Annotated in this window: 62 protein-coding genes, 6 tRNA genes, 7 rRNA genes, 1 pseudogene and 1 other annotated feature (2 of these 77 cut by a window edge); of the genes and pseudogenes, 2 read left to right on the top strand and 74 right to left on the bottom strand. The window is 44.3% G+C overall.

Going from position 1 to position 56,215, the window contains the following annotated elements; translation table 11 throughout:
- The 13 genes from NSU05_RS01000 to NSU05_RS00940 form a co-directional block, all read right to left on the bottom strand.
- A 16S ribosomal RNA gene (locus NSU05_RS01000) occupies positions 1-377 on the bottom strand (it extends 1,173 nt beyond the left edge of the window).
- A gap of 185 nt (positions 378-562) precedes the next feature.
- Positions 563-678: ribosomal RNA gene (gene rrf / locus NSU05_RS00995) — 5S ribosomal RNA — on the bottom strand.
- A gap of 55 nt (positions 679-733) precedes the next feature.
- A 23S ribosomal RNA gene (locus NSU05_RS00990) occupies positions 734-3,661 on the bottom strand.
- 170 nt (positions 3,662-3,831) lie between these two features.
- A 16S ribosomal RNA gene (locus NSU05_RS00985) occupies positions 3,832-5,381 on the bottom strand.
- 171 nt (positions 5,382-5,552) lie between these two features.
- Positions 5,553-5,628 (bottom strand) — tRNA-Ala (locus NSU05_RS00980).
- 8 nt (positions 5,629-5,636) lie between these two features.
- Positions 5,637-5,713 (bottom strand) — tRNA-Pro (locus NSU05_RS00975).
- Positions 5,714-5,740: 27 nt separating this feature from the next.
- Positions 5,741-5,817, bottom strand: a tRNA-Arg gene (locus NSU05_RS00970).
- 31 nt (positions 5,818-5,848) lie between these two features.
- Positions 5,849-5,923 (bottom strand) — tRNA-Gly (locus tag NSU05_RS00965).
- Between the two features lie 56 nt (positions 5,924-5,979).
- Positions 5,980-6,052: transfer RNA gene (locus NSU05_RS00960), tRNA-Thr, on the bottom strand.
- 2 nt (positions 6,053-6,054) lie between these two features.
- Positions 6,055-6,129: transfer RNA gene (locus tag NSU05_RS00955), tRNA-Asn, on the bottom strand.
- A gap of 45 nt (positions 6,130-6,174) precedes the next feature.
- Positions 6,175-6,290, bottom strand: a 5S ribosomal RNA gene (gene rrf / locus NSU05_RS00950).
- Between the two features lie 54 nt (positions 6,291-6,344).
- A 23S ribosomal RNA gene (locus NSU05_RS00945) occupies positions 6,345-9,272 on the bottom strand.
- Between the two features lie 170 nt (positions 9,273-9,442).
- Positions 9,443-10,992: ribosomal RNA gene (locus NSU05_RS00940) — 16S ribosomal RNA — on the bottom strand.
- The 16S, 23S and 5S rRNA genes sit together here with 6 tRNA genes alongside, the layout of an rRNA operon.
- 414 nt (positions 10,993-11,406) lie before the next feature.
- Between NSU05_RS00940 and pdaB the strand changes: the two genes are divergently transcribed.
- Complete coding sequence (gene pdaB / locus NSU05_RS00935) at positions 11,407-12,171, top strand: polysaccharide deacetylase family sporulation protein PdaB (protein WP_038428279.1); 765 nt, start codon at positions 11,407-11,409, stop codon at positions 12,169-12,171.
- On the opposite strand, the gene kbaA is transcribed toward pdaB, so the two are convergent.
- The gene (gene kbaA, locus NSU05_RS00930) at positions 12,172-12,768 is read right to left on the bottom strand and encodes a KinB-signaling pathway activation protein (protein ID WP_004399693.1); all 597 of its coding nucleotides are present in this window, start codon (positions 12,766-12,768) and stop codon (positions 12,172-12,174) included.
- A gap of 109 nt (positions 12,769-12,877) precedes the next feature.
- On the opposite strand from kbaA, the gene gerD reads away from it, so the two are divergent.
- Positions 12,878-13,435: a spore germination lipoprotein GerD gene (gene gerD, locus NSU05_RS00925; RefSeq protein ID WP_003235126.1), complete on the top strand. Its 558-nt coding sequence runs from the start codon at positions 12,878-12,880 to the stop codon at positions 13,433-13,435.
- Between the two features lie 35 nt (positions 13,436-13,470).
- Here the strand turns inward: gerD and salA are convergent, their stop codons facing one another.
- The 60 genes and pseudogenes from salA to rlmB form a co-directional block, all read right to left on the bottom strand.
- Positions 13,471-14,529, bottom strand: coding sequence for an iron-sulfur carrier protein/transcriptional regulator SalA (salA, locus tag NSU05_RS00920; protein WP_003235124.1), 1,059 nt, complete (start codon positions 14,527-14,529; stop codon positions 13,471-13,473).
- 95 nt (positions 14,530-14,624) lie between these two features.
- Positions 14,625-15,338, bottom strand: coding sequence for an N-acetylmuramoyl-L-alanine amidase CwlD (cwlD, locus tag NSU05_RS00915; RefSeq protein ID WP_038428278.1), 714 nt, complete (start codon positions 15,336-15,338; stop codon positions 14,625-14,627).
- A 59-nt stretch (positions 15,339-15,397) separates the two neighbouring features.
- Complete coding sequence (locus NSU05_RS00910; RefSeq protein WP_080528834.1) at positions 15,398-15,841, bottom strand: YbaK family protein; 444 nt, start codon at positions 15,839-15,841, stop codon at positions 15,398-15,400.
- 185 nt (positions 15,842-16,026) lie between these two features.
- Positions 16,027-16,794, bottom strand: coding sequence for a class I SAM-dependent methyltransferase (locus NSU05_RS00905; protein WP_038428276.1), 768 nt, complete (start codon positions 16,792-16,794; stop codon positions 16,027-16,029).
- A gap of 460 nt (positions 16,795-17,254) precedes the next feature.
- Positions 17,255-17,647 carry a 30S ribosomal protein S9 gene (gene rpsI, locus NSU05_RS00900; protein WP_004399691.1) on the bottom strand — a complete coding sequence of 131 codons (393 nt, stop codon included), beginning with the start codon at positions 17,645-17,647 and terminating at the stop codon, positions 17,255-17,257.
- A gap of 20 nt (positions 17,648-17,667) precedes the next feature.
- Positions 17,668-18,105: a 50S ribosomal protein L13 gene (gene rplM, locus NSU05_RS00895; protein WP_003241966.1), complete on the bottom strand. Its 438-nt coding sequence runs from the start codon at positions 18,103-18,105 to the stop codon at positions 17,668-17,670.
- A gap of 161 nt (positions 18,106-18,266) precedes the next feature.
- Positions 18,267-19,010, bottom strand: a complete 744-nt coding sequence (gene truA / locus NSU05_RS00890) for a tRNA pseudouridine(38-40) synthase TruA (protein ID WP_004399657.1) — start codon at positions 19,008-19,010, stop codon at positions 18,267-18,269.
- Positions 19,011-19,019: 9 nt separating this feature from the next.
- Positions 19,020-19,817, bottom strand: coding sequence for an energy-coupling factor transporter transmembrane protein EcfT (locus NSU05_RS00885; RefSeq protein ID WP_004399656.1), 798 nt, complete (start codon positions 19,815-19,817; stop codon positions 19,020-19,022).
- On the bottom strand, positions 19,814-20,683 hold the full coding sequence (locus NSU05_RS00880; protein WP_003235106.1) for an energy-coupling factor ABC transporter ATP-binding protein: 870 nt from the start codon (positions 20,681-20,683) through the stop codon (positions 19,814-19,816). Before NSU05_RS00880 ends, NSU05_RS00885 begins: the two co-directional genes overlap by 4 nt.
- Positions 20,659-21,504, bottom strand: a complete 846-nt coding sequence (locus NSU05_RS00875) for an energy-coupling factor ABC transporter ATP-binding protein (protein WP_046380731.1) — start codon at positions 21,502-21,504, stop codon at positions 20,659-20,661. The genes NSU05_RS00880 and NSU05_RS00875 overlap by 25 nt, the downstream gene beginning before the upstream one ends.
- A gap of 127 nt (positions 21,505-21,631) precedes the next feature.
- On the bottom strand, positions 21,632-21,994 hold the full coding sequence (gene rplQ, locus NSU05_RS00870; protein ID WP_003225836.1) for a 50S ribosomal protein L17: 363 nt from the start codon (positions 21,992-21,994) through the stop codon (positions 21,632-21,634).
- 77 nt (positions 21,995-22,071) lie between these two features.
- Complete coding sequence (locus tag NSU05_RS00865; protein WP_003225835.1) at positions 22,072-23,016, bottom strand: DNA-directed RNA polymerase subunit alpha; 945 nt, start codon at positions 23,014-23,016, stop codon at positions 22,072-22,074.
- 176 nt (positions 23,017-23,192) lie between these two features.
- Positions 23,193-23,588: a 30S ribosomal protein S11 gene (gene rpsK / locus NSU05_RS00860; protein WP_009966385.1), complete on the bottom strand. Its 396-nt coding sequence runs from the start codon at positions 23,586-23,588 to the stop codon at positions 23,193-23,195.
- Between the two features lie 20 nt (positions 23,589-23,608).
- On the bottom strand, positions 23,609-23,974 hold the full coding sequence (gene rpsM / locus NSU05_RS00855) for a 30S ribosomal protein S13 (RefSeq protein ID WP_003235095.1): 366 nt from the start codon (positions 23,972-23,974) through the stop codon (positions 23,609-23,611).
- 22 nt (positions 23,975-23,996) lie between these two features.
- Entirely contained in the window at positions 23,997-24,110 is a 114-nt protein-coding gene (gene rpmJ, locus NSU05_RS00850) for a 50S ribosomal protein L36 (protein WP_003156543.1), read from the bottom strand.
- Positions 24,111-24,143: 33 nt separating this feature from the next.
- Positions 24,144-24,362, bottom strand: a complete 219-nt coding sequence (infA, locus tag NSU05_RS00845) for a translation initiation factor IF-1 (RefSeq protein ID WP_003156508.1) — start codon at positions 24,360-24,362, stop codon at positions 24,144-24,146.
- Positions 24,340-24,608 (bottom strand): annotated as a pseudogene (locus NSU05_RS00840) (ribosome-binding protein ybzG). Before NSU05_RS00840 ends, infA begins: the two are co-directional and overlap by 23 nt.
- Before the next feature lie 65 nt (positions 24,609-24,673).
- Positions 24,674-25,420, bottom strand: a complete 747-nt coding sequence (map, locus tag NSU05_RS00835; RefSeq protein ID WP_003225828.1) for a type I methionyl aminopeptidase — start codon at positions 25,418-25,420, stop codon at positions 24,674-24,676.
- The gene (locus NSU05_RS00830) at positions 25,417-26,070 is read right to left on the bottom strand and encodes an adenylate kinase (RefSeq protein WP_003241987.1); all 654 of its coding nucleotides are present in this window, start codon (positions 26,068-26,070) and stop codon (positions 25,417-25,419) included. The genes map and NSU05_RS00830 overlap by 4 nt, the downstream gene beginning before the upstream one ends.
- A gap of 54 nt (positions 26,071-26,124) precedes the next feature.
- Positions 26,125-27,420, bottom strand: coding sequence for a preprotein translocase subunit SecY (gene secY, locus NSU05_RS00825; protein ID WP_004399662.1), 1,296 nt, complete (start codon positions 27,418-27,420; stop codon positions 26,125-26,127).
- A gap of 1 nt (position 27,421) precedes the next feature.
- Complete coding sequence (rplO, locus tag NSU05_RS00820) at positions 27,422-27,862, bottom strand: 50S ribosomal protein L15 (protein ID WP_003225819.1); 441 nt, start codon at positions 27,860-27,862, stop codon at positions 27,422-27,424.
- A 30-nt stretch (positions 27,863-27,892) separates the two neighbouring features.
- Positions 27,893-28,072: a 50S ribosomal protein L30 gene (gene rpmD / locus NSU05_RS00815; protein ID WP_003156497.1), complete on the bottom strand. Its 180-nt coding sequence runs from the start codon at positions 28,070-28,072 to the stop codon at positions 27,893-27,895.
- Positions 28,073-28,085: 13 nt separating this feature from the next.
- Entirely contained in the window at positions 28,086-28,586 is a 501-nt protein-coding gene (gene rpsE, locus NSU05_RS00810) for a 30S ribosomal protein S5 (RefSeq protein WP_003328273.1), read from the bottom strand.
- A 24-nt stretch (positions 28,587-28,610) separates the two neighbouring features.
- Entirely contained in the window at positions 28,611-28,973 is a 363-nt protein-coding gene (gene rplR / locus NSU05_RS00805; RefSeq protein WP_003225816.1) for a 50S ribosomal protein L18, read from the bottom strand.
- Between the two features lie 32 nt (positions 28,974-29,005).
- Positions 29,006-29,545, bottom strand: coding sequence for a 50S ribosomal protein L6 (rplF, locus tag NSU05_RS00800; protein WP_004399690.1), 540 nt, complete (start codon positions 29,543-29,545; stop codon positions 29,006-29,008).
- Between the two features lie 29 nt (positions 29,546-29,574).
- Complete coding sequence (gene rpsH, locus NSU05_RS00795; protein ID WP_003241998.1) at positions 29,575-29,973, bottom strand: 30S ribosomal protein S8; 399 nt, start codon at positions 29,971-29,973, stop codon at positions 29,575-29,577.
- A 31-nt stretch (positions 29,974-30,004) separates the two neighbouring features.
- The gene (gene rpsN / locus NSU05_RS00790; protein WP_003156488.1) at positions 30,005-30,190 is read right to left on the bottom strand and encodes a 30S ribosomal protein S14; all 186 of its coding nucleotides are present in this window, start codon (positions 30,188-30,190) and stop codon (positions 30,005-30,007) included.
- A 22-nt stretch (positions 30,191-30,212) separates the two neighbouring features.
- Positions 30,213-30,752, bottom strand: a complete 540-nt coding sequence (rplE, locus tag NSU05_RS00785) for a 50S ribosomal protein L5 (protein ID WP_003225809.1) — start codon at positions 30,750-30,752, stop codon at positions 30,213-30,215.
- Positions 30,753-30,778: 26 nt separating this feature from the next.
- Positions 30,779-31,090, bottom strand: a complete 312-nt coding sequence (rplX, locus tag NSU05_RS00780) for a 50S ribosomal protein L24 (RefSeq protein WP_003156486.1) — start codon at positions 31,088-31,090, stop codon at positions 30,779-30,781.
- Positions 31,091-31,126: 36 nt separating this feature from the next.
- Positions 31,127-31,495 carry a 50S ribosomal protein L14 gene (gene rplN / locus NSU05_RS00775; protein ID WP_003225805.1) on the bottom strand — a complete coding sequence of 123 codons (369 nt, stop codon included), beginning with the start codon at positions 31,493-31,495 and terminating at the stop codon, positions 31,127-31,129.
- Between the two features lie 40 nt (positions 31,496-31,535).
- On the bottom strand, positions 31,536-31,799 hold the full coding sequence (rpsQ, locus tag NSU05_RS00770) for a 30S ribosomal protein S17 (RefSeq protein ID WP_003225804.1): 264 nt from the start codon (positions 31,797-31,799) through the stop codon (positions 31,536-31,538).
- Positions 31,800-31,821: 22 nt separating this feature from the next.
- The gene (gene rpmC / locus NSU05_RS00765; protein WP_003156482.1) at positions 31,822-32,022 is read right to left on the bottom strand and encodes a 50S ribosomal protein L29; all 201 of its coding nucleotides are present in this window, start codon (positions 32,020-32,022) and stop codon (positions 31,822-31,824) included.
- Positions 32,012-32,446 (bottom strand): 50S ribosomal protein L16, encoded by a 435-nt coding sequence (gene rplP, locus NSU05_RS00760; protein WP_003225801.1) that lies wholly within the window; start codon positions 32,444-32,446, stop codon positions 32,012-32,014. Before rplP ends, rpmC begins: the two co-directional genes overlap by 11 nt.
- Before the next feature lies 1 nt (position 32,447).
- Complete coding sequence (gene rpsC / locus NSU05_RS00755) at positions 32,448-33,104, bottom strand: 30S ribosomal protein S3 (RefSeq protein ID WP_003242001.1); 657 nt, start codon at positions 33,102-33,104, stop codon at positions 32,448-32,450.
- 3 nt (positions 33,105-33,107) lie between these two features.
- Positions 33,108-33,449: a 50S ribosomal protein L22 gene (rplV, locus tag NSU05_RS00750; protein ID WP_003156475.1), complete on the bottom strand. Its 342-nt coding sequence runs from the start codon at positions 33,447-33,449 to the stop codon at positions 33,108-33,110.
- A gap of 16 nt (positions 33,450-33,465) precedes the next feature.
- Complete coding sequence (gene rpsS, locus NSU05_RS00745) at positions 33,466-33,744, bottom strand: 30S ribosomal protein S19 (protein ID WP_003156472.1); 279 nt, start codon at positions 33,742-33,744, stop codon at positions 33,466-33,468.
- A gap of 57 nt (positions 33,745-33,801) precedes the next feature.
- Positions 33,802-34,635 (bottom strand): 50S ribosomal protein L2, encoded by an 834-nt coding sequence (gene rplB / locus NSU05_RS00740; protein WP_003225795.1) that lies wholly within the window; start codon positions 34,633-34,635, stop codon positions 33,802-33,804.
- 31 nt (positions 34,636-34,666) lie between these two features.
- Positions 34,667-34,954: a 50S ribosomal protein L23 gene (gene rplW / locus NSU05_RS00735; protein ID WP_003156467.1), complete on the bottom strand. Its 288-nt coding sequence runs from the start codon at positions 34,952-34,954 to the stop codon at positions 34,667-34,669.
- Positions 34,954-35,577: a 50S ribosomal protein L4 gene (gene rplD, locus NSU05_RS00730; RefSeq protein WP_004399658.1), complete on the bottom strand. Its 624-nt coding sequence runs from the start codon at positions 35,575-35,577 to the stop codon at positions 34,954-34,956. The genes rplW and rplD overlap by 1 nt, the downstream gene beginning before the upstream one ends.
- A gap of 27 nt (positions 35,578-35,604) precedes the next feature.
- Positions 35,605-36,234, bottom strand: a complete 630-nt coding sequence (gene rplC / locus NSU05_RS00725) for a 50S ribosomal protein L3 (RefSeq protein WP_004399671.1) — start codon at positions 36,232-36,234, stop codon at positions 35,605-35,607.
- Between the two features lie 39 nt (positions 36,235-36,273).
- Positions 36,274-36,582, bottom strand: coding sequence for a 30S ribosomal protein S10 (gene rpsJ / locus NSU05_RS00720; protein WP_003156464.1), 309 nt, complete (start codon positions 36,580-36,582; stop codon positions 36,274-36,276).
- Between the two features lie 236 nt (positions 36,583-36,818).
- Positions 36,819-37,775 (bottom strand): alpha/beta hydrolase, encoded by a 957-nt coding sequence (locus NSU05_RS00715; RefSeq protein WP_038428275.1) that lies wholly within the window; start codon positions 37,773-37,775, stop codon positions 36,819-36,821.
- 98 nt (positions 37,776-37,873) lie between these two features.
- On the bottom strand, positions 37,874-39,064 hold the full coding sequence (gene tuf / locus NSU05_RS00710) for an elongation factor Tu (protein ID WP_003235058.1): 1,191 nt from the start codon (positions 39,062-39,064) through the stop codon (positions 37,874-37,876).
- A gap of 119 nt (positions 39,065-39,183) precedes the next feature.
- Positions 39,184-41,262, bottom strand: a complete 2,079-nt coding sequence (gene fusA, locus NSU05_RS00705) for an elongation factor G (RefSeq protein WP_003235056.1) — start codon at positions 41,260-41,262, stop codon at positions 39,184-39,186.
- 53 nt (positions 41,263-41,315) lie between these two features.
- Entirely contained in the window at positions 41,316-41,786 is a 471-nt protein-coding gene (gene rpsG, locus NSU05_RS00700) for a 30S ribosomal protein S7 (protein ID WP_003225784.1), read from the bottom strand.
- Between the two features lie 41 nt (positions 41,787-41,827).
- Positions 41,828-42,244 carry a 30S ribosomal protein S12 gene (rpsL, locus tag NSU05_RS00695; RefSeq protein ID WP_003225781.1) on the bottom strand — a complete coding sequence of 139 codons (417 nt, stop codon included), beginning with the start codon at positions 42,242-42,244 and terminating at the stop codon, positions 41,828-41,830.
- A gap of 113 nt (positions 42,245-42,357) precedes the next feature.
- Positions 42,358-42,606 (bottom strand): 50S ribosomal protein L7ae-like protein, encoded by a 249-nt coding sequence (locus NSU05_RS00690; RefSeq protein ID WP_003225778.1) that lies wholly within the window; start codon positions 42,604-42,606, stop codon positions 42,358-42,360.
- 178 nt (positions 42,607-42,784) lie between these two features.
- On the bottom strand, positions 42,785-46,384 hold the full coding sequence (gene rpoC / locus NSU05_RS00685) for a DNA-directed RNA polymerase subunit beta' (protein ID WP_004399688.1): 3,600 nt from the start codon (positions 46,382-46,384) through the stop codon (positions 42,785-42,787).
- Between the two features lie 61 nt (positions 46,385-46,445).
- Positions 46,446-50,027, bottom strand: a complete 3,582-nt coding sequence (gene rpoB, locus NSU05_RS00680; RefSeq protein WP_009966326.1) for a DNA-directed RNA polymerase subunit beta — start codon at positions 50,025-50,027, stop codon at positions 46,446-46,448.
- A gap of 245 nt (positions 50,028-50,272) precedes the next feature.
- Entirely contained in the window at positions 50,273-50,878 is a 606-nt protein-coding gene (locus NSU05_RS00675) for a class I SAM-dependent methyltransferase (RefSeq protein ID WP_003235045.1), read from the bottom strand.
- An 89-nt stretch (positions 50,879-50,967) separates the two neighbouring features.
- Positions 50,968-51,339 (bottom strand): 50S ribosomal protein L7/L12, encoded by a 372-nt coding sequence (rplL, locus tag NSU05_RS00670; protein ID WP_003156436.1) that lies wholly within the window; start codon positions 51,337-51,339, stop codon positions 50,968-50,970.
- 45 nt (positions 51,340-51,384) lie between these two features.
- Positions 51,385-51,885, bottom strand: a complete 501-nt coding sequence (gene rplJ / locus NSU05_RS00665) for a 50S ribosomal protein L10 (RefSeq protein WP_003235042.1) — start codon at positions 51,883-51,885, stop codon at positions 51,385-51,387.
- A gap of 65 nt (positions 51,886-51,950) precedes the next feature.
- Positions 51,951-52,091 (bottom strand) — a sequence feature (ribosomal protein L10 leader region).
- 45 nt (positions 52,092-52,136) lie between these two features.
- The gene (rplA, locus tag NSU05_RS00660) at positions 52,137-52,835 is read right to left on the bottom strand and encodes a 50S ribosomal protein L1 (protein WP_003235040.1); all 699 of its coding nucleotides are present in this window, start codon (positions 52,833-52,835) and stop codon (positions 52,137-52,139) included.
- A gap of 94 nt (positions 52,836-52,929) precedes the next feature.
- Positions 52,930-53,355 carry a 50S ribosomal protein L11 gene (gene rplK / locus NSU05_RS00655; protein ID WP_003156430.1) on the bottom strand — a complete coding sequence of 142 codons (426 nt, stop codon included), beginning with the start codon at positions 53,353-53,355 and terminating at the stop codon, positions 52,930-52,932.
- Between the two features lie 167 nt (positions 53,356-53,522).
- Positions 53,523-54,056, bottom strand: coding sequence for a transcription termination/antitermination protein NusG (gene nusG / locus NSU05_RS00650; protein ID WP_003225764.1), 534 nt, complete (start codon positions 54,054-54,056; stop codon positions 53,523-53,525).
- Between the two features lie 178 nt (positions 54,057-54,234).
- On the bottom strand, positions 54,235-54,414 hold the full coding sequence (gene secE, locus NSU05_RS00645; RefSeq protein ID WP_004399676.1) for a preprotein translocase subunit SecE: 180 nt from the start codon (positions 54,412-54,414) through the stop codon (positions 54,235-54,237).
- Positions 54,415-54,447: 33 nt separating this feature from the next.
- Entirely contained in the window at positions 54,448-54,597 is a 150-nt protein-coding gene (gene rpmG, locus NSU05_RS00640) for a 50S ribosomal protein L33 (protein WP_003156421.1), read from the bottom strand.
- A 92-nt stretch (positions 54,598-54,689) separates the two neighbouring features.
- Positions 54,690-55,346 carry an RNA polymerase sporulation sigma factor SigH gene (gene sigH, locus NSU05_RS00635; RefSeq protein WP_003225758.1) on the bottom strand — a complete coding sequence of 219 codons (657 nt, stop codon included), beginning with the start codon at positions 55,344-55,346 and terminating at the stop codon, positions 54,690-54,692.
- A gap of 62 nt (positions 55,347-55,408) precedes the next feature.
- Complete coding sequence (rae1, locus tag NSU05_RS00630) at positions 55,409-55,921, bottom strand: ribosome-dependent mRNA decay endonuclease Rae1/YacP (protein ID WP_003235032.1); 513 nt, start codon at positions 55,919-55,921, stop codon at positions 55,409-55,411.
- 6 nt (positions 55,922-55,927) lie between these two features.
- On the bottom strand, positions 55,928-56,215 hold the final stretch of the coding sequence (rlmB, locus tag NSU05_RS00625; protein WP_014475598.1) for a 23S rRNA (guanosine(2251)-2'-O)-methyltransferase RlmB. The gene runs 462 nt beyond the window's last position; 288 of the gene's 750 nt are visible here — the last part of the coding sequence; its start codon lies beyond the right edge, outside the window — the gene reads right to left on this strand; its stop codon occupies positions 55,928-55,930.

Raw genomic sequence — 56,215 nt, 5'->3', positions numbered from 1 at the left:
CGGAAGATTCCCTACTGCTGCCTCCCGTAGGAGTCTGGGCCGTGTCTCAGTCCCAGTGTGGCCGATCACCCTCTCAGGTCGGCTACGCATCGTTGCCTTGGTGAGCCGTTACCTCACCAACTAGCTAATGCGCCGCGGGTCCATCTGTAAGTGGTAGCCGAAGCCACCTTTTATGTTTGAACCATGCGGTTCAAACAACCATCCGGTATTAGCCCCGGTTTCCCGGAGTTATCCCAGTCTTACAGGCAGGTTACCCACGTGTTACTCACCCGTCCGCCGCTAACATCAGGGAGCAAGCTCCCATCTGTCCGCTCGACTTGCATGTATTAGGCACGCCGCCAGCGTTCGTCCTGAGCCAGGATCAAACTCTCCGATAAAGTAGTTTGACTGACTACGCACATCGCTGTGCGATTTTTAAAAACTGAATTAACAGGTACGTTTTGTCTTGTTTAGTTTTCAAAGATCATTTTGTTTGTCCGCTTTGTTAAAGCAACTTTATTAGTATACAACGTCACTTCTTCAAAGTCAACAACTTTTTTAAAAATTACACTAACGTGTAATTGCTTGGCGGCGTCCTACTCTCACAGGGGGAAACCCCCGACTACCATCGGCGCTGAAGAGCTTAACTTCCGTGTTCGGTATGGGAACGGGTGTGACCTCTTCGCTATCGCCACCAAACAAATTGAGAGTGTTCTCTCAAAACTAGATAACAGGTGCGACATCATTCAAAAATATGGTTAAGTCCTCGATCGATTAGTATCTGTCAGCTCCATGTGTCGCCACACTTCCACCTCAGACCTATCAACCTGATCATCTTTCAGGGATCTTACTTCCTTGCGGAATGGGAAATCTCATCTTGAGGGGGGCTTCATGCTTAGATGCTTTCAGCACTTATCCCGTCCGCACATAGCTACCCAGCGATGCCCTTGGCAGAACAACTGGTACACCAGCGGTGCGTCCATCCCGGTCCTCTCGTACTAAGGACAGCTCCTCTCAAATTTCCTGCGCCCGCGACGGATAGGGACCGAACTGTCTCACGACGTTCTGAACCCAGCTCGCGTACCGCTTTAATGGGCGAACAGCCCAACCCTTGGGACCGACTACAGCCCCAGGATGCGATGAGCCGACATCGAGGTGCCAAACCTCCCCGTCGATGTGGACTCTTGGGGGAGATAAGCCTGTTATCCCCGGGGTAGCTTTTATCCGTTGAGCGATGGCCCTTCCATGCGGAACCACCGGATCACTAAGCCCGACTTTCGTCCCTGCTCGACTTGTAGGTCTCGCAGTCAAGCTCCCTTGTGCCTTTACACTCTGCGAATGATTTCCAACCATTCTGAGGGAACCTTTGGGCGCCTCCGTTACCTTTTAGGAGGCGACCGCCCCAGTCAAACTGCCCACCTGACACTGTCTCCCCGCCCGATAAGGGCGGCGGGTTAGAAGGTCAATACAGCCAGGGTAGTATCCCACCGATGCCTCCACCGAAGCTGGCGCTCCGGTTTCCAAGGCTCCTACCTATCCTGTACAAGCTGTACCAACATTCAATATCAGGCTGCAGTAAAGCTCCACGGGGTCTTTCCGTCCTGTCGCGGGTAACCTGCATCTTCACAGGTACTATAATTTCACCGAGTCTCTCGTTGAGACAGTGCCCAGATCGTTGCGCCTTTCGTGCGGGTCGGAACTTACCCGACAAGGAATTTCGCTACCTTAGGACCGTTATAGTTACGGCCGCCGTTTACTGGGGCTTCAATTCGCACCTTCGCTTACGCTAAGCGCTCCTCTTAACCTTCCAGCACCGGGCAGGCGTCAGCCCCTATACTTCGCCTTACGGCTTCGCAGAGACCTGTGTTTTTGCTAAACAGTCGCCTGGGCCTATTCACTGCGGCTCTCTCGGGCTTGCACCCTAACAGAGCACCCCTTCTCCCGAAGTTACGGGGTCATTTTGCCGAGTTCCTTAACGAGAGTTCTCTCGATCACCTTAGGATTCTCTCCTCGCCTACCTGTGTCGGTTTGCGGTACGGGCACCTCTCACCTCGCTAGAGGCTTTTCTTGGCAGTGTGGAATCAGGAACTTCGCTACTATATTTCGCTCGCCATCACAGCTCAGCCTTATGGGAAACGGATTTGCCTATTTCCCAGCCTAACTGCTTGGACGCGGATATCCAATACCGCGCTTACCCTATCCTCCTGCGTCCCCCCATTGCTCAAATGGTGAGGAGGTGGTACAGGAATATCAACCTGTTGTCCATCGCCTACGCCTTTCGGCCTCGGCTTAGGTCCCGACTAACCCTGAGCGGACGAGCCTTCCTCAGGAAACCTTAGGCATTCGGTGGAGGGGATTCTCACCCCTCTTTCGCTACTCATACCGGCATTCTCACTTCTAAGCGCTCCACCAGTCCTTCCGGTCTGGCTTCACAGCCCTTAGAACGCTCTCCTACCACTGTTCGAAGAACAGTCCGCAGCTTCGGTGATACGTTTAGCCCCGGTACATTTTCGGCGCAGAGTCACTCGACCAGTGAGCTATTACGCACTCTTTAAATGGTGGCTGCTTCTAAGCCAACATCCTGGTTGTCTAAGCAACTCCACATCCTTTTCCACTTAACGTATACTTTGGGACCTTAGCTGGCGGTCTGGGCTGTTTCCCTTTCGACTACGGATCTTATCACTCGCAGTCTGACTCCCAAGGATAAGTCATTGGCATTCGGAGTTTGACTGAATTCGGTAACCCGGTAGGGGCCCCTAGTCCAATCAGTGCTCTACCTCCAAGACTCTTACCTTGAGGCTAGCCCTAAAGCTATTTCGGAGAGAACCAGCTATCTCCAGGTTCGATTGGCATTTCACCCCTACCCACACCTCATCCCCGCACTTTTCAACGTGCGTGGGTTCGGGCCTCCATTCAGTGTTACCTGAACTTCACCCTGGACATGGGTAGATCACCTGGTTTCGGGTCTACGACCACGTACTCATGCGCCCTATTCAGACTCGCTTTCGCTGCGGCTCCGCATCTTCTGCTTAACCTTGCACGGGATCGTAACTCGCCGGTTCATTCTACAAAAGGCACGCCATCACCCGTTAACGGGCTCTGACTACTTGTAGGCACACGGTTTCAGGATCTCTTTCACTCCCCTTCCGGGGTGCTTTTCACCTTTCCCTCACGGTACTGGTTCACTATCGGTCACTAGGGAGTATTTAGCCTTGGGAGATGGTCCTCCCGGATTCCGACGGAATTTCACGTGTTCCGCCGTACTCAGGATCCACTCAGGAGAGAACGAAGTTTTGACTACAGGGCTGTTACCTCCTATGGCGGGCCTTTCCAGACCTCTTCATCTACCTCGTTCTTTTGTAACTCCGTACAGAGTGTCCTACAACCCCAAGAGGCAAGCCTCTTGGTTTGGGCTAATCCCGTTTCGCTCGCCGCTACTCAGGGAATCGCATTTGCTTTCTCTTCCTCCGGGTACTTAGATGTTTCAGTTCCCCGGGTCTGCCTTCTCATATCCTATGAATTCAGATATGGATACCACTCCATTACGAGTGGTGGGTTTCCCCATTCGGAAATCTCCGGATCAAAGCTTGCTTACAGCTCCCCGAAGCATATCGGTGTTCGTCCCGTCCTTCATCGGCTCCTAGTGCCAAGGCATCCACCGTGCGCCCTTTCTAACTTAACCGTTAAAAAGAATCACTATGTGATATCTTGTATTACTAATTGAATGTGATGTCTACTGTTATCTAGTTTTCAAAGAACACGTTTCGAAGGAATGATCCTTCAAAACTAAACAAGACAGGGAACGTTCTGTTTATAAGACCCAAGGTCTTATATTCCGTATAATATCCTTAGAAAGGAGGTGATCCAGCCGCACCTTCCGATACGGCTACCTTGTTACGACTTCACCCCAATCATCTGTCCCACCTTCGGCGGCTGGCTCCTAAAAGGTTACCTCACCGACTTCGGGTGTTACAAACTCTCGTGGTGTGACGGGCGGTGTGTACAAGGCCCGGGAACGTATTCACCGCGGCATGCTGATCCGCGATTACTAGCGATTCCAGCTTCACGCAGTCGAGTTGCAGACTGCGATCCGAACTGAGAACAGATTTGTGGGATTGGCTTAACCTCGCGGTTTCGCTGCCCTTTGTTCTGTCCATTGTAGCACGTGTGTAGCCCAGGTCATAAGGGGCATGATGATTTGACGTCATCCCCACCTTCCTCCGGTTTGTCACCGGCAGTCACCTTAGAGTGCCCAACTGAATGCTGGCAACTAAGATCAAGGGTTGCGCTCGTTGCGGGACTTAACCCAACATCTCACGACACGAGCTGACGACAACCATGCACCACCTGTCACTCTGCCCCCGAAGGGGACGTCCTATCTCTAGGATTGTCAGAGGATGTCAAGACCTGGTAAGGTTCTTCGCGTTGCTTCGAATTAAACCACATGCTCCACCGCTTGTGCGGGCCCCCGTCAATTCCTTTGAGTTTCAGTCTTGCGACCGTACTCCCCAGGCGGAGTGCTTAATGCGTTAGCTGCAGCACTAAGGGGCGGAAACCCCCTAACACTTAGCACTCATCGTTTACGGCGTGGACTACCAGGGTATCTAATCCTGTTCGCTCCCCACGCTTTCGCTCCTCAGCGTCAGTTACAGACCAGAGAGTCGCCTTCGCCACTGGTGTTCCTCCACATCTCTACGCATTTCACCGCTACACGTGGAATTCCACTCTCCTCTTCTGCACTCAAGTTCCCCAGTTTCCAATGACCCTCCCCGGTTGAGCCGGGGGCTTTCACATCAGACTTAAGAAACCGCCTGCGAGCCCTTTACGCCCAATAATTCCGGACAACGCTTGCCACCTACGTATTACCGCGGCTGCTGGCACGTAGTTAGCCGTGGCTTTCTGGTTAGGTACCGTCAAGGTACCGCCCTATTCGAACGGTACTTGTTCTTCCCTAACAACAGAGCTTTACGATCCGAAAACCTTCATCACTCACGCGGCGTTGCTCCGTCAGACTTTCGTCCATTGCGGAAGATTCCCTACTGCTGCCTCCCGTAGGAGTCTGGGCCGTGTCTCAGTCCCAGTGTGGCCGATCACCCTCTCAGGTCGGCTACGCATCGTTGCCTTGGTGAGCCGTTACCTCACCAACTAGCTAATGCGCCGCGGGTCCATCTGTAAGTGGTAGCCGAAGCCACCTTTTATGTTTGAACCATGCGGTTCAAACAACCATCCGGTATTAGCCCCGGTTTCCCGGAGTTATCCCAGTCTTACAGGCAGGTTACCCACGTGTTACTCACCCGTCCGCCGCTAACATCAGGGAGCAAGCTCCCATCTGTCCGCTCGACTTGCATGTATTAGGCACGCCGCCAGCGTTCGTCCTGAGCCAGGATCAAACTCTCCGATAAAGTAGTTTGACTGACTACGCACATCGCTGTGCGATTTTTAAAAACTGAATTAACAGGTACGTTTTGTCTTGTTTAGTTTTCAAAGATCATTTTGTTTGTCCGCTTTGTTAAAGCAACTTTATTAGTATACAACGTCACTTCTTCAAAGTCAACAACTTTTTTAAAAACTTTTGGTGGAGCCTAGCGGGATCGAACCGCTGACCTCCTGCGTGCAAAGCAGGCGCTCTCCCAGCTGAGCTAAGGCCCCATAAAAAATGGTCGGGAAGACAGGATTCGAACCTGCGACCCCATGGTCCCAAACCATGTGCTCTACCAAGCTGAGCTACTTCCCGATTTCCTATCTATTCTATTAAAAGATATGGCGCGCCCGAGAGGAGTCGAACCCCTAACCTTTTGATCCGTAGTCAAACGCTCTATCCAATTGAGCTACGGGCGCAATTCAATTTACAATATCCCGTTGGGATAAATGGAGCGGAAGACGGGATTCGAACCCGCGACCCCCACCTTGGCAAGGTGGTGTTCTACCACTGAACTACTTCCGCATATCGCAATAAAAAAAGCTTTCTCCTTATGAGAAACCTTGGTAATAATACATTTAAGCTTCCAAGCGGGCTCGAACCGCTGACCTCTTCCTTACCATGGAAGTGCTCTACCTGCTGAGCTATGGAAGCAATGGCTCCGCAGGTAGGATTCGAACCTACGACCGATCGGTTAACAGCCGATAGCTCTACCACTGAGCTACTGCGGAATAATATAAAGCTTCATAAACAAACATGGTAGAATTAATAAATCTGCTTGGCGGCGTCCTACTCTCACAGGGGGAAACCCCCGACTACCATCGGCGCTGAAGAGCTTAACTTCCGTGTTCGGTATGGGAACGGGTGTGACCTCTTCGCTATCGCCACCAAACAAATTGAGAGTGTTCTCTCAAAACTAGATAACAGGTGTGACATCATTCAAAATGTGGTTAAGTCCTCGATCGATTAGTATCTGTCAGCTCCATGTGTCGCCACACTTCCACCTCAGACCTATCAACCTGATCATCTTTCAGGGATCTTACTTCCTTGCGGAATGGGAAATCTCATCTTGAGGGGGGCTTCATGCTTAGATGCTTTCAGCACTTATCCCGTCCGCACATAGCTACCCAGCGATGCCCTTGGCAGAACAACTGGTACACCAGCGGTGCGTCCATCCCGGTCCTCTCGTACTAAGGACAGCTCCTCTCAAATTTCCTGCGCCCGCGACGGATAGGGACCGAACTGTCTCACGACGTTCTGAACCCAGCTCGCGTACCGCTTTAATGGGCGAACAGCCCAACCCTTGGGACCGACTACAGCCCCAGGATGCGATGAGCCGACATCGAGGTGCCAAACCTCCCCGTCGATGTGGACTCTTGGGGGAGATAAGCCTGTTATCCCCGGGGTAGCTTTTATCCGTTGAGCGATGGCCCTTCCATGCGGAACCACCGGATCACTAAGCCCGACTTTCGTCCCTGCTCGACTTGTAGGTCTCGCAGTCAAGCTCCCTTGTGCCTTTACACTCTGCGAATGATTTCCAACCATTCTGAGGGAACCTTTGGGCGCCTCCGTTACCTTTTAGGAGGCGACCGCCCCAGTCAAACTGCCCACCTGACACTGTCTCCCCGCCCGATAAGGGCGGCGGGTTAGAAGGTCAATACAGCCAGGGTAGTATCCCACCGATGCCTCCACCGAAGCTGGCGCTCCGGTTTCCAAGGCTCCTACCTATCCTGTACAAGCTGTACCAACATTCAATATCAGGCTGCAGTAAAGCTCCACGGGGTCTTTCCGTCCTGTCGCGGGTAACCTGCATCTTCACAGGTACTATAATTTCACCGAGTCTCTCGTTGAGACAGTGCCCAGATCGTTGCGCCTTTCGTGCGGGTCGGAACTTACCCGACAAGGAATTTCGCTACCTTAGGACCGTTATAGTTACGGCCGCCGTTTACTGGGGCTTCAATTCGCACCTTCGCTTACGCTAAGCGCTCCTCTTAACCTTCCAGCACCGGGCAGGCGTCAGCCCCTATACTTCGCCTTACGGCTTCGCAGAGACCTGTGTTTTTGCTAAACAGTCGCCTGGGCCTATTCACTGCGGCTCTCTCGGGCTTGCACCCTAACAGAGCACCCCTTCTCCCGAAGTTACGGGGTCATTTTGCCGAGTTCCTTAACGAGAGTTCTCTCGATCACCTTAGGATTCTCTCCTCGCCTACCTGTGTCGGTTTGCGGTACGGGCACCTCTCACCTCGCTAGAGGCTTTTCTTGGCAGTGTGGAATCAGGAACTTCGCTACTATATTTCGCTCGCCATCACAGCTCAGCCTTATGGGAAACGGATTTGCCTATTTCCCAGCCTAACTGCTTGGACGCGGATATCCAATACCGCGCTTACCCTATCCTCCTGCGTCCCCCCATTGCTCAAATGGTGAGGAGGTGGTACAGGAATATCAACCTGTTGTCCATCGCCTACGCCTTTCGGCCTCGGCTTAGGTCCCGACTAACCCTGAGCGGACGAGCCTTCCTCAGGAAACCTTAGGCATTCGGTGGAGGGGATTCTCACCCCTCTTTCGCTACTCATACCGGCATTCTCACTTCTAAGCGCTCCACCAGTCCTTCCGGTCTGGCTTCACAGCCCTTAGAACGCTCTCCTACCACTGTTCGAAGAACAGTCCGCAGCTTCGGTGATACGTTTAGCCCCGGTACATTTTCGGCGCAGAGTCACTCGACCAGTGAGCTATTACGCACTCTTTAAATGGTGGCTGCTTCTAAGCCAACATCCTGGTTGTCTAAGCAACTCCACATCCTTTTCCACTTAACGTATACTTTGGGACCTTAGCTGGCGGTCTGGGCTGTTTCCCTTTCGACTACGGATCTTATCACTCGCAGTCTGACTCCCAAGGATAAGTCATTGGCATTCGGAGTTTGACTGAATTCGGTAACCCGGTAGGGGCCCCTAGTCCAATCAGTGCTCTACCTCCAAGACTCTTACCTTGAGGCTAGCCCTAAAGCTATTTCGGAGAGAACCAGCTATCTCCAGGTTCGATTGGCATTTCACCCCTACCCACACCTCATCCCCGCACTTTTCAACGTGCGTGGGTTCGGGCCTCCATTCAGTGTTACCTGAACTTCACCCTGGACATGGGTAGATCACCTGGTTTCGGGTCTACGACCACGTACTCATGCGCCCTATTCAGACTCGCTTTCGCTGCGGCTCCGCATCTTCTGCTTAACCTTGCACGGGATCGTAACTCGCCGGTTCATTCTACAAAAGGCACGCCATCACCCGTTAACGGGCTCTGACTACTTGTAGGCACACGGTTTCAGGATCTCTTTCACTCCCCTTCCGGGGTGCTTTTCACCTTTCCCTCACGGTACTGGTTCACTATCGGTCACTAGGGAGTATTTAGCCTTGGGAGATGGTCCTCCCGGATTCCGACGGAATTTCACGTGTTCCGCCGTACTCAGGATCCACTCAGGAGAGAACGAAGTTTTGACTACAGGGCTGTTACCTCCTATGGCGGGCCTTTCCAGACCTCTTCATCTACCTCGTTCTTTTGTAACTCCGTACAGAGTGTCCTACAACCCCAAGAGGCAAGCCTCTTGGTTTGGGCTAATCCCGTTTCGCTCGCCGCTACTCAGGGAATCGCATTTGCTTTCTCTTCCTCCGGGTACTTAGATGTTTCAGTTCCCCGGGTCTGCCTTCTCATATCCTATGAATTCAGATATGGATACCACTCCATTACGAGTGGTGGGTTTCCCCATTCGGAAATCTCCGGATCAAAGCTTGCTTACAGCTCCCCGAAGCATATCGGTGTTCGTCCCGTCCTTCATCGGCTCCTAGTGCCAAGGCATCCACCGTGCGCCCTTTCTAACTTAACCGTTAAAAAGAATCACTATGTGATATCTTGTGTTACTAATTGAATGTGATGTCTACTGTTATCTAGTTTTCAAAGAACACGTTTCGAAGGAATGATCCTTCAAAACTAAACAAGACAGGGAACGTTCTGTTTATAAGACCCAAGGTCTTATATTCCGTATAATATCCTTAGAAAGGAGGTGATCCAGCCGCACCTTCCGATACGGCTACCTTGTTACGACTTCACCCCAATCATCTGTCCCACCTTCGGCGGCTGGCTCCTAAAAGGTTACCTCACCGACTTCGGGTGTTACAAACTCTCGTGGTGTGACGGGCGGTGTGTACAAGGCCCGGGAACGTATTCACCGCGGCATGCTGATCCGCGATTACTAGCGATTCCAGCTTCACGCAGTCGAGTTGCAGACTGCGATCCGAACTGAGAACAGATTTGTGGGATTGGCTTAACCTCGCGGTTTCGCTGCCCTTTGTTCTGTCCATTGTAGCACGTGTGTAGCCCAGGTCATAAGGGGCATGATGATTTGACGTCATCCCCACCTTCCTCCGGTTTGTCACCGGCAGTCACCTTAGAGTGCCCAACTGAATGCTGGCAACTAAGATCAAGGGTTGCGCTCGTTGCGGGACTTAACCCAACATCTCACGACACGAGCTGACGACAACCATGCACCACCTGTCACTCTGCCCCCGAAGGGGACGTCCTATCTCTAGGATTGTCAGAGGATGTCAAGACCTGGTAAGGTTCTTCGCGTTGCTTCGAATTAAACCACATGCTCCACCGCTTGTGCGGGCCCCCGTCAATTCCTTTGAGTTTCAGTCTTGCGACCGTACTCCCCAGGCGGAGTGCTTAATGCGTTAGCTGCAGCACTAAGGGGCGGAAACCCCCTAACACTTAGCACTCATCGTTTACGGCGTGGACTACCAGGGTATCTAATCCTGTTCGCTCCCCACGCTTTCGCTCCTCAGCGTCAGTTACAGACCAGAGAGTCGCCTTCGCCACTGGTGTTCCTCCACATCTCTACGCATTTCACCGCTACACGTGGAATTCCACTCTCCTCTTCTGCACTCAAGTTCCCCAGTTTCCAATGACCCTCCCCGGTTGAGCCGGGGGCTTTCACATCAGACTTAAGAAACCGCCTGCGAGCCCTTTACGCCCAATAATTCCGGACAACGCTTGCCACCTACGTATTACCGCGGCTGCTGGCACGTAGTTAGCCGTGGCTTTCTGGTTAGGTACCGTCAAGGTACCGCCCTATTCGAACGGTACTTGTTCTTCCCTAACAACAGAGCTTTACGATCCGAAAACCTTCATCACTCACGCGGCGTTGCTCCGTCAGACTTTCGTCCATTGCGGAAGATTCCCTACTGCTGCCTCCCGTAGGAGTCTGGGCCGTGTCTCAGTCCCAGTGTGGCCGATCACCCTCTCAGGTCGGCTACGCATCGTTGCCTTGGTGAGCCGTTACCTCACCAACTAGCTAATGCGCCGCGGGTCCATCTGTAAGTGGTAGCCGAAGCCACCTTTTATGTTTGAACCATGCGGTTCAAACAACCATCCGGTATTAGCCCCGGTTTCCCGGAGTTATCCCAGTCTTACAGGCAGGTTACCCACGTGTTACTCACCCGTCCGCCGCTAACATCAGGGAGCAAGCTCCCATCTGTCCGCTCGACTTGCATGTATTAGGCACGCCGCCAGCGTTCGTCCTGAGCCAGGATCAAACTCTCCGATAAATGGATCACAGGTTAAGTTCACCGCATCCTGCGGCGACACCTGTGTGACCTGCGTCATACAGGCCCTAGTTTGACTGACTACGCACATCGCTGTGCGATTTATAAAAATGAATTAACAGGTACGTTTTGTCTTGTTTAGTTTTCAAAGATCATTACTGCCGCTTAACGAAGCAGCTTTATTACTATAACATTTAGCTTCTTTTAAGTCAACAACTTTTTTTAAAGTATTTAATGAAGCTTTTAGTTGATGTCAGCTGTTTATCAGCGACGAATAATAATATATCACGGATATTATCAAAAGGTCAACACCCAATTTAGGCTGTATGTGAAGAGACATTTTATCGGTTATATTCAATTGTCCATGCTCATAAGATGTAAAACAAGAATGATGGACAAGATAAGGAGGCATCATCAGTGAATCACTTCTATGTGTGGCACATTAAACGGGTAAAACAATTAATTATTATACTTATCGCCGCATTTGCAGCTGCCAGCTTTTTTTATATCCAAAGAGCTGTCCCGCTTCCCGTGTTTTCAACTGACACCGGACCTAAAGCCATTTATAAAGGAGAAACAGACTCTAAAGATATTTCACTTACTTTCGATATCAGCTGGGGTGATGAGAGAGCAGAACCGATACTTAATACTCTGAAAGCACACGGGATTAAAAACGCAACGTTTTTCCTGTCCGCTTCTTGGGCAGAACGCCATCCCGACACAGTGGCCCGTATCGTAAAGGACGGCCATCAAATCGGGAGCATGGGCTACGCTTATAAAAACTATGCCAATTTAGAGAGCAGCGAAATAAAAAAGGACATGAACCGTGCGCAAACAGCCTTTGAAAAGTTAGGGGTCAAAGACATACAGCTATTAAGACCCCCTACCGGCCAATTCAATAAGAATGTTCTAAAGGTCGCAAAGCAATACAATTATACAGTCGTTCATTACAGTGTGAACTCTCAAGACTGGACAAATCCCGGAGTTGAAAAAATCATCGACAATGTGACCAAGCAAGTTTCCGGTGGAGACATTATTCTTTTACATGCCTCCGATTCGGCAAAACAAACAGAAGAAGCATTGCCTGATATCATCCATCAGCTGAAAGAAAAAGGATTAAAAAATGTAACCGTGGGTGATCTCATCGCAAATTCTGATGCCAAATCCACAGAGGTAAAGTAATTACTTTGCTGCAAACTTCGGCAACATCAGCAATTGGAAGGCATTACATGCCATTAACGGAAAAAGCATTAAATAAAGCCAGTCCTCATCATTTACTCTTAATGCAGGGAACCATTCTAATGCGGTAATCACAACCATCAAAAACAACGATGACACAAATGTTTTCTTAGAGGACTGCTTTTGCTTTATATAAGCTGTAATCACTCCAAAGATCAATAAAAACACCGGTAACCACGCATAGCCAGCCAGCGATTCTCCGCTCTCTCCAAAAAATAAAAAACGCACGTACATTAAATCAAAAGCAACAAACAGGATGAAAAACAACTGCAGCAAATTCCACAAAGAGGAGGACCTTAATATCTCAAGCGCAAACCGATGAACTGTTAAAAACACGAAAAAACCCATTTGGCTGATCACACTGAAAATCATGCCTACACCAATAAACCAAAATAAAACAGAGAAAATCTGCCCCGCTTCAAATGTAAGAAACAGCCCTCTATATTCTCCCCATTTTAAAGCAAAACCCACAATACTCGTGATAAGCGCTCCGACAGCTAAAATAGAAAAGAAAAAACGAACTAAACCACGGCTTTTCATTTCTTTATTCATCCCCTCAAAAATCGCGAACAGCGATATTTTGTTATGTATAATTCCAAACAGATGAATCATATTAAAGGTAAGACAAGTATGTGAAAGGAGCTTAAGCATGTCAAAAGCCAAAACGCTATTGATGAGCTGTTTTTTGTTATTATCTGTAACAGCTTGCGCTCCAAAAGACCAAGCAGCGGATATGGACTATGATCAGACCAAAAAAATGGTTGTTGATATATTAAAAACTGATGATGGAAAGAAAGCTATTAAGGAATTATTAAATGATGATGCCATGAATGAAGCGCTGGTGATTGACCAAGATGCAATTAAAGGAACAATAGAAAAAACACTCACATCTAAAAAAGGTGAAGAATTTTGGAAAAACATCTTTGAAGACACTGATTTTGCTGAGGGCTTTGCCAAAACTCTTCAGACAGAGCATGAAAAAGTGATTAAAAAGCTGATGAAGGATCCAGATTACCAGAAGATGCTGATGAGCGTGATGCAGGATCCCGGCATGGATAAAAAGTACAGCCAGCTGGCAAAAAGCCAAGAATTCCGCAGTTATTTAGAAGAGGTTATTAACGAAACACTTTCTAGTCCGCTTTACAAAAAGCAGTTCGAAGATGAGCTGAAAAAAGCAGCAAAAGACACAGCAAAAGAAAGTGAATAAAGGGAAAGCCGGGATCTGGAATCCCGGTTCACCTTTTATACCTGCACTGACATTTTTGCATCTATTTTTTTTGCGATGTCCTGATATATTTCTCCGATTGGATGATTTTCGTCATAAACAGACGGAGCAAATTGGTCCTTATCCCAATCGGGCTGTTTCAATGGGATTCTGCCGAGCAAAGGCACGTTTAGTTCCTCAGCCAGTTTATCTCCTCCGCCTTTTCCAAACACATATTCTCTTTCCCCTGTCTTTGCACTTTCATAATAAGCCATGTTCTCTATGACACCCACGACCTCATGATCGGTTTTAATCGCCATAGAGCCCGCTCTGGCCGCGACAAAAGCAGCTGTCGGATGTGGCGTAGATACGATAATTTCTTTGCAGCTCGGAAGCATTGTATGTACATCGAGAGCAACGTCCCCTGTACCAGGCGGAAGATCAAGAACGATATAGTCTACTTCTCCCCACTCTACTTCATGGAAAAAGTTATTCAGCATTTTGCCGAGCATCGGCCCTCTCCATACGACCGGGGCATTTTCTTCTACGAAAAAGCCCATTGACATGACCTTTACTCCAAAGCGTTCAACAGGAAGAAGTTTCTCTCCTTCAATTGTTGGACGCACAGTGATACCCATCATGTCCGGCACACTGAACCCATAAATATCCGCATCAATTAAACCAACCTTTTTCCCTAGACGAGCCAGAGAAATAGCTAGGTTTACTGACACAGTTGACTTGCCTACGCCGCCTTTTCCACTTGCTACAGCAAGAAAGACTGGCGGGTTATCCATATTTAATAATGTTTTTTTCTCAGCTGACGGCGCCCGGAATTTAGCAACCGTTTCTTCAGGCAGCTCTTCAAATCGAAGGCCGACTGTCTCAGCTCCTGCCCCTTTTAATACGTTTACGATCTCTTGCTGAATCTGCATTTGTTCTGCAGTTCCTGTTTTTGCAAGAGCAACTTTTACACTGATATGCCGTTTTTCAGGCTTTATTTTAATTTCCTTAACGGCATCCAATTCTCCCAGAGGTCTTTGAAGAAAAGGTTCGCGCATTTCTCCGACTAGTTTTCTTACTTCATCTTCTCTTATCATCGAACCTCACCCTTTTGTGTATTCGTTTACAATTATTATTATATCATACATAAATGGCGGGTGTCTTATGCTTAGAACCACAAGAAAACCCTCCATTACTCCGGAGGGTCTCCTTTTTCTGTGAAATATCGCAAAATGCCTTTATATATGGAAGATGCCACCTTGTCTTGATATTTCGGTTTACCGAGCAACGTTGCTTCACTTGGATTGGATAAAAATCCGACTTCTATAAGCGCCCCCGGTTTGGTGACGTTTTGCATTAAGTAGATACCATGAATCCGCTTTGCTTTCCGGGTTGTGTTTTCCAAATTTCTTCTCAGCTCATCCTGAATGTATTTTGCGACTTTCTCATTTTCCGCATATTTCCCGTAATAAAAGCTTTGGGCTCCGCTCCATTTTTGTGACGGAATCGCATTAAGATGAATGCTGATATAGAGCTCCGCCTCTGAATGGTTTATTAATTTGACTCGTTGTCTTAGATCCTCAGCTTTTCGTCGGCTATAGCCTTTTGTTCCTTCTGGAGCGAGATCAGTATCACTTTCTCTGGTCATGATAACAAGCGCTCCTTGTTCTTGAAGATAATCCCTGACTCTAAAGGCCACTTCCAGGGTAACATCCTTCTCTAACAGCTTTCCGCCGACTGCTCCGCCGTCAGGCCCGCCATGACCTGGATCTAGATAAATGATTTTACCGCTCAAGGGCAGGCTCCACGTCTTCCAAGAGTCGTTATTGCTGAACTGATACTTGAACAGAAATAGTAATATGATGAAGCCTAGCAAAAAACTGAGCCATTTAAGCTTTTTCCTCATCCCTTCCCCTCCCGCTTGTCCGTTATTACATAACTATGGGACAGGGCCGGGAAATATGATTACCGCATGCGAAGCTTACACTGTTTTTCTCTTTGAACAAACCCTGCTGTCCACCAATCTTTAATGAACTTGCGTGCCGCTTCATAAACAGTGTTTTTATCAAATGTTGCGTATTGCTCGTGTATCCAATTATAGAGATAATCAAAAAACTCCATACGCAGCTCTTCTTCTTCTCTTGCAGAGCGGGCACTGATACTCTGCATGGATTCTCCGTAATAGCCGAATATCCCAAAACGCCCGCCTAACAAATAGGCTTCTATAGCAAAATCAATACAGCCTTCGGTAATAATATCTCGTTCATCATGTAAAAATGGAAATAATGGTCCCAAACAATCCTTAACAGACTGGATAATTTGTCTCAGAGAGAGTTCTTTGAGCAAGTTCTTTTCTAATTCAAAATCCTTTTGGCGTTTCACATCCATAAAAGACAGTACTTCTGCCATATAAATTCACTCTCCTTTTACCGATTATTTTGAGGTTTGGATGATGAAACAATGCCCGAATTCGGTTGGAAATTCGCCCAAATGAAGGTGTAACATCGATAAAAAATCAGCTTTCTGCAGGGTGCGGAACAAACGTTCTGTAATTGGTTATGAAAAAAGCAGCCCCTCTAACAGGTCGCTGCTTTTCATACTTTCACGCTTCTTGTTGCAGAATATGTATGGATATATTGGTCTAATACAAACCCGCCTTTATCTTCATAAAAACCAGTAACGATAAAACCGGCATCAATTTGGCCTTTGATTTGGTCTTCTAAGGAATGGCCGAATTCCAGAGCCTCATTATTTTCGATCAGTTTTTTCACTTTATGTTTCGGAAGATCTTCTGGGTCAGCGTATGGAATGGAGTGTTTTACTTTTAAAACACCTTGCTGTTCTAATTCTGTATCAAACAGAAATACAACAGGATTGACAAAACCCGAGATTAAAATGCCGTTCCTTTTCAACACACGGTGCGCTTCCTTCCATACCGGGAGGACATTCTCAACAAAAACATTGGCAACAGGATGTACAATGACATCAAATGATTCATCATTAAATACACTTAAATCGTCCATGCTTCCTTTGACAGTGTGTATCGTGAGACCATCTCGCTCAGCAATCATTCTATCCTGATTCAGCTGTTTTTCTGAGTTATCTAATACGGTGACATCCGCGCCTGCGGCTGCCAAAACTGGACCCTGCTGGCCGCCGCCTGATGCTAAACAGAGTACTTTCAGACCTTTGATAGGCGGAAACCACTCCTTCGGTACATCTTTCATTGGTGTTACCCTTATATCCCAATTGCCTTTTTTTGCTTGTTCGATAACCTGCTGTTCAACAGCAACAGTCCATTCATTGCCTGTTTCTACTTTTTTATCCCAGGCTTTGCTATTATGAGCTACTAACGCATTCATGAATCTTCTCCTTACTTTAATGTATAGAGTATAACAAATATTTCTAGATTGATATCGCTTTCCCTTTGCATATTTAGAAAAAAGTTCATAAAAACGCAAAAAAATCACAAAGGAGATATGTGATTTATATCATCAGATTTACTTTTACTTCGTTACATAAAGCCATTAGCAATGAGAGCTATTGTTTCTCCGGGTTAATCAGCAGTGAACTTTAACGGATGAAATACAGTGGTTAAATGGAGCTGGGCTGTCGACATAACGATAATAAACATTGACCGAACTTCCAATTGAATAAAAATGAAAGCTATCATGATTTTTACAGTGAGACCGTTTATAAACAAACAATTTGTTTAACCCCGTCAAGCGTCCGTTCAGTGTTATTTTTATGCGGAGCTGGCCACGTTATATTAAAAGAAAAAAGCTCCCAACCCAAGGTCGAGAGCTTTTTGAAAACGTAAAATTAACGTTTTGAGAACTGAGGTGCACGACGAGCGCCTTTAAGACCGTATTTTTTACGTTCTTTCATACGAGCGTCACGAGTCAGAAGACCTGCACGTTTAAGAGTTGTACGGTATTCTGGATCTGCTTCAAGCAAAGCACGAGCGATACCGTGACGGATTGCTCCAGCTTGACCAGATAAGCCGCCTCCATGTACGTTTACTAAAACATCATAAGTGCCAGCTGTTTCAGTCAAAGTTAATGGTTGTTTGATATCTTCGATTAAAGCTGCAGATGGGATATGTTCGCTGATTTCACGATTATTAACGACGATACGGCCTTCTCCTGGAACTAAACGCACACGCGCTACAGAGCTTTTACGACGGCCAGTACCGTAATATTGAACCTGTGCCAAATTGGTAACCTCCTTTTTAATTAACCGCGAAGTTCGTAAACTTCAGGTTTTTGTGCTTCGTGTGGATGCTCAGAACCACGGTATACGTTCAATTTTTTGAACATTTGACGACCTAGAGAACCTTTTGGAAGCATGCCTTTGATAGCAAGCTCAAGCATTTTCTCAGGGTAGTTTGTACGCATTTCAAGAGCAGTTCTTGATTTTAATCCGCCTGGATGTTGAGTGTGACGGTAGTAGATTTTGTCAGTTAACTTTTTACCAGTTAACTCGATTTTTTCAGCGTTGATGATGATCACATGATCTCCAGTATCAACGTGTGGTGTGTAAGTTGGTTTGTGTTTTCCGCGAAGGATAGCTGCAACTTCTGAAGAAAGACGACCTAAAGTCTTGCCAGCAGCATCAACAACTAACCACTTGCGTTCAATAGTACTTGCGTTAGCCATAGGTGTTGTACGCATTGAATTTCCCTCCTAAATGATCTGTCATTTTCAATAAACTTCGATTACGTTCTATTTCACAACACAATAAGTTCCGGGGCTTATCGTGGGGTTGAAATACATACCATATGATATCTTATAACTTTATGCAGACTCTGTCAAGAAAATATTATACACCTGGTTTAGTTGTCATAGTAAACGTTCCATAAATATAGCCCGTGCCCCGGCGCTGTGCGCCCTGCCGCTTCGCGATCCTTCGCTTCCAGCATGGATTTCACCTCATCGGGAGAAATTTTTCCAATACCTGCATCAAGCAAAGTACCCGCAATAATTCTGACCATATTATATAAGAAACCGCTGCCTGTGATCCGCATTTGCAGGCCGTCAGCCGTCTCAGTCCAATCAAGTTCGTATATCGTTCTTACCTTGTCCTGCACTTCTGTTTTAGCCGCGCAAAAGCTCGTAAAATCATGTGTCCCTATAAGATGCTTTGCCGCTTCTCTCATGTCCTGCACATTAAGGCGATATGAAAAATGGTAAGCGTAATGCCGTTTAAATACGTCCGGGTGTTTCTCCGTGTATACAAAGTAGCGATATTCTTTTTTGACTGCGCTAAATCGTGCATGGAACCCATCATCCGCAATTTCTGCCTGTTTGACTGCGATATCGTCCGGAAGCAGTGCATTTAAGGCATATGGCCATCTTTCAGCCGGGATAGACAGCGGAGTGTCAAAATGAATCACCTGTCCGGCTGCGTGAACCCCGCTGTCTGTTCTTCCAGACGAAACGACCGGAATTCTGTCTTTTGACTTATGCAGGACAGCCAAAGCCTTCTCCAGTTCATCCTGAACCGTTCTTTTGCCCGGCTGAACCTGATAACCGTTAAACAAATGTCCGTCATAAGAAATCGTGCATTTCAGTCTCATACAGCACCTCTAAGCCCTTAAGAAAAATAACAAAGCAGCTAATACAATTAAGCTGACAATGACAGAAGTGTCTTTTCCTGTCCATACAAGCTTTCTATATTTCGTACGTCCTTCTCCGCCTTGATAGCCTCTTGCTTCCATTGCCACCGCAAGCTCTTCGGCGCGTTTAAATGCGCTGACGAATAGCGGGACAAGAAGCGGGACAATAGCCTTCACTCTTTCTTTGACAGGCCCGCTTGTAAAATCAACGCCTCGCGCCATCTGAGCCTTCATGATCTTATCTGTCTCCTCCATCAGTGTCGGAATAAACCGTAAAGAAATTGACATCATAAGAGCCAGCTCATGAACAGGAAGCTTTAATTTTTTCAATGGGTTCAGCAGCTGCTCCATTCCATCGGTAATCTCAATCGGTGTAGTCGTAAGCGTTAATAAGGTTGTGATTAAAATCAAATAGACGAATCTAAGAGAAATGAATATCCCCTGAACCAGACCGCCCTCATAGACTTTGAAAAAACCTATTTGAAAGATAATCGGTCCTTCATGTGTCATAAGAATGTGAAGAAGGAACGTAAAAAGGACAATCCAGATGATTGGCTTCAGCCCTTTCATTAAAAATGAGAAAGGAACTCTTGTTAAAGAAACAACGCCAATTGTAAATAAACCAAGCAACGCATATGTCTGGACATTATTGGCTAAGAATACAATGCAGACAAATAAAAAGATCGTGATCAGTTTTGTTCTGGGGTCAAGCCGGTGCACAAGTGAAGTCCCCGGTACATACTTGCCGATAATCATGCTGTCCATCATAAAGTCTTCTCTCCCTGAAAAAGAGCACGGATTTCGGCAGCGGCATCTTCGATTGTGAGCATAGGCTCATTAAATCTCACACCCAGTGCAGCTTCAAGGTGTCTTTGGAATTTTATTGTTTCTGGAAGATCCAGCCCCCAGCCGGCCATCTCTTCACCCTTTAAAAACAGATCACGCGGACTGCCTGATGCTTGTATCGTTCCTTTATGCATAACAATCATTTCATCAGCGTATGCAGCTGCATCCTCCATGCTGTGTGTCACAAGGATCGTCGTCAGGTTCCCACGTTGATGAAGCTCATAAAACATGTCCATAATCTCTTTTCGCCCTCTTGGGTCCAATCCTGCAGTCGGTTCATCCAGAACAAGCACTTCAGGGTCCATTGCAAGTACGCCGGCAATTGCAACTCTGCGCATTTGTCCCCCGCTTAATTCAAAGGGTGACCTGTCCAAAAGCTCTTCTGATAAACCTACAAGCTGCAGCATCTCTCTCGCTTTTTGTTCAGCATCTTCTTTTTTAACACCAAAGTTCATCGGTCCGAATGAAATATCTTTAAGAACTGTTTCTTCGAATAATTGATGCTCAGGAAATTGGAAAACGATTCCGACTTTTTTACGAAGTTTTTTCAGATCTTTATTCTTTTTCCCTGCCTGAATGACAGTGCTACCTAGTGATATCTGTCCCTTCGTCGGCTTCAGGAGACCATTTAGGTGCTGAAGAAGAGTGGACTTGCCAGAGCCTGTATGCCCGATAACGGCTACGTAGCTTCCTTCTTTAATCGATGCATTGATATCATACAGTGCTAGGCGCTCAAACGGCGTCTTCATCTGATAGCGATGCTCTACATCTTTGATTGTAATGTCCACAGCTCTTTCACCAGCCCTTCCTGAGTCAAATGGTTTTCTTCCAAATCCAGTCCATTTTCTCTTAAAAGCTGGCTAAGCTGGAATGAGAAGGGTAAATCAAGCCCAATTCGAACAAGTTCTTTATTCAATTTAAAAATCTCTTCAGGCGGCCCTTCAGCATATTTTTTACCGCCATTCATGACAATGATCCTGTCTGCTTTTGCTGCCTCATTCAGATCATGTGTAATGGATATGACAGTCGCCATGCCCTGCTCTTTTAGATGTCTTACCGTTTCAAGCACTTCTTCTCGCCCGATCGGATCAAGCATGGATGTTGCTTCATCTAAGATAATAATATCAGGACGTGCGGCAATAACCCCCGCAATCGCAACTCTCTGCTTTTGGCCTCCGGAGAGATGGTGCGGCTCTTGATCGAGAAAATCTTGCATATTCACCTGTTTTACTGCCCAGTCTACTCTCTCAATCATTTCTTCCCGCGGTACACCATTGTTTTCTAAACCAAAAGCCACATCATCGCGAACAGTCGTTCCGACAAATTGGTTATCCGGATTTTGAAAGACCATACCTATCTTCTTACGCACTTCCCAAACGGATTCCTCTGTCAATTGAATCCCGGCAACCTCAATGTCGCCTGATTCAGGAAGAATTAAACCATTCAATGCGCGGGCCAGTGTTGATTTCCCTGAACCGTTATGACCTACGATTGCAAGCCATTCACCCTCATACACCTGCAGGGAGACGCCGTCTAGTGCTCGTCTTTCTGCGTCCTTCCGATATCGAAATACGATATCCTCTACCGATATCAACTGATTTTGATTCATGGAAAACCGGCCTCCTCTCAGCTAATGCTCTGCTTTTCTCTCTATTAAAAGTTACAGTATCTAAAAAAAGGGCATAGATCCAGTTAGAAACTGTCCCGCCCTTCTTTAGATACACAAAAATATGTGATTAAACCAATTCGATAATTGCCATTGGTGCTCCGTCACCACGGCGAGGACCAAGCTTCATAATACGTGTGTATCCACCTTGGCGCTCCTCGTAACGAGTTGCAATGTCAGAGAATAATTTTTGAAGTGCATCTTGGTTATTTTCTTCGTTTGCAACCTCGTTGCGGATGTATGCAGCAGCTTGACGGCGAGCGTGAAGATCACCGCGTTTGCCAAGCGTGATCATTTTTTCAACTACAGAGCGAAGTTCTTTCGCACGTGTTTCAGTTGTTTCGATTCTTTCGTTGATGATCAAATCAGTTGTAAGATCACGAAGCATAGCTTTACGCTGTGCACTCGTACGTCCTAGTTTTCTGTATGACATGTGATGTCCCCTCCTTTATTGGAATGCTGTTTCTGAATAATAAACACACGAAAATCCTAGTTCACAAGGGAAACTAGTCAATCGTCTTTGCGAAGTCCGAGTCCAAGTTCTTCTAGTTTCGCTTTCACTTCTTCAAGTGATTTGCGTCCTAGATTTCGAACTTTCATCATATCTTCTTCCGTCTTGTTCGCAAGCTCTTGAACCGTGTTAATACCCGCACGCTTTAAGCAGTTGTAAGAACGAACAGAAAGATCCAATTCTTCAATTGTCATTTCAAGAACTTTCTCTTTTTGATCTTCTTCTTTTTCAACCATGATTTCAGCATGTTGAGCTTCGTCAGTTAAACCAACGAATATATTAAGGTGTTCAGTTAAAATCTTTGAACCAAGCGCAATTGCTTCTTTCGGTCCAGTGCTTCCATCAGTCCAAACATCAAGTGTAAGTTTATCATAGTTTGCAACTTGGCCTACACGAGTGTTCTCTACCTGATAAGATACACGAGAAACTGGCGTATAGATAGAATCGATCGGAATCACGCCGATTGGCTGATCGTCTCTCTTGTTTGCGTCAGCAGGCGTATACCCACGTCCTCTTTGAGCAGTAAGGCGAACTCGGAAACTCGCATTCTCACCAAGAGTCGCGATATGAAGATCAGGATTTAAGATCTCTACATCACTATCGTGTGTAATATCAGCTGCCGTTACAGTTCCTTCACCCTGTACATCAATTTCTAGCGTCTTCTCTTCATCAGAGTAGATTTTCAATGCAAGCTTTTTAATGTGTAAGATAATCGTTGTAACATCTTCCACAACGCCTTCAATTGTCGAGAATTCGTGCAGTACACCATCTATCTGGATTGATGTTACAGCGGCACCAGGGAGTGAGGATAAGAGGATACGACGTAAGGAGTTACCCAGAGTTGTACCATATCCACGCTCAAGTGGCTCTACGACAAACTTACCAAATTTGGCATCGTCGCTGATTTCAACCGTTTCGATTTTTGGTTTTTCAATCTCGATCATTACTTAAAACCCTCCTTCAAAACGTCGAAACCTCGAATAGAATCATATGAGATTCCATCCGAAATTCCCCATTGTTTAGTCCCGTATGTGCTCAGGCAACGAGTCGGTGCATTCGTTTCATAAATAACTGTATCATAACCCATTATTGACAGGGACACAAAATCTATACAAACAAATTACACGCGGCGACGTTTTGGTGGACGGCATCCGTTATGAGGAACAGGAGTTACGTCTCTGATAGCAGTGACTTCTAGTCCAGCAGCTTGAAGTGCACGGATTGCAGCTTCACGGCCTGAACCAGGTCCTTTAACAGTAACCTCTAGAGTTTTAAGACCATGTTCGATTGAACCTTTAGCAGCTGTTTCTGCAGCCATTTGCGCAGCAAAAGGAGTAGATTTACGAGAACCTCTGAATCCTAAAGCTCCGGCACTAGACCAAGAAATAGCATTACCATGAGTGTCAGTGATCGTAACGATCGTGTTATTGAAAGTTGAACGAATATGAGCAATTCCAGACTCAATATTCTTTTTCACGCGACGTTTACGCGTGTTAGATTTACGAGCAGCAGCCATTGTTTAAGAACCTCCCTTACTTATTTTTTCTTGTTAGCTACAGTACGACGCGGACCTTTACGAGTACGCGCGTTGTTTTTAGAGTTTTGTCCGCGAACAGGTAATCCTCTGCGATGACGGATTCCGCGGTAGCTTCCGATTTCGATCAGACGTTTGATATTAAGAGAAACTTCACGGCGAAGGTCACCTTCTACTTTCAGTTTGTCAATAATATCACGGATTTTACCAAGTTCTTCTTCAGTAAGATCGCGCACACGAGTATCTTCTGAAACTCCAGCTTCTTTTAAAACTTGCTGAGCCGTTGTGCGGCCAATTCCGAAGATGTATGTTAAAGAAATAACAACACGTTTGTCACGTGGGATATCTACACCAGCAATACGAGCCATTCTCTGGGCACCTCCTTATAAATTATCCTTGTTTTTGTTTATGCTTTGGATTTTCACAGATCACCATTACTTTTCCTTTTCTGCGAATAACTTTACATTTTTCGCAGATTGGTTTAACTGATGGTCTCACTTTCATGTGTTTCCAACCTCCTTCAGTTTCCGGAGTGCTTTATTTGTAACGGTACGTAATCCTGCCACGAGTTAAGTCATATGGAGATAATTCTACCGTAACTTTGTCTCCAGGTAAAATGCGAATGAAGTGCATGCGGATTTTACCAGATACATGAGCCAAAACAGTGTGGCCATTTTCAAGTTCAACTTTGAACATCGCGTTTGGCAGTGTTTCGACTATAGTACCTTCCACTTCAATTACATCGTCTTTCGCCATTCAAGTGTTCTCCCTTCTTCAAATCAGTAACTTGCTTTCTGACAAATTTCAAAAGAAGTTTGTCACACGCCCTGTTTCGTTTATACTGTTCTGAACTTCCGGAGATACGCAATCATAAAGGGTTAAATGATTGATATTCTTTTTCTTAGGAGAATGAAATGTACGCTTTTCTCCGTCTGCTGTTAGTACATTGATGATGGTTAAAATTCCAACGACAAGCAGCAAGATGAATTCGGTCTTGCCAATGTTCACCCAAGCTTTCTGCCCTATCAAGCTTGAAAAACATCTGTCTTCGGAATTATTTTCATCATCTAGACTCTCGTCAGTATATCAAAACCCGTTTCCGTAATCGCAATCGTATGTTCAAAATGAGCACACTTTTTCCCATCTACCGTTACAACCGTCCAGTTATCAGCCAATGTTTTCACGTAGCGGCTGCCAGCGTTCACCATAGGTTCAATAGCGAGAACCATGCCAGGTTTAAGCCGTGGTCCTTTGTTGGGCGGACCGTAATGAGGAATTTGCGGGTCCTCATGCAAGTCTTGACCAACACCATGTCCGACATACTCCCTAACAACTGAAAACTGCTCATTTTCGACATACGTTTGTATTGCGTGGGAAATATTCGACAAACGTTCACCTGGTTTTGCTTCCTGCAAGCCTTTATATAAAGACTCCTCTGTCACTTCCAGAAGTTTTTTGTCATCATCGCTGATGTTTCCTACCGGATATGTCCATGCAGAGTCACCATGATAACCATTTAATTTAGCACCGATATCAATACTGATGATGTCACCGTCCTTCAGCACCCTGCTGCCAGGTATGCCGTGAACGAGTTCTTCATTAACTGATACGCAAATGCTCCCGCGAAACCCATTATACCCCTTAAAAGATGGGATTGCACCCTGCTTCTTAATAAAACGTTCGGCAATTTGATCCAATTCTTTTGTCGAGATTCCTGGTTTAATGTGCTTTTTTAACTCTTCATGAGTTAAAGCCACGATTCGCCCTGCTTCCCGCATGATACCAAGTTCACGTGGGGTTTTACAGATAATCATTTTTTTAATCCTCCAAGAAGATCCTTCACATCTGCATAAACGTCTTGAATGTCCTGCTGGCCATTCACGTTTGCAAGATAACCTTTCTCTGAATAGAAATCGAGTAAAGGCTGAGTTTGCTTCATGTTTACCTCAAGCCGTTTAGAGACTGTTTCCTCATTATCATCTGCCCGTTGATAGAGTTCGCCTCCGTCTTTATCACAAATACCCGGCGTTTTCGGCGGATTAAAGACTAAATGATAGGTTGTGCCGCAAACACTGCAAATTCTGCGTCCAGTCAGACGTTCCATAAGAGCGTCTTTGTCGACTTCAATGTTAATGACATAATCAATCGGCTTGCCGTATTCCTCAAGAATTTCTTCAAGAGCTTCGGCTTGAGCGACTGTTCGCGGAAATCCGTCCAGAAGAAAACCTCTTTCACAATCATCTTTGCCAAGTCTCTCTTTTACAATTCCGATTGTGACTTCGTCAGGTACGAGCTCTCCCTTATCAATATAAGATTTTGCTTCGAGTCCGAGTGGTGTTTCTTCTTTCATAGCAGCACGGAACATATCTCCTGTTGAGATATGAGGAATCCCATAATCCTCAACAATTCGTTCGCCCTGTGTGCCTTTACCGGCACCAGGAAGCCCCATTAAGACTAAGTTCATTCGGATTTCCCCCGTCCTCTCTTTATTAAGAGGGAATGGATAAATCCATTTCCTCTAGTTTTTCATAAATCCACGGTAGTTTCGTTTCACCAACTGGCTTTCTAGTTGTTTCATTGTCTCCAAGGCTACCCCGACAACAATTAACAAAGATGTTCCGCCAATTTGTGCACTTTGAGGCAATCCAGCGAATTGAATGAAAAAGATAGGAAGAATGGAAATCACGGCTAAGAATATAGAACCCACAAACGTAAGTCGATACAAAATGCTCGTAATTCTATCTTGAGTCATTTTCCCTGGACGAACCCCCGGGATATAGCCACCCTGTTTTTTAAGGTTATCAGCCATTTGTTCAGGGTTTACCTGTACAAAAGCATAAAAGTACGTAAAGGCAATAATCAACGCAACATATATCGCCATACCCACCGGATGCGTATTATCAAAGTTGTTTTGAATCCACTTTGTCACATCGTTTGTTCCAAAGAATGACGCGATTGTCCGCGGCGTTATCAAAAACGCAACCGCAAAGATTACCGGAATAACCCCTGCAGGATTCACTTTCAATGGAAGGTGTGTAGACTGACCTCCGCCAGCAGGTGAACGACCTGTGCCTTTAGCATATTGAATCGCAATTTTCCGTACGGCTTGCTGAATGAAAATAACTCCAACAATAACTGCTAAAATCGCAATCACAAGAAGTGCGACTTTCACAATATGAATAAACAACTGATCGTTGCTGCCGACAAATTGAGTCTCATATATTTGCCCAATTGTTTTTGGAATACTAGACACAATCCCCGCGAAGATAATGATCGATATTCCGTTGCCTACTCCATGAGAAGTAATTTGTTCCCCAAGCCACATTAAAAAGGCAGTTCCGCCAGTGAGCACTAAAGCAATGATAAGATATGTCGATACACCGGATTTTTCGATCAGCATACCGTTTGCCAGATTGTTGAATCCATATGACATACCTAACGCTTGGATGAAACCAAGCACAATCGTAAAGTACCTTGTGAACTGAGCTAATTTACGGCGGCCAACTTCACCTTGCTTAGACCACTCGGTAAACTTCGGTACCACATCCATCTGAAGCAGCTGAATGATGATCGAAGCCGTGATATAAGGAGTAATTCCCATTGCGAAAATGGAAAATTGGTAAAGCGCACCGCCGCCAAATGTATTAAGGAGATCAAAAACACCCATTTGAGACTGTGCCTGTAACGCTTCAGCGTTAACGTAAGGCACAGGAATAAACGCACCTATGCGAAAGACGATAAGCATGAGTAAAGTGAATATGATTTTATTCCTGATATCACTCACACGCATAAAGTTGGAGATTGTTTTAAACAAGTTAGATCACCTCAGCTGTACCGCCAGCAGCTTCAACAGCTTCTTTCGCAGAAGCAGAGAATTTATTGGCTTTTACAGTTAATTTTTTCTCTAATTTACCGTTGCCAAGAATCTTTACTCCTGCATTAAGTTTGCTAATAACACCAGTCTCTAGAAGAAGTTCAGGAGTGACTTCCGTTCCTTCTGCAAAACCGTTCAATTTGTCTAGGTTGACTACAGCGTATTCCTTGCGGTTGATGTTAGTGAAACCGCGTTTAGGAAGACGTTGGAATAAAGGCATTTGTCCCCCCTCGAATCCAGGGCGTACACCGCCGCCAGAACGAGCGTTTTGACCTTTGTGACCTTTACCAGCTGTTTTACCGTTGCCAGAACCAATACCACGACCTACGCGATTACGCGTTTTGCGTGAACCTTCTGAAGGTTTTAATTCATGAAGTTTCATTAGGACACCTCCTTATCCGATCAAATATTTTTATTGTTCTTTAACAGAAACTAAATGAGATACTTTATTAATCATACCACGGATCGCAGCGTTGTCTTCATGAACAACAGTTTGGTTTGTTTTCTTTAAACCAAGTGTTCTTACAGTAACGCGTTGGTCTTCCGGGCGACCGATTACACTTCGTTTGAGGGTAATTTCTAATTTAGCCATTAATGTTCCCTCCTTATCCTAACAGTTCTTCTACAGATTTTCCACGAAGCTTCGCAACGTCTTCAGCACGTTTAAGTTCACTTAAACCTTGAAGTGTTGCACGAATCATGTTGATCGGTGTGTTAGAACCTAAAGACTTAGAAAGGATATCAGCTACACCAGCTAGCTCAAGTACCGCACGTACAGGGCCTCCAGCGATAACTCCAGTACCTTCAGAAGCAGGTTTTAACAAGATGTTACCTGCACCGAAACGTCCGATGATTTCGTGTGGAATTGTAGTTCCAACCATTGGTACTTCAATCAAATTCTTTTTCGCATCTTCAACAGCTTTGCGGATCGCTTCTGGTACTTCTTGTGCTTTACCAGTACCGAATCCTACGTGTCCGTTTTTGTCACCGACAACGACTAGAGCTGCGAAGCGGAAACGACGACCACCTTTAACAACTTTCGCTACGCGGTTAACCGTAACTAAGCGTTCTTCTAACTCTAATTTGCTTGGGTCAATACGACGCATAATCATGTGTCCCTCCTTCTTTTATTAAAATTTAAGTCCAGCTTCACGAGCGGCATCAGCCAAAGCTTTTACACGTCCATGGTATAAGTATCCGCCACGGTCAAATACTACGTCAGAAATGCCTTTTTCAGCAGCGCGTTTTGCAACTAATTCTCCAACTTTAGTAGCAGCAGAAGTATCTCCAGTGCTTTCAACGTTCAAGTCTTTATCGAGAGTAGATGCACTAGCAAGTGTTACACCATTTACATCATCGATGATTTGAGCGTAAATGTGCTTGTTAGAACGGAAAACGTTCAGGCGCGGTCTTTCAGCAGTACCGGAAAGTTTAGCGCGAACACGAGCGTGTCTTTTAAGACGAGCAGCATTTTTGCTAGTTTTCGTAATCATCTAGGTCACTCCTTTCTTCACTTTAAGCGATCTTACTTAGCAGATTTACCTTCTTTACGGCGAACAACTTCACCTTCGTAGCGGATTCCTTTACCTTTGTAAGGCTCTGGAGAACGTACAGCGCGGATGTTAGCAGCAATAGCTCCTACGCGTTCTTTGTCTGTACCTTTTACAACTACTTTTGTTTGAGAAGGAACTTCGATTTCGATGCCTTCTTCAGGAACGATCTCAACAGGATGAGAGTATCCAACGTTTAAAACAAGTTTATTTCCGGATTTAGAAGCACGGTAACCGACACCGACTAATTCCAAACCTCTTTCAAATCCTTTAGATACACCTTCAACCATGTTGCCAAGCAGACTGCGAGTCGTACCATGCAGGGCACGGTGCTCTTTTTGATCAGAAGGACGAGCGACTGTAAGCACATTGTCCTCTACTTTAATCTCCATATCAGGGTGAAACGTACGAGTTAATTCTCCTTTTGGTCCTTTCACAGCTACAGTGTTGTTATCATTTAACGTTACTGTAACATCAGAAGGAATCTCAAGTAGCTTCTTACCTACACGAGACATACCAAACACCTCCATTCATGTTAAACTTCTTACCAAACGTATGCTAGAACTTCTCCACCAGCTTGTTTTGCACGGGCTTCTTTGTCCGTTAAAACACCTTGTGATGTAGAAATAATCGCGATTCCAAGACCGTTAAGTACGCGGGGTACTTCATTAGATTTAGCATAAACACGCAAACCAGGCTTGCTGATTCTTTTAAGACCAGTGATAACGCGCTCGTTGTTTTGTCCGTATTTCAAGAAAACGCGGATGATACCTTGTTTGCTGTCTTCTACGAACTCAACGTCACGAATGAAACCTTCACGCTTTAAAATTTCAGCAATTTCTCTTTTCAATTTAGAAGCAGGAATTTCAAGCTTCTCATGACGTACCATGTTTGCATTGCGAATACGAGTTAGCATATCTGCAATTGGATCTGTCATAACCATTATATAATTACCTCCTTCCCTTTCTTGGGGATTACCAGCTGGCTTTTTTCACGCCAGGAATTTGTCCTTTATATGCAAGCTCACGGAAACAAATACGGCAAAGTTTAAATTTACGAATGACTGAATGCGGACGTCCGCAGCGTTCACAGCGTGTGTACTCTTGTACTTTAAACTTTGGTGTACGTTGTTGTTTCGCAATCATAGACTTTTTAGCCACGATTTCGCCTCCCTTTCATTGATTATTTCTGGAACGGCATACCTACTTGAGTTAATAGCTCACGAGCTTCTTCGTCAGTATTAGCTGTTGTTACGATAACGATGTCCATTCCGCGAACCTTTGTTACTTTATCGTAGTCAATTTCAGGGAAGATTAACTGTTCTTTGATACCAAGTGTGTAGTTACCGCGACCGTCGAAAGATTTTTTAGAAACCCCGCGGAAGTCACGTACACGCGGTAAAGATACAGAAATAAGTTTATCAAGGAAATCATACATGCGCTCTCCGCGAAGAGTTACTTTCGCACCGATAGGCATTCCCTCACGAAGACGGAATCCAGCAATTGATTTCTTCGCACGAGTAACGACAGGTTTTTGACCTGCGATAAACGTTAATTCTTCAACAGCACTGTCGATTGCTTTGGCGTTTTGAACAGCGTCACCAACACCCATGTTGATTACGATTTTTTCGATTTTAGGCACTTGCATGACTGAATCGTAGTTGAACTTAGTCATTAAAGCAGGTGCAATTTCTTTATTGTACTTTTCTTTAAGGCGGTTCATGAGATAGACCTCCCTTCCTTTTAATACTATTTATCTAGAACTTGCCCAGATTTTTTTGCTACACGAACTTTTTTGCCATCTTCCACTTTGTATCCTACGCGAGTCACTTCACCTGTTTTAGGATCGAGCGGCATAACGTTTGATACATGAATTGGCGCCTCTTGATTAGAAATACCGCCTTGAGGGTTAGCTTGAGTTGGTTTAGAGTGTTTCTTTACCATGTTAACACCTTCAACTAAAACGCGGTCCTTTTTAGGGAAAGCAGCAAGGATTGTTCCTTGTTTGCCTTTATCTTTACCAGAGATAACCATAACTTTATCGCCTTTTTTTACATGCATCCTGATCGCACCTCCTTGAGTAAGGCATTTATTTCATTAGATAACTTCTGGAGCTAGAGAAACAATTTTCATAAAGTTGTTTTCACGCAATTCACGAGCAACTGGTCCGAAGATACGAGTTCCGCGTGGGCTCTTGTCGTCACGGATGATAACACATGCATTCTCATCGAAGCTGATGTATGAACCGTCACTTCTGCGCGCTCCGCTTTTAGTGCGAACGATAACAGCTTTTACGACTTCACCTTTTTTGACAACGCCTCCTGGTGTTGCTTGTTTAACAGTGCAAACAATTACATCACCAATGTTAGCTGTTTTACGTCCAGAACCACCAAGAACTTTAATAGTAAGTACTTCACGTGCGCCAGAGTTGTCAGCTACTTTTAAACGAGTCTCTTGTTGAATCATTATTTGTTACCTCCCTTCGGAAAAAGAATTCCGAACTTTATTAGATAATAACAGCTTCTTCGACAACTTCAACTAGACGGAAACGCTTAGTTGCAGACAATGGACGAGTTTCCATGATCTTAACGATGTCACCGATTTTAGCTTGATTATTTTCATCATGTGCTTTGAATTTTTTTGAGTATTTTACGCGTTTACCGTAAAGTGTATGTTTTTTGTATGTCTCAACAACAACAGTAATGGTTTTATCCATTTTGTCAGAAACAACACGGCCTTGGTAAACTTTGCGTTGGTTACGTTCGCTCATGCTCACGACCTCCCCTCAGTGATTATTTATTAGCAGCAATTTCTCTTTCACGAATCACAGTTTTCATGCGCGCGATAGCTTTGCGCACTTCACGAATGCGAGCAGTATTTTCAAGTTGTCCTGTCGCTAATTGAAAGCGAAGATTGAAAAGTTCTTCTTTAAGAGACTTTACTTTTTGTTCAATTTCAGCAGTGGTAAGGTCACGAATTTCATTAGCTTTCATTTGATTCACCACCAATTTCTTCACGTTTTACGAACTTCGTTTTAATTGGCAATTTGTGAGATGCAAGGCGAAGCGCTTCACGAGCAACCTCTTCAGACACACCAGAAATTTCAAATAAAACTTTGCCCGGTTTTACAACAGCTACCCAACCTTCTGGAGCCCCTTTACCGGATCCCATACGTACCTCAAGTGGTTTAGCAGTGTAAGGTTTAGAAGGGAAAATTTTGATCCAAACTTTACCGCCACGTTTCATGTAACGAGTCATCGCAATACGTGCAGCTTCGATTTGACGGTTAGTAATCCAAGAAGCTTCAAGAGCTTGGATACCGAATTCTCCGAAATGTACTTCAGTACCGCCTTTCGCACGGCCACGCATTTTTCCGCGATGCTCTCTGCGATATTTAACGCGTTTTGGTAATAACATATTATTTTCCTCCTTCCTCAGTTTTCTTCTTAGTAGGAAGAACCTCTCCACGATAGATCCAGACTTTTACACCAAGCTTACCGTAAGTAGTATCAGCTTCAGATGTTGCATAGTCAATGTCCGCACGCAATGTGTGCAATGGAACAGTTCCTTCACTGTAGTATTCAGAACGAGCGATATCTGCACCGCCAAGACGACCAGAAACCATTGTTTTCACACCTTGTGCTCCAGCACGCATAGTACGTTGGATTTGTTGTTTCTGCGCACGGCGGAAAGAAACACGGTTTTCTAATTGACGAGCGATGTTGTCAGCAACTAGCTGTGCATCAAGATCTGCTCTTTTGATTTCAAGAATGTTAATGTGTACACGCTTGCCAGTAAGGCTGTTAAGGGCTTTGCGAAGTGCTTCGACTTCAGAACCGCCTTTACCGATAACCATACCAGGCTTAGCTGTGTGGATCGTAATGTTAACGCGGTTTGCTGCACGCTCAATTTCTACTTTAGAAACAGAAGCGTCAGAAAGGCGTTTGCTAATGTATTCACGAATTTTTAAATCTTCGTGCAGGAAGTCAGCGTAATCTTTACCAGCGTACCACTTAGATTCCCAATCACGAATGACTCCGATACGAAGACCGACTGGATTTACCTTTTGACCCACTACTTATCCCTCCTTCTTTTCTGATACAACGATTGTAATGTGGCTCGTACGTTTGTTGATTTGGCTCGCACGTCCCATAGCACGTGGGCGAAATCTTTTTAACGTAGGGCCTTCGTCAACGAATGCTTGAGAAATAACCAGGTTGTTAGCGTCCATTTCATAGTTATGCTCAGCATTTGCAATAGCGGATTTTAATACTTTCTCGATAATTGGAGAAGCAGCTCTTGGTGTAAGGTTCAAGATTGATACTGCCTCACCTACTTGCTTGCCTCGAATCAGGTCCATTACTAGACGTGCTTTACGAGGAGCAATACGGACTGTTCTTGCAACAGCTTTAGCTTGCATTTAAAAGCCTCCTCTCTTAGCGTCTTGTTTTTTTGTCATCACTAGCATGACCTTTGTACGTACGAGTTGGAGCGAATTCACCCAACTTGTGCCCTACCATATCTTCAGAGATGAATACAGGCACGTGTTTACGTCCGTCATAGACTGCGATTGTGTGACCAATAAACTGTGGGAAAATAGTAGAACGACGAGACCAAGTTTTTACGACTTGTTTCTTGTCTGTTTCATTTAATTTCTCGATTTTAGTCATCAAGTGTCCATCGACAAATGGTCCTTTTTTTAAGCTGCGAGCCATTTTGGAACCTCCCTTCGTGATTGCACTACGGTCCGAAAAGAACCGTAGACAACCCCGTTATTTATTTTTACGACGACGTACGATAAATTTATCGGATTTGTTCTTTTTCTTACGAGTCTTGAATCCAAGAGTTGGTTTGCCCCATGGAGACATTGGTGATTTACGTCCGATTGGCGCACGTCCTTCACCACCACCGTGTGGGTGATCGTTAGGGTTCATTACAGAACCACGAACTGTAGGACGGATGCCTTTCCAGCGAGAACGTCCAGCTTTACCAATGTTGATAAGTTCGTGCTGTTCGTTACCTACTTGACCGATAGAAGCACGGCAAGCAGAAAGGATCATGCGAACTTCACCAGAGTTAAGACGTACAAGAACGTATTTACCTTCTTTACCAAGAACCTGAGCAGATGTACCAGCCGAACGTACAAGCTGTCCGCCTTTACCAGGTTTTAATTCAATGTTATGCACAACTGTACCAACAGGGATGTTGATAAGTGGAAGTGCATTACCTACTTTAATGTCAGCTTCAGGACCTGACATGATTTCAGTACCTACTTGAATTCCTTTAGGAGCAAGAATGTAACGTTTTTCTCCGTCTGCATAGTTGATTAGAGCGATGTTAGCTGAACGGTTTGGATCGTATTCAACTGTAGCAACGCGTCCAGGTATACCATCTTTATCGCGTTTGAAGTCGATAACACGGTATTGGCGTTTATGTCCGCCACCTTGGTGACGTACAGTCAATTTACCTTGGTTGTTACGTCCGCCTTTTTTGTGAAGGGGAGCAAGCAAGGATTTTTCCGGCTTGTCAGTCGTGATTTCAGCAAAATCTGAAGTTGTCATGCCACGACGTCCATTAGAGGTCGGTTTATACTTTTTAATCGCCATTTTGAATTTCCCTCCTTCTTTTTACAGATAATTAAGCTTCAAAAATTTCGATTTCTTTGCTGTCTGCAGTAAGTTTTACGATCGCTTTTCTGCGACGGCTAGTCATACCAGTGTAGCGTCCGACACGTTTTGATTTGCCTTTGTAGTTCATGATGTTGACTTTATCAACTTTCACTCCAAAGATGCTTTCAACCGCGTCTTTCACTTCTGTTTTGTTAGCTCTTACATCAACTTCAAAAGTATATTTTTTTTCAGTCATTAAATCAGCAGAACGTTCAGTAATGACGGGGCGCTTTAGAACATCACGAGGATCTTTCATTATGCAAGCACCTCCTCTACTTTTTCAACCGCTGCTTTTGTAATCAGAAGCTTCTCGTGGTTGACAACGTCTAAAACGTTGATTCCGTTAGCTTCAACAACAGTAACTCCAGGAATGTTACGAGCAGATAATGCTACTGCTTCGTTTGCATCCGCAGTTACGATTAAAGCTTTTTTCTCAACAGATAATCCTTTAAGGATAGCTGCCATTTCTTTTGTTTTAGCCGTATCAAGAGTAAGATCTTCAAGAACGATGATGTTGTTGTCGATCACTTTAGAAGACAATACTGATTTGATTGCCAAGCGGCGAACTTTTTTAGGTAATTTATAAGAATAGCTGCGTGGTGTTGGGCCGAATACGACACCACCTCCGCGCCATTGCGGTGAACGGATTGAACCTTGACGGGCACGTCCAGTACCTTTTTGACGCCATGGTTTACGACCTCCGCCGCGTACTTCAGAACGATTTTTTACTTTGTGAGTTCCTTGACGTAAGGAAGCTCTTTGCATAAGAATAGCGTCGAATACAACACTCTCATTTGGTTCGATACCAAATACAGAAGCGTTTAATTCGATGTCACCAGCAGTAGAACCGTTTTGGTTGTATAATGCTACTTTTGGCATAATCAATTTCCTCCTTTCCTAAGAGAATTATTTAGATTTAACAGCACTTTTAACAGTGATTAAAGATTTCTTCGCACCAGGTACGTTACCTTTGATCAAAAGAAGATTGCGTTCTGCATCAACTTTTACGATTTCAAGGTTTTGAACAGTGATTTGCTCTCCGCCCATACGTCCAGGTAATAATTTACCTTTGAATACACGGTTAGGATCTACAGGTCCCATTGAACCAGGACGACGGTGGTAGCGTGAACCGTGAGACATAGGTCCGCGAGATTGTCCGTGGCGCTTGATCGCACCTTGGAAACCTTTACCTTTAGATACTCCTGTTACATCTACGATTTCTCCAGCAGAGAAAATTTCAACCTTGACTTCCTGACCAACTTCATACGCATCCATTTCCACTCCGCGTAATTCTTTAACGAAGCGCTTAGGAGCAGTTTCCGCTTTTGCAACGTGCCCTTTTTCAGGTTTGTTAGAAAGCTTTTCACGCTTGTCGTCAAAACCAAGCTGGATTGCTTCGTAACCGTCGTTTTCAGCTGTTTTCTTTTGAAGAACAACGTTTGGAGCAGCCTCGATAACAGTTACCGGAATAAGATCACCATTCTCAGCGAATACTTGCGTCATACCAATTTTTCTTCCTAAGATTCCTTTGGTCATTCGTCACACCTCCTATTAAGATCATTCTATATTTTAGAATTAAAGTTTAATTTCGATATCGACACCAGATGGTAAGTCTAATCGCATAAGAGCATCAACAGTTTGTGGTGTTGGGTTCACAATGTCGATTAAACGTTTATGTGTACGCATTTCAAATTGCTCACGAGAATCTTTGTATTTGTGCACCGCACGAAGGATTGTGTAAACTGATTTTTCAGTTGGCAACGGAATCGGACCAGATACGCTGGCACCAGAACGTTTTGCCGTTTCAACAATCTTCTCTGCAGATTGATCAAGGATTCTATGATCATATGCTTTCAAACGAATACGAATTTTTTGTTTTGCCATTATTTTCCCTCCTTTTCGCCTACATCACGTTAGACAGTTCTCCGTGAGAAAAACCTGAACACCTTGCCATGGCAAAGCGGCCGGGTGTGTCAGCAACCTCTCACTTCATCGCAGTCAAAGACCAACATACACCATTATACAGAGAATAGGCGCATGTTGCAAGACTTATTTAAAATATGCATGGTTTGCACACTTTTTTTATTATACAGGGGTTTTTCTTATTTATCAAGGATCTATCATAAATGGTGTCGTGCATGTCGACTTAATGTGTTCGCGAATAATGACGGCTCCTCAATATGCGGGGTGTGAGCTGAGTTCTCAAATTGAAACCAGCGCTTTTCGGGTGCCTCAAGTTCTTGATAATACTGTTTCGATATTTCAGCAGGAACAATTAAGTCATGTTTCCCTGAAATGAAAACACACGGTACTTTAATAGAAGGAACTGATGTAAAAGCATTAAACCGGTACAACTCATCAGTTAAATGTTTTTTACTGAAGCGCAATCCATTAAGGAAACTGTGCATGTTCCGCACTCCATACTCATTGCCAGTAAGCATTTGAAATAATACAGCTAGAGATTGACGATGACGGCGAGTGAAGCCTCCCCTGCTTAGCTCGACACAAAACCGATAGATAAGGTGCTGGATATCCTGCTTCCAAGGCGGAGCACCAATGAAACGTGTGAGGAAAGATAATAAGCTGGCTTTTTTTGATTCAGAAATTTCACGAATATGTTGATAAGCAGTTGATTCTTCATCATGAGGGTTAACAACCTGGCTGATTCCATAATACGCGTAAAATAAATCAGGACACTGCTGCAAAACATGAAGCGCCAGTATTGACCCCCAAGAATGACCGGCTAGGTAAAGTTTTGATTTTGAAAAATGAGCTAAAAGCCATTGAGAGACTTGGATTGTATCTTTAATGAAGTGATTTATTGTCATAGAGTGCTGCGAAATTCGCTTAGAATAAGAAAGCCCCGATCCTCTCTGATCCCAATGAACTACTGTAAAATACTGTTCCAGCTCTTTTTGATAATGTCTAACATATCCGATTTGCGGCGTTCCCGGCCCGCCATGTAAAAAAAGGAGCAATGGATTTTTCACGTCAACTCCATTAATCATCAGCATTTGCTTTGTATTTCCAATGCTTAGTTCTTTCATGATTGCGATTGATTTCTTTTCAGGAATCATAAATATTAACCCCTCGAATATGATAGATCCTATTATACAAGAAAAAGATAAGCAAACAAAAAACGAGACCCGCAGGGGTCTCGTTTAAAATCATACTATTACTCAGTGATTGTAGAAACAACGCCTGAACCAACAGTACGTCCGCCTTCACGAATAGAGAAACGAGTTCCTTCTTCGATAGCGATTGTAGAAATAAGTTCAACGTTCATTTCAGTGTTATCTCCAGGCATAACCATTTCTACGCCTTCTGGAAGATGAATGATACCAGTTACGTCAGTTGTACGGAAGTAGAACTGAGGACGGTAGTTAGAGAAGAATGGAGTATGACGTCCACCCTCTTCTTTAGAAAGAACGTAAACTTCAGCTTTGAATTTGCTGTGTGGAGTGATTGTACCTGGTTTAGCAAGTACTTGACCACGTTGGATTTCTTCACGAGATACACCGCGAAGAAGGGCACCAATGTTGTCACCAGCTTCAGCGTAATCAAGAAGCTTACGGAACATTTCAACACCTGTAACAGTTGTTTTCTTGTTCTCTTCTTGAAGACCGATGATTTCAACTTCGTCACCGACTTTAACTTGTCCGCGTTCTACACGGCCAGTAGCAACTGTACCACGACCAGTGATTGAGAATACGTCCTCAACTGGCATCATGAATGGTTTTTCAGTGTCGCGTTCTGGAGTTGGGATGTACTCATCAACCGCATCCATAAGTTCGAAGATTTTAGCTTCCCACTCAGCGTCTCCTTCAAGAGCTTTAAGAGCAGAACCTTTAACAACTGGTACATCATCACCAGGGAAGTCGTATTCGCTAAGAAGATCGCGAACTTCCATTTCAACTAGTTCAAGAAGCTCTTCGTCGTCTACCATGTCGCATTTGTTTAAGAATACAACGATGTATGGTACACCAACGTTTTTAGAAAGAAGGATGTGCTCACGAGTTTGTGGCATTGGGCCATCAGCAGCAGATACTACAAGGATAGCTCCGTCCATTTGCGCAGCACCAGTGATCATGTTTTTAACATAGTCAGCGTGTCCTGGGCAGTCAACGTGTGCATAGTGACGAGTTTCAGTTTCGTACTCAACGTGTGCAGTAGAGATTGTGATACCGCGCTCGCGTTCTTCTGGAGCACCATCAATTTGATCGTACGCCATAGCTGTACCTTTACCAGATTTCTTATGAAGTACTGTTGTGATAGCAGCAGTTAAAGTTGTTTTACCATGGTCAACGTGTCCAATTGTACCAATATTGGCATGTGATTTGGAACGGTCGAATTTTTCTTTAGCCATTCTAAAATCCTCCTTAAGAGCTTTTAATTAGTAATGTATAGAGTGATAGGAAGTGAAAGAAAGCTTTCACTTCCTCATCTTACAATAGTAGTTATACTTGAGTTAAGCGGCAAAATCAATTATTCGCCTTTATTTTTTTTGATAATTTCTTCTGCGACGCTCTTCGGCACTTCTTCGTAGTGATCCATGTGCATAGTGAACGTACCGCGACCTTGCGTATTAGAACGAAGTGCAGTAGCGTAACCGAACATTTCAGCAAGAGGAACCATAGCGCGAACAACTTGAGCGTTACCGCGTGCTTCCATACCTTCTACGCGTCCGCGACGTGAAGTGATATCACCCATGATATCTCCCATGTATTCTTCTGGAATAACCACTTCTACTTTCATGATTGGTTCAAGAAGAACTGGGTTACATTTGCTGACTGCATTTTTCAATGCCATAGAAGCAGCAACTTTAAATGCCATTTCGTTTGAGTCAACATCATGGTAAGAACCGTCGAAAAGTTTAGCTTTAATGTCGATAAGCGGGAAGCCTGCTAGTACACCATTTTCAAGTGCATCTTCCAGACCTGCTTGAACAGCTGGGATGTATTCACGAGGAACGACCCCACCGACAATCGCATTTTCAAATTCAAAGCCAGCGCCTTCTTCGTTTGGTTCGAATTCGATCCAAACGTGTCCGAACTGACCGCGTCCACCAGACTGACGTACGAATTTCCCTTCAACTTTTGCACCGGTACGGAATGTTTCACGGTACGCAACTTGAGGAGCACCAACGTTGGCTTCTACTTTAAATTCGCGTTTCATACGGTCAACAATGATATCAAGGTGAAGTTCACCCATACCAGAGATGATCGTTTGGCCAGTTTCTGGGTTTGTTTGAGTACGGAATGTAGGATCTTCTTCAGCAAGTTTCGCTAAAGCGATACCCATTTTATCTTGGTCAGCTTTTGATTTAGGCTCAATAGCAACGTCGATAACTGGTTCTGGGAATTCCATTGACTCAAGGATAACAAGATCCTTCTCATCACATAGAGTATCTCCAGTAGTTGTATCTTTTAGACCTACAGCAGCTGCGATATCCCCTGCGTATACAGTAGAGATTTCTTCACGGCTGTTAGCGTGCATTTGAAGAATACGTCCAACACGCTCACGTTTGCCTTTAGTAGAGTTTTTCACGTATGAACCAGAATCAAGTGTTCCAGAGTACACACGGAAGAACGTCAACTTACCAACGTAAGGGTCAGTCATAACTTTAAATGCTAATGCAGAGAATGGCTCTTCGTCAGAAGAATGACGCTCAATCTCTTCATTTGTATCAGGACGTGTACCTTTGATTGCAGCAACGTCAGTTGGTGCAGGAAGGTAGTCAAGAACAGCATCAAGTACTAGTTGAACACCTTTGTTTTTGAAGGCAGAACCAACAAGAACAGGGTAGAATTCAACATTTAATGTACCTTTACGAATTCCTGCTTTTAACTCATCAATTGTGATTTCTTCACCCTCAAGGTACTTATCCATAAGCTCTTCATCAAGCTCACATACAGCTTCAATAAGGCTGTTGCGAAGCTCTTCAGCTTGCTCTTTGTACTCTTCAGGGATTTCTTTTGCATCAGAACGAGTTCCGAGGTCATCTTCGTAGAAATACGCAACGTTTTCTACAAGGTCAATGATACCTTCGAAGTTATCTTCAGCACCGATCGGCAATTGAATTGCATGAGCGTTTGCTTGAAGACGGTCTCTTAAAGTTCCTACAGAGTAAAGGAAGTCTGCACCGATTTTGTCCATTTTGTTAACAAAAACGATACGCGGTACTCCATAAGTTGTTGCCTGACGCCAAACAGTTTCTGTTTGAGGCTCAACGCCTGATTGCGCGTCAAGTACAGCAACAGCACCATCAAGTACACGAAGAGAACGTTCAACTTCAACTGTGAAGTCTACGTGTCCTGGAGTATCGATGATGTTTACGCGGTATCCTTTCCACTGTGCAGTTGTCGCAGCGGAAGTGATTGTGATACCACGTTCTTGTTCCTGCTCCATCCAGTCCATTTGTGAAGCTCCTTCATGAGTTTCACCAATTTTGTGGATACGACCAGTATAGAACAAGATACGTTCTGTAGTTGTCGTTTTACCGGCATCGATGTGAGCCATGATACCGATATTACGAGTTTTTTCTAAGGAGAACTCTCTTGCCATTGGGTAATTTCTCCTTCCTTATTAGGAAATTGTGTTTTGTTAATCTATAAATCCTACCAGCGATAGTGAGCAAATGCTTTGTTTGCTTCAGCCATCTTATGAGTGTCTTCACGTTTCTTAACAGCAGCACCAGTGTTGTTAGCTGCGTCAAGGATTTCGTTAGCTAAACGCTCTTCCATCGTTTTTTCTCCGCGAAGACGAGCGTAGTTAACTAACCAGCGAAGTCCAAGAGTCGTACGACGTTCAGGACGAACTTCTACAGGAACTTGGTAGTTCGCACCACCTACACGGCGTGCTTTTACTTCAAGTACAGGCATGATGTTTTTCAATGCTTGTTCGAAAACCTCCATTGCATCATTGCCAGTACGTTCTTTAATGATATCGAATGACTTGTATAGGATTGTTTGAGACTTACCTTTTTTACCATCGATCATCATTTTGTTGATTAGACGAGATACAAGCTTAGAGTTGTAAATCGGATCAGGTAAAACATCTCTTTTTGCTACAGGACCTTTACGTGGCATCTGAATATCCTCCCTTCATCAATTATGCGTATTTTCGTATATTATTTTGCTTTAGGTTTTTTCGTACCGTATTTAGAACGGCCTTGTGCACGGTTTTCAACTCCAGCAGTATCAAGCGCACCACGAACGATGTGGTAACGTACCCCTGGTAAGTCTTTTACACGTCCGCCGCGGATAAGTACAACACTGTGCTCTTGTAGGTTGTGACCGATACCAGGAATGTAAGCAGTAACCTCGATTCCGTTAGTCAAACGAACACGAGCATATTTACGAAGTGCTGAGTTCGGTTTTTTCGGTGTCATTGTACCAACACGAGTACATACCCCGCGTTTTTGTGGAGAAGATACGTTAGTGTGCTCTTTTTTAAAGCTGTTGTATCCTTTGTTAAGTGCAGGAGACTTTGAGTTTTCTACTTTACTCACGCGTCCTTTGCGAATTAGCTGATTAATTGTAGGCATGAATTTTTCCTCCCTTCATTACGTTTTATAACCCACATACCCAGGTGGTTCATCAAAAGGCAAAAAACAATGTCTTTACACAAGATGGAATCTTACGCAAAAACAAAAGTACGTTATAAAATAATGGCAACAGCGGCTGCTCCTACCTCAATTCCGCAGGCTTTGCCGAGCTTTTTCATGGATTCAACCATTGAGACAGAGATACCTTGATCTTCAGCAAGTGAAACAACACTTGACGTGAGTATCGGATCTGCGTCTTTTGCAACGACTACTTCCTTTACTGAACCTCGCTTTAGAGCTTTCACTGTTTGCTTCGTACCAATAATAATTGATTTGGCCTGTGATACTTTATCATAAGACATAAACATATCCTCCAAAGTAACAGGTTTATTTCGAGCACCTTGGTTATATTATCATTCTAGGAGACGAATGTCAACAAGGTATGACATTTTTTAGTTTCGTTCTTCTCATAGAGTGACTTTTTCATAAATATATCTGCTGAAAGACTGTTTTTGCAGTCTTTCAGCAGCATTAAATCAGTTATTCAACCGGGACCATATCGTCAGTCGGCTGAACATTTGATACTGGTTTTACTTTACGGTATTTCATCATTCCTGTACCAGCTGGAACAAGCTTACCGATGATAACATTCTCTTTCAAGCCGAGAAGCTCGTCACGCTTACCTTTGATCGCTGCATCTGTAAGGACACGTGTTGTTTCCTGGAAGGAAGCAGCAGATAAGAATGAATCAGTTTCAAGAGATGCTTTTGTAATACCGAGTAAGACAGGACGGCCTGTAGCAGGTCGATTGCCTTCAAGCAATACCTTTTTGTTCGCTTCAGTAAATTGGTGAATATCAAGCAATGTACCTGGAAGCACATCAGTGTCACCGGCATCAATTACGCGTACTTTGCGAAGCATCTGGCGAACCATTACTTCTACGTGTTTATCACCGATTTCAACACCCTGCATACGGTAAACCTTTTGAACCTCATGGAGAAGATACTCTTGAACAGTTGTCAGGTCAGTCACTTTAAGAAGTTCTTTCGGATCGATTGACCCTTCTGTCAGTACTTGGCCTCGAGTAATTTTATCTCCTTCCGCTACTTTCAGGCGGGAGTTGTAAGGTGCCGTATAAGAACGTGTTTCCACTGCGCCTTGAACCACAATTTCCTGTTGCTTGTCACGAACTTCATTGATCTCAACGACTGTACCGTCGATTTCTGTAATTGTTGCCTGACCTTTCGGATTACGCGCTTCGAAAAGCTCTTGGATACGCGGAAGACCCTGTGTGATGTCGTCTCCGGCAACCCCGCCTGTATGGAATGTACGCATTGTTAACTGTGTACCAGGCTCACCGATTGATTGGGCAGCAATGATTCCGACAGCTTCACCGACTTCAACATCGGAGCCAGTAGCGAGATTTCGGCCATAGCATCGTTTACATACACCATGAGGCGTATTACATGTGAAGGCAGAACGGATCCACACTTCTTCAATGCCGGCTTCGACAATCTCCAGAGCTTTATCTTCATCGATCAGTTCGTTTTCATTCACAAGCACTTCACCTGTTTCAGGGTGCTTCACTTGTTTTCTTGCAAAACGTCCGATTAAGCGTTCTTCTAAGCGCTCAATTGTTTCAGTTCCTTCTTTAAGAGGCTTAGCAAGAATGCCTCGGTCAGTTCCGCAATCAGTTTCACGGATGATAACATCCTGCGCAACGTCAACGAGACGGCGTGTAAGGTAACCTGAGTCAGCAGTTTTAAGAGCGGTATCGGCAAGACCTTTACGCGCACCGTGTGTGGAGATAAAGTACTCCAATACTGTCAGACCTTCACGGAAACTTGATTTGATCGGCAACTCAATGATACGTCCAGCCGGGTTGGCCATCAGGCCGCGCATTCCGGCAAGCTGCGTAAAGTTAGATGCGTTACCACGGGCACCAGAGTCACTCATCATGTAGATCGGGTTGAGTTCATCAAGTGATTTCATCAGTTTGCCTTGGATAACGTCTTTTGCAGCACTCCAGATAGAGATGACTCTCTCATAGCGTTCTTCTTCAGTGATAAGACCGCGGCGGAACTGCTTCATAACGTTGTCAACTTTGCTTTGCGCTTCCTCAAGAATTTCTTGTTTATCATCGAGTACGACGATGTCAGAAACCCCAACTGTAATACCAGCTTTAGTTGAATATTTGAAGCCTAGGTTTTTCATGCGGTCAAGCATTTTAGACGTTTCCGTAATATGGAATCGTTTAAAGATTTCCGCGATGATTTTACCCAGAATGCCTTTTTTAAACGGCGCATTGATTGGCTGCTGTGCGATAACAGCTTTAACGTCAGCACCTTTTTCTAAGAAGAAACGGTCAGGTGTTTTCTCTTCAATGTTGCTCTTCGTTGGTTCATTCATGTAAGGGAATGATTCCGGAAGAATTTCATTGAAGACAAGCTTACCGACAGTTGTAATTAACAATTTTGAGCGCTGTTCTTCGGTAAATGTCACATTCTTAAGTGAGTTAGCTGCAACAGCTACTCTCGTATGAAGGTGAACATATCCGTTTTGATAAGCAAGAAGCGCTTCGTCTGTATTCTTGAAGACCATACCTTCACCGACAGCACCGGCACGCTCAAGTGTCAGGTAATAGTTACCTAGTACCATATCCTGAGACGGTGTTACAACCGGTTTACCATCTTTAGGGTTCAAGATGTTTTGAGCAGCAAGCATCAAGATGCGTGCTTCAGCTTGTGCTTCAGCAGATAATGGTACGTGAACCGCCATTTGGTCACCGTCAAAGTCAGCGTTGTAAGCTGTACATACGAGCGGGTGAAGACGGATTGCGCGTCCTTCAACAAGCGTTGGTTCAAACGCCTGGATACCTAATCTGTGAAGTGTAGGGGCACGGTTCAGCAGTACCGGGTGCTCCTTAATAACTGATTCTAGTACATCCCAAACTTCAGGCTGTACGCGCTCAATTTTGCGTTTCGCACTCTTAATGTTGTGAGCAAGACCTTTTTCAACAAGTTCTTTCATAACGAAAGGTTTGAAAAGTTCAAGCGCCATTTCCTTCGGTAATCCGCATTGGTACATTTTCAAATGTGGACCAACAACGATTACAGAACGTCCGGAGTAATCGACACGTTTACCAAGAAGGTTTTGACGGAAACGGCCTTGCTTCCCTTTCAGCATGTGAGAAAGAGATTTTAACGGTCTGTTACCAGGACCTGTTACAGGGCGTCCGCGGCGGCCGTTGTCAATTAGGGCATCGACAGCCTCTTGAAGCATACGCTTTTCGTTTTGAACGATGATGCTAGGCGCACCAAGGTCCAAAAGGCGTTTCAAACGATTGTTACGGTTGATGACACGACGATAAAGGTCATTCAAATCAGAAGTCGCAAAACGTCCGCCATCTAGCTGAACCATCGGTCTAAGCTCCGGAGGAATAACAGGAAGCACATCAAGGATCATCCAAGAAGGCTTGTTTCCTGAGTTACGGAAGGCTTCTAAAACTTCAAGACGTTTGATCGCACGAGTACGGCGTTGTCCTTGTGAAGTTTTCAGCTCTTCTTTTAACATATCAACTTCTTTTACAAGATCGATATCTTGAAGAAGTTTATGAATTGCTTCAGCACCCATAGATGCTTGGAATTTATTACCGTATTTATCAAGATAAGCACGATATTCTTTCTCAGACAGAAGCTGTTTTTTTTCAAGCGGTGTATTCGCCGGATCAGTTACAACGTAAGAAGCAAAGTAAATGACTTCTTCTAAAGCACGAGGTGACATATCCAGCACAAGACCCATACGGCTTGGAATACCTTTGAAATACCAAATGTGGGAAACTGGGGCAGCCAGTTCAATGTGCCCCATTCTCTCACGACGGACTTTAGCCCGTGTTACTTCGACTCCGCAGCGGTCACAAACTACGCCTTTATAACGAACTCGCTTGTACTTCCCGCAATGACATTCCCAGTCCTTAGTCGGTCCGAAAATGCGTTCGCAGAATAGACCGTCCTTTTCAGGTTTTAACGTACGATAGTTTATCGTTTCAGGCTTTTTCACTTCACCAAAAGACCATGAACGGATTTTATCCGGTGAAGCAAGACCGATGTTCATATACTCAAAATTGTTCACATCTAGCAAGGGGCCTACCTCCCTTTTTATCTTCGGATTAACCGATGTCACTTGCCTTTATAACTAGAGATTATTCTTTTGTTACTACATCGCGTTCAACGTCTGCAGATGCTGTTTCTTCCGGCTCTTCATCACCTGATAATGCCAGGCCGTCAGCTTGTTTCGCATCTTCTTCGTCTTCTAAATCTCTCATTTCTATTTCTTCTTCATCACCAGAAAGGATTTTGACATCCATACCTAAGCTTTGAAGTTCTTTGATTAATACTTTGAATGATTCCGGAACACCTGGTTCAGGAACATTGTCGCCTTTAACGATGGCTTCGTATGTTTTCACACGTCCAACCACGTCATCAGACTTAACAGTCAGAATTTCTTGAAGAGTGTAAGCCGCACCGTAAGCTTCAAGTGCCCAAACCTCCATCTCACCAAAACGCTGTCCGCCAAATTGCGCTTTACCGCCAAGAGGCTGCTGAGTAACAAGTGAGTAAGGACCTGTAGAGCGTGCATGAAGTTTATCGTCAACCATGTGAGCCAGTTTGATCATGTACATGATACCGACAGATACACGGTTATCAAACGGCTCTCCAGTACGTCCGTCGTAAAGCACTGTTTTGGCGTCACGAGACATGCCGGCTTCTTCAAGTGTTTCCCAAACATCCTCTTCTCGCGCTCCGTCAAATACAGGAGATGCAATGTGAATGCCAAGGTAACGAGCGGCCATACCCATGTGAAGTTCCAATACCTGCCCGATGTTCATACGTGATGGTACGCCAAGCGGGTTAAGCATGATATCAATTGGTGTGCCGTCAGGAAGGTAAGGCATATCCTCTTCAGGAAGAATCTTAGAGATAACACCTTTGTTACCGTGACGACCGGCCATTTTATCCCCTTCAGAAATCTTACGTTTCTGAACGATATATACGCGTACTAACTGGTTAACACCTGGAGGAAGTTCGTCTCCGTCTTCACGGTTGAAGACTTTAACGTCATGGATAATTCCGCCGCCGCCGTGAGGCACACGAAGAGAAGTATCACGAACCTCGCGGGCTTTCTCGCCAAAAATGGCGTGAAGAAGGCGTTCTTCTGCAGTCAGTTCAGTTACGCCTTTAGGCGTTACTTTACCAACAAGAAGATCTCCGTCTTTTACTTCTGCCCCAATACGGATGATTCCACGGTCATCAAGATTGCGAAGCGCATCTTCACCGACGTTTGGAATATCGCGAGTGATTTCTTCAGGTCCAAGTTTCGTATCACGTGCTTCTGATTCGTATTCTTCAATGTGGATAGATGTATAAACATCATCCTTCACTAGGCGTTCACTCATGATGATGGCATCCTCATAGTTGTAGCCATCCCATGTCATGAAGCCGACCATTACGTTACGGCCAAGTGCAAGTTCACCAAGCTCCATAGAAGGACCGTCAGCAAGGATTTCTCCTTTTACCACTTCATCGCCGACACTTACGATCGGACGCTGGTTGTAGCACGTACCTTGGTTAGAGCGGACAAATTTCAGCAGGCTGTATTTATCCAGGTTTCCTTTTACTTTTTGACCGTCTACTTCTTCATAACGGCGAACCCAAACGTTTTTCGCTTCTACGCGTTCAACGATACCAGGGTGTTTACAAATAACAGCGGCACCAGAGTCTTTTCCTGATACGTATTCCATACCAGTTCCAACAAATGGCGCTTCCGGCTGCATCAAAGGCACAGCCTGACGCTGCATGTTCGCTCCCATGAGGGCACGGTTGGAGTCATCGTTTTCTAAGAACGGGATACATGCTGTCGCAGCAGATACAACCTGCTTAGGCGATACATCCATGTAGTCTACACGGTTTCTGGAAACAACAGTGTTCTCCCCGCGGAAACGAGCTACGATGCTGTCATCAATAAAGGCGCCTTCGTCATCAAGACGAGCATTCGCTTGAGCGACAACATAGTTATCCTCTTCATCAGCAGTTAAGTAATCGATTCTGCCCGTTACCTTCCCTGTTTCAGGGTCAACGCGGCGATATGGCGTTTCAATAAAGCCAAAACGGTTTACTTTTGCATAAGATGATAGTGAGTTGATCAAACCGATGTTCGGGCCCTCAGGCGTTTCAATCGGACACATACGGCCATAGTGGGAGTAGTGAACGTCACGCACTTCCATTCCGGCACGCTCACGTGTCAATCCGCCCGGTCCTAATGCTGACAGACGACGCTTGTGCGTTAATTCAGCAAGCGGGTTCGTCTGATCCATGAATTGAGAAAGCTGTGAGCTTCCAAAGAACTCTTTAATGGACGCAATAACAGGACGAATATTGATCAGCTGCTGAGGCGTAATTGTATTCGTATCTTGAATTGACATTCTCTCACGAACCACACGCTCCATACGGCTTAAACCGATACGGAATTGGTTCTGGAGAAGCTCGCCTACAGAACGTAAACGGCGGTTTCCAAGATGATCGATATCATCTGTGTCACCTACTCCGTGCAGCAGGTTGAAGAAGTAGCTGATTGAAGAAATAATATCAGCAGGCGTGATGTTTTTAATCTCTTCTTCGATGTAAGCATTGCCGATTACATTGATAACCTGTTCTCCTTCTTGATCAGTCGGAGCAAAGATTTTAATTGATTGAAGAGTCACTTCATCTTCAACAACGCCGCCATTCGGATACAGCTTTCTAAAACCGATTCCGTTTTCTAAGTATGGCAGTACTTTATCAAGCGTTCTTCTATCAAGAATCTGGCCTTTTTCAGCAAGGATTTCTCCTGTTTCAGGATCAACAAGCGTTTCAGCAAGTCTCTGATTGAAGAGGCGATTCTTAATATGAAGTTTTTTATTAATTTTATAGCGTCCTACATTGGCAAGATCGTATCGTTTCGGATCAAAGAAACGAGAATCAAGCAAGCTTTTCGCATTTTCTACTGTAGGCGGCTCTCCAGGACGGAGACGCTCGTAAATTTCCAGCAACGCTTTGTCGCTGTTTTCTGTGTTATCTTTATCAAGCGTATTTCGCAGGTATTCGTTTTCTCCTATGAGATCAAGAATCTCTTGATCGGAGCCGAAGCCGAGAGCACGCAAAAGAACCGTAACCGGCAACTTACGTGTGCGATCAATGCGGACATAAACAACATCTTTCGCATCAGTTTCGTATTCTAACCATGCGCCACGGTTTGGAATGACAGTTGCGGTAAAACCTTTTTTACCGTTTTTGTCTACTTTACCACTGAAATATACACTTGGAGACCGAACAAGCTGGGAAACGATAACACGTTCCGCACCGTTAATGATAAAAGTACCTGTATCTGTCATAATAGGGAAATCACCCATGAAGACATCTTGGTCTTTTACCTCTCCAGTTTCTTTGTTAATTAAACGAACCTTCACTCTTAGCGGAGCTGAGTAAGTCACATCACGTTCTTTTGATTCCTCTACAGGATATTTAGGCTCACCTAAACTATAATCAATGAACTCAAGAGAGAGGTTACCAGTGAAATCCTCAATTGGTGATATGTCTTGAAACATCTCTCTAAGACCCTCATCAAGAAACCACTGATAAGAAGAGGTTTGAATTTCAATGAGATTTGGTAATTCTAACACTTCGCTAATGCGAGCATAGCTTCTGCGCTGGCGGTGTCGTCCATACTGAACTAGTTGACCTGTCAACTGATTCACCCCTCAAATCATGCGTATTATATGTGTAATAAGCATTTCTTCCAAAGAAAGAAAATACTTTTACAAGACAAAAGAAAAAAGGGTTTCTAATTAAGAAAACCACATCCAAAAACAAATACCGATTTTATTAGCATTTCCATACTTGTATAATTTATACATAGATATTGACAATTCATCATATCAAGCAAAATATATACATTGGCATTTTACAATATTAACATAGTTAAAATACCGAGTCAAACTTTTTTTGCTTTTATGATATAATAGCCTTTCTTTTTTTGAACGACGGAAACTTCATCGAACAGTTCCTCGAGCTTTTCAATGGCAGAAGGCGCGCCTTGCTTTTTCTGTATGACGATCCACAATTCACCTGAAGCTTTTAAGTGTTCAGCGCTTTTCTCAAAGATAGCATGGACAACTTTTTTTCCGGCTCGGATTGGGGGATTTGTAAGAATAGAAGCAAATGTTTGAGCAGAATCAACGTTTGAAAACAAATCGCTTTGATAAATCTTAACGTTTGTTATTCCGTTTTGTTCCGCATTTTCATTTGATAGTTCTACGGCTCTCTCATTAACGTCAATCATGTGGATAGTCCGGTCTTTAAAGTCGCTGGCGAGCGATAAACCAATCGGGCCGTACCCGCAGCCTACATCCAAAATGCCGCCCTCAACCTCAGGCTCTTCAAAAGAATCAATCAGCAGGCGGGAGCCGAAATCAACTTCTTTTTTAGAAAAAACCCCGCTGTCGCTGGTAAACGTGAAATCTTTATTCCGAAGCCTAAAAGACCAGGTTTGCTTGTTGCTTTTCACTGAAGGTTTTTCTGAATAATAGTGCTCACTCATTATTAGAACCTCCTTTTTTCATGGCTTAAAGAATGGCAAAGAAAAAGCTCGCCTCATAAAAGCGAGCTTCCCCTACAGGTAAGTGAAGATTACTTAACTTCTACAGAAGCGCCAACTTCTTCAAGTTTAGCTTTAAGCTCTTCAGCTTCTTCTTTAGCAATACCTTCTTTAAGTGGTTTTGGAGTGTTGTCAACAAGTTCTTTAGCTTCTTTCAAGCCAAGACCAGTGATTTCACGTACAACTTTGATAACTTTGATTTTTTGAGATCCTGCACCAGCAAGGATAAGATCGAATTCGCTTTGCTCTTCAGCAGCTCCGCCAGCAGCAGCTCCGCCAGCTACAGCTACAGGAGCAGCAGCAGTTACGCCAAATTCTTCTTCGATTGCTTTTACTAGGTCGTTCAATTCAAGTACAGTTGCTTCTTTAACGGAAGCAATGATTTCTTCGATATTTAAAGCCATTTGTAATTCCTCCATTTTGTTTTAATTTATGAAAAACTGATTAGATTAAGCGCCTTGTTCTTCCTTTTGTTCTGCCACAGCTTTTGCAGCAAGAGCAAGGTTGCGAACTGGAGCTTGAAGTACGCTAAGCAACATAGAAAGCAAGCCTTCGCGTGATGGAAGTTCAGCAAGAGCTTTCACTTCTTCAACAGTAGAAACTTTACCTTCGATAACGCCAGCTTTGATTTCAAGAGCTTCGTGATTTTTAGCGAAGTCATTAAGAACTTTAGCCGGAGCGACAACATCTTCAGTGCTGAATGCGATCGCGTTCGGTCCAGTTAAGAAATCATTCAAACCATTAAGCTCAGCTTGTTCAACCGCACGGCGAGTCATCGTATTTTTGTAAACTTTGAACTCAACGTTAGCTTCGCGAAGCTGTTTACGAAGTTCAGTTACTTCAGAAACGTTAAGTCCGCGATAGTCAACGATGATCGTTGATTTACTTTCTTTCAGTTTAGAAGCAATTTCTTCAACAACAACTTTTTTTGTTTCAATTGCGCTGCTCATGGTTACACCTCCTGTAGATTCTTGTGTAACACTTATACCGTTAGGTGATCACGACTGAGACGACGGATTCCATATAAAAAGCCTCCATGAGACATGGAGGCTGTATATACAAGCATACGTAACGTAATAGCTGTGATAATATACACCTCGGTAGGATAATTAAGCGGTTAGGCCCCTACTGTCTACGGTATAAATGATATTCTATTTTACAACATTTTGAATAATATCAGAATGTTGATGTCATGTCAATATTATTTTACGTTAAAAGTTGAAGAGTCTACTTTGACACCAGGTCCCATAGTAGAAGTTACAGCAACGTTTTTCACGTAAACGCCTTTAGCTGCAGCAGGTTTAGCTTTAAGGATTGTATCGTACATTGTTGTGAAGTTCTCAACAAGTTTTTCATCCTCGAAAGAAACTTTACCGATAGGAACATGAATGTTTCCAGCTTTATCAACGCGGTATTCAACTTTACCAGCTTTGATTTCGCCGATCGCTTTTTCAACTTCGAAAGTAACTGTACCAGTTTTAGGGTTTGGCATTAAACCTTTTGGTCCAAGTACACGACCGATTTTACCAACTTCACCCATCATGTCAGGTGTAGCTACGATAACATCGAAATCGAACCAGCCTTGTTGAATTTTGTTGATGTAGTCAGTATCGCCTACGAAATCTGCACCAGCAGCTTCAGCTTCTTTCGCTTTTTCGCCTTTTGCGAAAACGAGAACGCGCTGAGTTTTACCAGTTCCGTTTGGAAGCACAACTGCTCCACGGATTTGCTGGTCGTTTTTACGAGGGTCAACCCCTAAACGGAAAGCCACTTCAACTGTAGCGTCGAATTTAGCTGTGTTTGTTTTTTTAACGAGAGCTACTGCTTCAGAGACGTCGTAAGCTTTAGAACGGTCTACAAGCTTAGCAGCTTCAACGTACTTTTTACCTTTTTTAGCCATTTTAAAATTTCCTCCTTATGTGGTTATAGCGGAATAACCTCCCACGAATAAGGGTTGCGAACTTGTTAAAACTCGCAACCCGACAAGAAACAAATTAATCCTCGATTACAATACCCATACTGCGGGCAGTACCTTCAACCATGCGCATTGCCGCTTCAACGTCTGCTGCGTTTAAGTCAGGCATTTTCGTTTCAGCGATTTCGCGTACTTTATCGCGCTTAACGGTTGCCACTTTATTACGGTTTGGTTCACCAGAACCAGACTCAATTCCAGCTGCTTTTTTAAGCAATACTGCAGCAGGTGGAGTTTTTGTAATAAATGTAAATGAACGGTCTTCGTAAACCGAAATTTCAACAGGAATGATTAAACCAGCTTGGTCAGCTGTACGAGCGTTAAACTCCTTACAGAATCCCATGATGTTAACACCGGCTTGACCAAGTGCAGGTCCAACTGGTGGTGCTGGGTTAGCTTTTCCAGCAGGAATTTGCAATTTTACAACTTTAACTACTTTTTTAGCCACGAGACACACCTCCTTAAGTCCGTGATGTGGTAATAGGGTAAACCCTCCCACTCAAGGTTTCATTCTTTATATGAATGACGAAATATCATGCTAGTTGCCTTGGATAAGTCCAAGACGTACCTTTGCTATATTATCATTTATATATAGCAATTTCAAGTTTTTTCACATTACAATTTATCGATTTGGGTAAATTCCAGCTCAACCGGCGTTTCACGGCCAAACATATTAACGAAAACTTTGACCTTGCTTTTATCATAATCAATCTCTTCAATTGATCCTGTAAAGTTAGCAAAAGGTCCGTCTATTACTTTCACTGTCTCTTTCAGTTCAAAGTCAATATCAGTTTTTCGTTCATCCATGCCCATTCTCTTCAGAATGGTTTCTGCTTCCCCCGGAAGAAGCGGCGTCGGTTTTGAACCTGACCCGGCAGATCCTACGAATCCAGTAACGCCCGGCGTGTTGCGGACGACATACCAAGAGTCGTCTGTCATTACAATTTCAACAAGCACATAACCAGGGAATACTTTCTTTTTCACGACTTTTTTCTTGCCGTTTTTGATATCCGTTTCTTCTTCTTCGGGTACGACTACACGGAAAATTTTATCCTGCATCCCCATTGATTCAACACGCTTTTCCAAGTTGGCTTTTACTTTATTCTCATAACCAGAGTACGTGTGAACAACATACCAATTCTTTTCCATTCTATTCAGGACTGTCCAGTCCTTCCCTCCCCGCATTTGGTTTTAGTGAATTACCATAACGCTTCAAAAAATAGGCGGCAAGCCTATGATAACTTTCATTTTAAGCCACAATAAAAAACCCGCTGAACGGGTTTTGGCAAGTAATATTATGATCTATTATAGCACGTATTGCTGATCATTATTCAACTATTAAACGAATTAATTGAGAAATTCCTGTGTCAAGGAGGGCAAAAAAGATAACAAAAAAGATAACTGTTGAAATTACCGTAATGGTATAACGCGTTAACTCTTTTCCTTTAGGCCAGCTTACCTTTTTCATTTCTTTCCCAACATCTTTAAAGAATTTCATAATACGCATGTAAAAGACCTCCACAATTTAAAAGCGCAAAAACTATTTTGTTTCAAGATGAGCTGTATGTGAATTGCAAGTACTGCAGTATTTCTTTACTTCTAATCGCTCAGCCGCTGATGCAGAGCTCTTCATTGTCGTATAATTACGGTTTCCGCATGTCTTGCATGCTAACGTAATCTTTTTTCTCATGTCATTACACCTTTTTCTAAATAGACATTAGTTCTTATCTTTAGTAACATATCATAGTCAGAAAAATACTGTCAATATAGCATAAATTCCTATTACAAACTGATTTCGCGAATTTCCAAGTACTTCTCCAGCTTGCGTTTCACACGCTGAAGGGCATTGTCGATCGATTTCACATGTCGGTTCAGTTCATCAGAAATCTCTTGGTAACTTCTCCCGTCGAGATATAAGACGAGTACTTTTCTCTCTAAATCACTTAATAGTTCTCCCATTTTCATTTCAATATCATCAAATTCTTCCTGATTAATGATCATTTCCTCAGGATTTAAGGTTTTCGCTCCTGAAATGACATCCAGCAGCGTTCGGTCTGATTCTTCATCAAAAATCGGTTTATCTAATGAGACGTAGGAATTCAAAGGAATGTGTTTCTGGCGAGTAGCTGTCTTTATTGCGGTAATAATTTGGCGGGTAATACATAATTCTGCGAAAGCTTTGAATGAGGTAAGCTTGTCCTCTTTGAAGTCACGAATAGACTTATAGAGGCCTATCATGCCTTCCTGAACAATATCCTCTCTGTCCGCCCCTATTAAGAAATAGGATCTTGCTTTTGCCCGAACAAAGTTTCGGTACTTCGTAATCAAGTAATCTAACGCATCACTGTCCCCAACATGAACCTTTTCAATGACCTGCTCGTCCTCCAACTGGCAAAACTGCTCTTTGTTGAATTTTCCCTTGTTGTTCTGTAGATTCACTCCGATCCCCCCGGCGCACGTAGATAGAAATATTATACAGTATTGGGCAAAAAAGCGTCAACTTAATCTAAGTCTCCCCGCCTCCACTTTTCAAACGTTTTCAAAACCTCTTCCGATAAAGCAATTTTACCCGCCGGCTTTTCGGAAGTGATTTTTCTTACCCGTCTCTCTATTCGCCTTTCAATCGTTTCTACCTCTCTCAAAAGCTCCCGGGCCGATTTCCGCAATGCCCCCTGTCCGAAAATCGCCCACTGCTCAGTATAGTCAGAGGTCGCAACGTGAATTTGAGTCGCAATATTATTCAAAGCCTGAGCGAGCTTTTCTATCCGCTCATCAGCCGTCTCATTTTCTTTTGTAAAAATTACTTCAACTCTATGGTTGGTCTGTTTTTTCTCAAGCCCTTTTACGAGATGCGCGTCAAAAACAACAATAACCCTGTTTCCTGTATACGATTGATATTCCGCCATTTTCTGAATCAGTACGTCTCTCGCCTCTTCAAAACTGTTCGCTTTTAAATCCTTCAGCTGCGGCCAGGCTCCAATCATGTTGTACCCGTCTACTAACAGGATATCCATGGGTCTTTATTCTCCCAGAGGGTTTCGTTTCCGGTAGACTTCATACATCAAAAGACCAGCCGCGACAGATGCATTTAGTGAAGTTACCTTTCCGGCCATCGGGAGTTTAATGAGAAAATCGCACTTTTCTTTCACAAGGCGGCCCATCCCTTTTCCTTCACTTCCGATGACTAGAGCCAAAGGCATATTGCCGTCCATATTACGGTAATCCTCACGCGCGGACGCATCCGTTCCGACAACCCAGATTCCCCGCTCTTTCATCTCTTCTAACGTCCGTGCCAAATTGGTGACTCT

The sequence above is a fragment of the Bacillus sp. EU52 genome, assembly GCF_037964975.1.
Taxonomy (GTDB): Bacteria; Bacillota; Bacilli; order Bacillales; family Bacillaceae; genus Bacillus; species Bacillus subtilis.
Note: the sequence above shows the minus strand (reverse complement) of the source record. Positions and strands in the feature narration are given on the sequence as shown.

Coding starts and splice junctions, on each gene's coding strand:
- rplV (WP_003156475.1), bottom strand. CDS start 33,449: ATGCAAGCTAAAGCTGTTGCAAGAACAGTCCGTATTGCTCCTCGTAAA.
- rplP (WP_003225801.1), bottom strand. CDS start 32,446: ATGTTATTACCAAAACGCGTTAAATATCGCAGAGAGCATCGCGGAAAA.
- rpsM (WP_003235095.1), bottom strand. CDS start 23,974: ATGGCTCGTATTGCTGGTGTAGATATCCCACGTGACAAACGTGTTGTT.
- rplA (WP_003235040.1), bottom strand. CDS start 52,835: ATGGCTAAAAAAGGTAAAAAGTACGTTGAAGCTGCTAAGCTTGTAGAC.
- rpmJ (WP_003156543.1), bottom strand. CDS start 24,110: ATGAAAGTGAGACCATCAGTTAAACCAATCTGCGAAAAATGTAAAGTT.
- truA (WP_004399657.1), bottom strand. CDS start 19,010: ATGAGACTGAAATGCACGATTTCTTATGACGGACATTTGTTTAACGGT.
- gerD (WP_003235126.1), top strand. CDS start 12,878: ATGTCAAAAGCCAAAACGCTATTGATGAGCTGTTTTTTGTTATTATCT.
- rplF (WP_004399690.1), bottom strand. CDS start 29,545: ATGTCTCGTGTAGGTAAGAAGCTACTTGAGATTCCTTCTGATGTTACA.
- NSU05_RS00690 (WP_003225778.1), bottom strand. CDS start 42,606: ATGTCTTATGATAAAGTATCACAGGCCAAATCAATTATTATTGGTACG.
- rpmC (WP_003156482.1), bottom strand. CDS start 32,022: ATGAAAGCTAATGAAATTCGTGACCTTACCACTGCTGAAATTGAACAA.
- NSU05_RS00675 (WP_003235045.1), bottom strand. CDS start 50,878: ATGAGTGAGCACTATTATTCAGAAAAACCTTCAGTGAAAAGCAACAAG.
- salA (WP_003235124.1), bottom strand. CDS start 14,529: ATGATAAGAGAAGATGAAGTAAGAAAACTAGTCGGAGAAATGCGCGAA.
- rplO (WP_003225819.1), bottom strand. CDS start 27,862: ATGAAACTTCATGAATTAAAACCTTCAGAAGGTTCACGCAAAACGCGT.
- NSU05_RS00885 (WP_004399656.1), bottom strand. CDS start 19,817: ATGATGGACAGCATGATTATCGGCAAGTATGTACCGGGGACTTCACTT.
- rplM (WP_003241966.1), bottom strand. CDS start 18,105: ATGCGTACAACACCTATGGCTAACGCAAGTACTATTGAACGCAAGTGG.
- rpsG (WP_003225784.1), bottom strand. CDS start 41,786: ATGCCACGTAAAGGTCCTGTAGCAAAAAGAGATGTTTTACCTGATCCG.
- rplQ (WP_003225836.1), bottom strand. CDS start 21,994: ATGTCATACAGAAAACTAGGACGTACGAGTGCACAGCGTAAAGCTATG.
- nusG (WP_003225764.1), bottom strand. CDS start 54,056: ATGGAAAAGAATTGGTATGTTGTTCACACGTACTCTGGTTATGAGAAT.
- rplE (WP_003225809.1), bottom strand. CDS start 30,752: ATGAACCGCCTTAAAGAAAAGTACAATAAAGAAATTGCACCTGCTTTA.
- infA (WP_003156508.1), bottom strand. CDS start 24,362: ATGGCGAAAGACGATGTAATTGAAGTGGAAGGTACTATAGTCGAAACA.
- cwlD (WP_038428278.1), bottom strand. CDS start 15,338: ATGAGGAAAAAGCTTAAATGGCTCAGTTTTTTGCTAGGCTTCATCATA.
- rpsE (WP_003328273.1), bottom strand. CDS start 28,586: ATGCGTCGTATTGACCCAAGCAAATTAGAGTTAGAAGAACGCTTAGTT.
- rplB (WP_003225795.1), bottom strand. CDS start 34,635: ATGGCGATTAAAAAGTATAAACCGACCTCTAATGGACGTCGTGGCATG.
- rpsQ (WP_003225804.1), bottom strand. CDS start 31,799: ATGAGCGAACGTAACCAACGCAAAGTTTACCAAGGCCGTGTTGTTTCT.
- rpsK (WP_009966385.1), bottom strand. CDS start 23,588: ATGGCTGCTGCTCGTAAATCTAACACGCGTAAACGTCGCGTGAAAAAG.
- map (WP_003225828.1), bottom strand. CDS start 25,420: ATGATTATCTGTAAAACCCCACGTGAACTTGGTATCATGCGGGAAGCA.
- NSU05_RS00830 (WP_003241987.1), bottom strand. CDS start 26,070: ATGAACTTAGTCTTAATGGGGCTTCCTGGTGCCGGTAAAGGCACACAG.
- secE (WP_004399676.1), bottom strand. CDS start 54,414: ATGCGTATTATGAAATTCTTTAAAGATGTTGGGAAAGAAATGAAAAAG.
- rplC (WP_004399671.1), bottom strand. CDS start 36,234: ATGACCAAAGGAATCTTAGGAAGAAAAATTGGTATGACGCAAGTATTC.
- rpsL (WP_003225781.1), bottom strand. CDS start 42,244: ATGCCTACAATTAATCAGCTAATTCGCAAAGGACGCGTGAGTAAAGTA.
- NSU05_RS00905 (WP_038428276.1), bottom strand. CDS start 16,794: ATGAATGCGTTAGTAGCTCATAATAGCAAAGCCTGGGATAAAAAAGTA.
- fusA (WP_003235056.1), bottom strand. CDS start 41,262: ATGGCAAGAGAGTTCTCCTTAGAAAAAACTCGTAATATCGGTATCATG.
- NSU05_RS00875 (WP_046380731.1), bottom strand. CDS start 21,504: ATGAATCAAAATCAGTTGATATCGGTAGAGGATATCGTATTTCGATAT.
- rpsJ (WP_003156464.1), bottom strand. CDS start 36,582: ATGGCAAAACAAAAAATTCGTATTCGTTTGAAAGCATATGATCATAGA.
- rplN (WP_003225805.1), bottom strand. CDS start 31,495: ATGATTCAACAAGAGACTCGTTTAAAAGTAGCTGACAACTCTGGCGCA.
- NSU05_RS00715 (WP_038428275.1), bottom strand. CDS start 37,775: ATGATTCCTGAAAAGAAATCAATCGCAATCATGAAAGAACTAAGCATT.
- NSU05_RS00865 (WP_003225835.1), bottom strand. CDS start 23,016: ATGATCGAGATTGAAAAACCAAAAATCGAAACGGTTGAAATCAGCGAC.
- rplL (WP_003156436.1), bottom strand. CDS start 51,339: ATGGCTTTAAATATCGAAGAAATCATTGCTTCCGTTAAAGAAGCAACT.
- rae1 (WP_003235032.1), bottom strand. CDS start 55,921: ATGGATATCCTGTTAGTAGACGGGTACAACATGATTGGAGCCTGGCCG.
- NSU05_RS00910 (WP_080528834.1), bottom strand. CDS start 15,841: ATGGCAGAAGTACTGTCTTTTATGGATGTGAAACGCCAAAAGGATTTT.
- rplJ (WP_003235042.1), bottom strand. CDS start 51,885: ATGAGCAGCGCAATTGAAACAAAAAAAGTTGTTGTTGAAGAAATTGCT.
- rplW (WP_003156467.1), bottom strand. CDS start 34,954: ATGAAAGATCCTCGTGATGTTCTAAAGCGCCCCGTCATTACTGAACGT.
- rpmD (WP_003156497.1), bottom strand. CDS start 28,072: ATGGCTAAATTAGAAATTACCCTCAAACGAAGTGTAATCGGTCGCCCG.
- rpmG (WP_003156421.1), bottom strand. CDS start 54,597: ATGAGAAAAAAGATTACGTTAGCATGCAAGACATGCGGAAACCGTAAT.
- rplX (WP_003156486.1), bottom strand. CDS start 31,090: ATGCATGTAAAAAAAGGCGATAAAGTTATGGTTATCTCTGGTAAAGAT.
- tuf (WP_003235058.1), bottom strand. CDS start 39,064: ATGGCTAAAGAAAAATTCGACCGTTCCAAATCACATGCCAATATTGGT.
- kbaA (WP_004399693.1), bottom strand. CDS start 12,768: ATGAAAAGCCGTGGTTTAGTTCGTTTTTTCTTTTCTATTTTAGCTGTC.
- rpsH (WP_003241998.1), bottom strand. CDS start 29,973: ATGGTTATGACAGATCCAATTGCAGATATGCTAACTCGTATTCGCAAT.
- rpsS (WP_003156472.1), bottom strand. CDS start 33,744: ATGGCTCGCAGCTTAAAAAAAGGACCATTTGTCGATGGACACTTGATG.
- rplR (WP_003225816.1), bottom strand. CDS start 28,973: ATGATTACGAAAACTAGCAAAAATGCTGCTCGTCTTAAAAGACACGCT.
- rplD (WP_004399658.1), bottom strand. CDS start 35,577: ATGCCAAAAGTAGCATTATACAACCAAAACGGTTCTACTGCTGGTGAC.